Source organism: Mycoplasma yeatsii GM274B (genome assembly GCF_000875755.1).
GTDB classification, from domain to species: Bacteria; Bacillota_I; Bacilli_A; order Mycoplasmatales; family Mycoplasmataceae; genus Mycoplasma; species Mycoplasma yeatsii.
In genome coordinates this window covers 230,687-288,357 of the sequence record NZ_CP007520.1, presented here as the reverse complement: position 1 = coordinate 288,357, position 57,671 = coordinate 230,687, and the positions used below count along the sequence as shown (strand labels likewise).

Annotated in this window: 47 protein-coding genes and 3 rRNA genes (2 of these 50 running past the window's edge); 4 read left to right on the top strand and 46 right to left on the bottom strand. The window is 27.0% G+C overall.

From position 1 onward, the window contains the following. The 4 genes in view from tkt to MYE_RS01175 are tightly spaced (at most 42 nt apart) and all read right to left on the bottom strand, a layout consistent with a single transcriptional unit that may run on beyond the window. On the bottom strand, window positions 1–606 hold the start of the coding sequence (gene tkt / locus MYE_RS01190; RefSeq protein WP_042733199.1) for a transketolase. It extends 1,383 nt beyond the left edge of the window; the window shows 606 of its 1,989 coding nt (coding positions 1–606); it begins with the start codon at window positions 604–606; the stop codon falls past the left edge of the window. Then, window positions 600–851: a DUF896 domain-containing protein gene (locus MYE_RS01185; protein WP_004427708.1), complete on the bottom strand. Its 252-nt coding sequence runs from the start codon at window positions 849–851 to the stop codon at window positions 600–602. Before MYE_RS01185 ends, tkt begins: the two co-directional genes overlap by 7 nt. A 42-nt stretch (window positions 852–893) precedes the next feature. Continuing rightward, the gene (gene yqeH / locus MYE_RS01180) at window positions 894–1,982 is read right to left on the bottom strand and encodes a ribosome biogenesis GTPase YqeH (RefSeq protein ID WP_042733198.1); all 1,089 of its coding nucleotides are present in this window, start codon (window positions 1,980–1,982) and stop codon (window positions 894–896) included. A gap of 15 nt (window positions 1,983–1,997) precedes the next feature. Further along, the gene (locus MYE_RS01175) at window positions 1,998–2,930 is read right to left on the bottom strand and encodes a hypothetical protein (protein ID WP_042733197.1); all 933 of its coding nucleotides are present in this window, start codon (window positions 2,928–2,930) and stop codon (window positions 1,998–2,000) included. Between the two features lie 108 nt (window positions 2,931–3,038). Between MYE_RS01175 and MYE_RS01170 the strand changes: the two genes are divergently transcribed. Beyond that, complete coding sequence (locus MYE_RS01170) at window positions 3,039–3,842, top strand: hypothetical protein (protein WP_042733196.1); 804 nt, start codon at window positions 3,039–3,041, stop codon at window positions 3,840–3,842. Window positions 3,843–3,847: 5 nt separating this feature from the next. Here the strand turns inward: MYE_RS01170 and ruvB are convergent, their stop codons facing one another. The 10 genes from ruvB to MYE_RS01120 all read right to left on the bottom strand — a co-directional run bounded on the left by ruvB (window position 3,848) and on the right by MYE_RS01120 (window position 12,662). Further along, window positions 3,848–4,780, bottom strand: a complete 933-nt coding sequence (gene ruvB, locus MYE_RS01165; protein ID WP_042733195.1) for a Holliday junction branch migration DNA helicase RuvB — start codon at window positions 4,778–4,780, stop codon at window positions 3,848–3,850. Further along, entirely contained in the window at window positions 4,773–5,327 is a 555-nt protein-coding gene (gene ruvA, locus MYE_RS01160; protein WP_042733194.1) for a Holliday junction branch migration protein RuvA, read from the bottom strand. The genes ruvB and ruvA overlap by 8 nt, the downstream gene beginning before the upstream one ends. A gap of 69 nt (window positions 5,328–5,396) precedes the next feature. Further along, on the bottom strand, window positions 5,397–5,561 hold the full coding sequence (gene rpsU / locus MYE_RS01155; protein WP_004427726.1) for a 30S ribosomal protein S21: 165 nt from the start codon (window positions 5,559–5,561) through the stop codon (window positions 5,397–5,399). A 95-nt stretch (window positions 5,562–5,656) separates the two neighbouring features. Next, entirely contained in the window at window positions 5,657–7,318 is a 1,662-nt protein-coding gene (gene argS / locus MYE_RS01150; protein WP_042733193.1) for an arginine--tRNA ligase, read from the bottom strand. Between the two features lie 18 nt (window positions 7,319–7,336). Continuing rightward, window positions 7,337–7,885: a ribosome recycling factor gene (gene frr, locus MYE_RS01145; protein ID WP_004427730.1), complete on the bottom strand. Its 549-nt coding sequence runs from the start codon at window positions 7,883–7,885 to the stop codon at window positions 7,337–7,339. Between the two features lie 11 nt (window positions 7,886–7,896). After that, entirely contained in the window at window positions 7,897–8,610 is a 714-nt protein-coding gene (gene pyrH / locus MYE_RS01140) for a UMP kinase (RefSeq protein WP_042733192.1), read from the bottom strand. 154 nt (window positions 8,611–8,764) lie between these two features. Next, complete coding sequence (locus MYE_RS01135; protein WP_052491391.1) at window positions 8,765–9,349, bottom strand: hypothetical protein; 585 nt, start codon at window positions 9,347–9,349, stop codon at window positions 8,765–8,767. 10 nt (window positions 9,350–9,359) lie between these two features. Beyond that, the gene (gene tsf, locus MYE_RS01130; RefSeq protein ID WP_042733190.1) at window positions 9,360–10,247 is read right to left on the bottom strand and encodes a translation elongation factor Ts; all 888 of its coding nucleotides are present in this window, start codon (window positions 10,245–10,247) and stop codon (window positions 9,360–9,362) included. 26 nt (window positions 10,248–10,273) lie between these two features. Beyond that, the gene (rpsB, locus tag MYE_RS01125) at window positions 10,274–11,086 is read right to left on the bottom strand and encodes a 30S ribosomal protein S2 (protein WP_042733189.1); all 813 of its coding nucleotides are present in this window, start codon (window positions 11,084–11,086) and stop codon (window positions 10,274–10,276) included. A gap of 226 nt (window positions 11,087–11,312) precedes the next feature. After that, window positions 11,313–12,662 carry a M20 family metallopeptidase gene (locus MYE_RS01120; protein WP_042733188.1) on the bottom strand — a complete coding sequence of 450 codons (1,350 nt, stop codon included), beginning with the start codon at window positions 12,660–12,662 and terminating at the stop codon, window positions 11,313–11,315. A 273-nt stretch (window positions 12,663–12,935) separates the two neighbouring features. On the opposite strand from MYE_RS01120, the gene MYE_RS04000 reads away from it, so the two are divergent. Continuing rightward, entirely contained in the window at window positions 12,936–14,075 is a 1,140-nt protein-coding gene (locus MYE_RS04000) for a BspA family leucine-rich repeat surface protein (RefSeq protein WP_052491390.1), read from the top strand. Window positions 14,076–14,208: 133 nt separating this feature from the next. On the opposite strand, the gene MYE_RS04285 is transcribed toward MYE_RS04000, so the two are convergent. Further along, window positions 14,209–15,741: a hypothetical protein gene (locus MYE_RS04285; RefSeq protein ID WP_042733187.1), complete on the bottom strand. Its 1,533-nt coding sequence runs from the start codon at window positions 15,739–15,741 to the stop codon at window positions 14,209–14,211. A 147-nt stretch (window positions 15,742–15,888) separates the two neighbouring features. Between MYE_RS04285 and MYE_RS03995 the strand changes: the two genes are divergently transcribed. After that, window positions 15,889–17,109 carry a BspA family leucine-rich repeat surface protein gene (locus MYE_RS03995; RefSeq protein WP_052491389.1) on the top strand — a complete coding sequence of 407 codons (1,221 nt, stop codon included), beginning with the start codon at window positions 15,889–15,891 and terminating at the stop codon, window positions 17,107–17,109. A 77-nt stretch (window positions 17,110–17,186) separates the two neighbouring features. On the opposite strand, the gene MYE_RS01100 is transcribed toward MYE_RS03995, so the two are convergent. From MYE_RS01100 to rpmG, 28 genes are all read right to left on the bottom strand, one after another. Beyond that, window positions 17,187–17,636, bottom strand: a complete 450-nt coding sequence (locus tag MYE_RS01100) for a cell division protein SepF (protein ID WP_042733186.1) — start codon at window positions 17,634–17,636, stop codon at window positions 17,187–17,189. 10 nt (window positions 17,637–17,646) lie between these two features. Continuing rightward, window positions 17,647–18,771, bottom strand: coding sequence for a cell division protein FtsZ (ftsZ, locus tag MYE_RS01095; RefSeq protein ID WP_004427751.1), 1,125 nt, complete (start codon window positions 18,769–18,771; stop codon window positions 17,647–17,649). Between the two features lie 62 nt (window positions 18,772–18,833). Continuing rightward, a complete protein-coding gene (locus tag MYE_RS01090; protein WP_042733185.1) occupies window positions 18,834–20,090 on the bottom strand; it encodes a hypothetical protein in 1,257 nt (418 codons plus the stop codon). 9 nt (window positions 20,091–20,099) lie between these two features. After that, on the bottom strand, window positions 20,100–21,029 hold the full coding sequence (gene rsmH, locus MYE_RS01085; protein ID WP_042733184.1) for a 16S rRNA (cytosine(1402)-N(4))-methyltransferase RsmH: 930 nt from the start codon (window positions 21,027–21,029) through the stop codon (window positions 20,100–20,102). Between the two features lie 174 nt (window positions 21,030–21,203). Further along, on the bottom strand, window positions 21,204–21,383 hold the full coding sequence (gene rpmF / locus MYE_RS01080; RefSeq protein ID WP_004427809.1) for a 50S ribosomal protein L32: 180 nt from the start codon (window positions 21,381–21,383) through the stop codon (window positions 21,204–21,206). A 17-nt stretch (window positions 21,384–21,400) separates the two neighbouring features. Then, window positions 21,401–21,922, bottom strand: a complete 522-nt coding sequence (locus tag MYE_RS01075; RefSeq protein ID WP_004427811.1) for a YceD family protein — start codon at window positions 21,920–21,922, stop codon at window positions 21,401–21,403. Further along, window positions 21,922–24,312 (bottom strand): phenylalanine--tRNA ligase subunit beta, encoded by a 2,391-nt coding sequence (pheT, locus tag MYE_RS01070; RefSeq protein WP_042733183.1) that lies wholly within the window; start codon window positions 24,310–24,312, stop codon window positions 21,922–21,924. Before pheT ends, MYE_RS01075 begins: the two co-directional genes overlap by 1 nt. A 12-nt stretch (window positions 24,313–24,324) precedes the next feature. Next, window positions 24,325–25,377 carry a phenylalanine--tRNA ligase subunit alpha gene (pheS, locus tag MYE_RS01065; RefSeq protein ID WP_042733182.1) on the bottom strand — a complete coding sequence of 351 codons (1,053 nt, stop codon included), beginning with the start codon at window positions 25,375–25,377 and terminating at the stop codon, window positions 24,325–24,327. A gap of 61 nt (window positions 25,378–25,438) precedes the next feature. Further along, window positions 25,439–26,056, bottom strand: coding sequence for a hypothetical protein (locus MYE_RS01060; protein ID WP_042733616.1), 618 nt, complete (start codon window positions 26,054–26,056; stop codon window positions 25,439–25,441). Between the two features lie 73 nt (window positions 26,057–26,129). Continuing rightward, window positions 26,130–30,653 carry an ABC transporter permease gene (locus tag MYE_RS01055; protein WP_042733181.1) on the bottom strand — a complete coding sequence of 1,508 codons (4,524 nt, stop codon included), beginning with the start codon at window positions 30,651–30,653 and terminating at the stop codon, window positions 26,130–26,132. A 117-nt stretch (window positions 30,654–30,770) separates the two neighbouring features. Beyond that, window positions 30,771–30,879: ribosomal RNA gene (gene rrf / locus MYE_RS01050) — 5S ribosomal RNA — on the bottom strand. A 67-nt stretch (window positions 30,880–30,946) separates the two neighbouring features. After that, window positions 30,947–33,853 (bottom strand): 23S ribosomal RNA (locus tag MYE_RS01045). A gap of 224 nt (window positions 33,854–34,077) precedes the next feature. After that, window positions 34,078–35,601: ribosomal RNA gene (locus tag MYE_RS01040) — 16S ribosomal RNA — on the bottom strand. The 16S, 23S and 5S rRNA genes sit together here, the layout of an rRNA operon. A gap of 299 nt (window positions 35,602–35,900) precedes the next feature. Then, complete coding sequence (locus MYE_RS01035) at window positions 35,901–37,316, bottom strand: NADP-dependent glyceraldehyde-3-phosphate dehydrogenase (RefSeq protein ID WP_042733180.1); 1,416 nt, start codon at window positions 37,314–37,316, stop codon at window positions 35,901–35,903. 103 nt (window positions 37,317–37,419) lie between these two features. Next, complete coding sequence (locus MYE_RS01030; protein ID WP_042733179.1) at window positions 37,420–38,187, bottom strand: TrmH family RNA methyltransferase; 768 nt, start codon at window positions 38,185–38,187, stop codon at window positions 37,420–37,422. 12 nt (window positions 38,188–38,199) lie between these two features. Continuing rightward, entirely contained in the window at window positions 38,200–38,703 is a 504-nt protein-coding gene (locus MYE_RS01025) for a dUTP diphosphatase (RefSeq protein WP_042733178.1), read from the bottom strand. Between the two features lie 10 nt (window positions 38,704–38,713). Next, the gene (locus MYE_RS01020; RefSeq protein WP_052491388.1) at window positions 38,714–39,130 is read right to left on the bottom strand and encodes a hypothetical protein; all 417 of its coding nucleotides are present in this window, start codon (window positions 39,128–39,130) and stop codon (window positions 38,714–38,716) included. A 77-nt stretch (window positions 39,131–39,207) separates the two neighbouring features. After that, window positions 39,208–41,073, bottom strand: a complete 1,866-nt coding sequence (gene infB, locus MYE_RS01015) for a translation initiation factor IF-2 (RefSeq protein WP_004427879.1) — start codon at window positions 41,071–41,073, stop codon at window positions 39,208–39,210. Between the two features lie 24 nt (window positions 41,074–41,097). Further along, window positions 41,098–41,397, bottom strand: coding sequence for a L7Ae/L30e/S12e/Gadd45 family ribosomal protein (locus MYE_RS01010; RefSeq protein WP_004427881.1), 300 nt, complete (start codon window positions 41,395–41,397; stop codon window positions 41,098–41,100). Then, entirely contained in the window at window positions 41,384–41,665 is a 282-nt protein-coding gene (rnpM, locus tag MYE_RS01005; protein ID WP_236681621.1) for an RNase P modulator RnpM, read from the bottom strand. The genes MYE_RS01010 and rnpM overlap by 14 nt, the downstream gene beginning before the upstream one ends. Further along, on the bottom strand, window positions 41,646–43,154 hold the full coding sequence (gene nusA / locus MYE_RS01000) for a transcription termination factor NusA (protein ID WP_042733177.1): 1,509 nt from the start codon (window positions 43,152–43,154) through the stop codon (window positions 41,646–41,648). The genes rnpM and nusA overlap by 20 nt, the downstream gene beginning before the upstream one ends. A gap of 8 nt (window positions 43,155–43,162) precedes the next feature. Continuing rightward, window positions 43,163–43,657 carry a ribosome maturation factor RimP gene (gene rimP / locus MYE_RS00995; RefSeq protein WP_042733176.1) on the bottom strand — a complete coding sequence of 165 codons (495 nt, stop codon included), beginning with the start codon at window positions 43,655–43,657 and terminating at the stop codon, window positions 43,163–43,165. A gap of 136 nt (window positions 43,658–43,793) precedes the next feature. Next, complete coding sequence (locus MYE_RS00990) at window positions 43,794–44,444, bottom strand: NAD(P)H-dependent oxidoreductase (RefSeq protein WP_042733175.1); 651 nt, start codon at window positions 44,442–44,444, stop codon at window positions 43,794–43,796. Window positions 44,445–44,456: 12 nt separating this feature from the next. Further along, window positions 44,457–48,938 (bottom strand): PolC-type DNA polymerase III, encoded by a 4,482-nt coding sequence (locus tag MYE_RS00985; protein WP_042733174.1) that lies wholly within the window; start codon window positions 48,936–48,938, stop codon window positions 44,457–44,459. Window positions 48,939–48,952: 14 nt separating this feature from the next. Continuing rightward, a complete protein-coding gene (locus MYE_RS00980; RefSeq protein WP_042733173.1) occupies window positions 48,953–50,002 on the bottom strand; it encodes a phosphatidate cytidylyltransferase in 1,050 nt (349 codons plus the stop codon). 150 nt (window positions 50,003–50,152) lie between these two features. Next, the gene (locus tag MYE_RS03990) at window positions 50,153–52,735 is read right to left on the bottom strand and encodes a BspA family leucine-rich repeat surface protein (protein WP_052491387.1); all 2,583 of its coding nucleotides are present in this window, start codon (window positions 52,733–52,735) and stop codon (window positions 50,153–50,155) included. A 98-nt stretch (window positions 52,736–52,833) separates the two neighbouring features. Continuing rightward, on the bottom strand, window positions 52,834–53,910 hold the full coding sequence (locus MYE_RS00970) for a M24 family metallopeptidase (protein ID WP_042733172.1): 1,077 nt from the start codon (window positions 53,908–53,910) through the stop codon (window positions 52,834–52,836). Between the two features lie 65 nt (window positions 53,911–53,975). Continuing rightward, a complete protein-coding gene (rpmG, locus tag MYE_RS00965; RefSeq protein WP_004427899.1) occupies window positions 53,976–54,119 on the bottom strand; it encodes a 50S ribosomal protein L33 in 144 nt (47 codons plus the stop codon). Between the two features lie 184 nt (window positions 54,120–54,303). On the opposite strand from rpmG, the gene MYE_RS00960 reads away from it, so the two are divergent. After that, window positions 54,304–55,287 carry a lipoprotein gene (locus MYE_RS00960; protein WP_052491386.1) on the top strand — a complete coding sequence of 328 codons (984 nt, stop codon included), beginning with the start codon at window positions 54,304–54,306 and terminating at the stop codon, window positions 55,285–55,287. Between the two features lie 430 nt (window positions 55,288–55,717). Here the strand turns inward: MYE_RS00960 and MYE_RS00955 are convergent, their stop codons facing one another. The 3 genes in view from MYE_RS00955 to MYE_RS00945 are tightly spaced (at most 8 nt apart) and all read right to left on the bottom strand, a layout consistent with a single transcriptional unit that may run on beyond the window. After that, the gene (locus tag MYE_RS00955; RefSeq protein ID WP_042733171.1) at window positions 55,718–56,332 is read right to left on the bottom strand and encodes a hypothetical protein; all 615 of its coding nucleotides are present in this window, start codon (window positions 56,330–56,332) and stop codon (window positions 55,718–55,720) included. Window position 56,333: 1 nt separating this feature from the next. Then, complete coding sequence (locus MYE_RS00950) at window positions 56,334–57,194, bottom strand: bifunctional 5,10-methylenetetrahydrofolate dehydrogenase/5,10-methenyltetrahydrofolate cyclohydrolase (RefSeq protein WP_042733170.1); 861 nt, start codon at window positions 57,192–57,194, stop codon at window positions 56,334–56,336. A gap of 8 nt (window positions 57,195–57,202) precedes the next feature. Continuing rightward, window positions 57,203–57,671 carry the 3' portion of a TrkH family potassium uptake protein gene (locus MYE_RS00945; RefSeq protein WP_042733169.1) on the bottom strand. Its footprint extends 1,142 nt past the window's final position, so the window shows 469 of its 1,611 coding nt (coding positions 1,143–1,611); its start codon lies off the right edge, out of view; it ends in the stop codon at window positions 57,203–57,205.

Below are 57,671 nucleotides of genomic sequence, written 5' to 3'. Positions count from 1 at the left end.
CATATCTTCAGTATTAACTTCTTCAACTGATGAATCTAATTGAATATCGTTTGAGTCATGAATTAAAATGATTTTATTTAATTTGTTTTTACCTGCTAATGAAATTGTTTCATATGAAACACCTTCTTGTAAATCTCCATCACCACATAAAATATAAGTGTAATGATTAATTAAATCATAATTTGGTTTGTTGTAAACTGAAGCTAGGTGTGATTCAGCAAGCCCCATACCTATACCCATACTCATACCTTGTCCTAATGGTCCAGTAGTAACTTCAACTCCGCTTGTTAAAGTTGATTCGGGGTGACCTGGAGTTTTACTTTCTCATTGTCTGAATTGTTTTAAATCTTCAATTGATAAATCATATCCTGATAAATGTAAAGCAGAATATAATAAACCACTACCATGACCAGCAGATAAAATGAATCTATCTCTATTAAATCATTTTGGATTTTTTGGGTTAAAGTTCATAATTTTGTTGAATAAAACATAAACAATACCAGCAGCACCTAAAACAATTCCTGGGTGTCCAGATTTTGCTTTATTAATCGCTTGAACTCCAAGCATACGTAAAGCATTTAAATTATCATTACCTTTATTTATCATTTTTTTGCCTCTCTTAATTTTTTAATTTTTTCAGAAGTTATATCATTGTTATTTTCGTCAACAACTTTAATATTAGATAACTGTTGTTTAAAATTTTGTCTAAATAATTCTAAATATCTTTGTTTTAGTAATTCACGAGTTTGAGATTCTTGTTCAGTTAAGCTACGTTCTTTTTTAATTTTTGCTAATTTATTTATCTCATCAACAACTTGTTGCATTGTTCATTGACTAATATCTTTTGACATATTTTCTTCCTTTACCTATATTATTTTATACTAAATAAGCACTTATATTAATGGTTTTCTTAAAGTCACTAAAGTAGATTTTTCATCTCCTGGAATGTTTATTGTAATAGACATTGCTTGTTTTACAACAAAGTTAATTCACCCTAATCCAGAAATAGAAATATCAAATTCTTTATTAATATCATTTTTTGTAAAATCAAATTTATAAGAATAAACTTTTTGACTTGAAATATAAGGAGTAAGTGTTTTTCTATTTTTATTTCAATATCTTTCTACATTATTTGAACTTGTTCTGTGAAGGTTAATGTTTTTATTAACATAAATATGAAAATCAGTTTTTGATTCTGATTGATAATCAAATCAAGCTACACCTGCAAAAAATATTGAATTATTAGTATTTAATCTATATGTAAATTGTTTTAATTCTTTTTTAAAATAACAGTATTTTCAAAATCTTTTATTCATTAAATGAGCAATACTGTTTTTTCTGCTTACTCCAGCACTATCATAAATAACAGTGTTCTGATCTAGTTTAATAGAAATAAAATCTAAAGTTGTATTGAAATAATTTGAAACAACAATACTTGGAACTAAATTATTCATTTCTAACATTTTATTAATTAAACTAGATTTTCCAACATTACTTGCACCAATAAAATATTGTTTGTATTGATTATTGTTTTTAACTTCATCAAATAAGACTTGACTTAAATTCATTGTTTTTGCTGATACTAATAAAATATCAAGATCACTTAAACTTGAATCTTTAAATAGATCTGAAATGTAATTTTTAATTTTTGATAATTTAACAGATTTTGGTAATAGATCTATTTTATTTACAACTAATTTAACTTTATGATCTTTGATAATTTCTTCTATATTTTTAATTCTAGAACCTTCAATATCAAATACATCTAATACATAATAAAAAATTAAATCTTTTTCAGTTTCAACTAAGTTTTTAATTTTTTCAATAAACTGATCTGAATCAATTTCATTTGAAACTAATTCATTATAATTTTTAATCTTAAAACATCTTAAACAATAAGCGTGTTCAGTATTTTGTACATAACCAATTTTAGTTTTATTTTCTTGTTGTAAACTACTTCCACAACCTAAACATTTCTTCATAACATCACCTTTCTATTAATTGTTTTCCATTTCTTTTTTAATGTATTTATTTTTACTATCACTAAATTTAGAAAAAGCATATAAGAAATCTATCATGTATAAAATTTTTAAAACATCATTAAAACAATGAGTCTTAGCTAAACTAACTTTTCTAGTGTAATTTTTAAAATCCTCAACATCGATATCTTTTAAACTAAACAATTTCAATGCATTACAACATAAATCATAAATATCATCTTCATCATTTAAACCTTTGTCAGTAAATATTTGTTTTGTGTAATCAAAAAACTTTCTTAAACTAGGTAATTGAATAGTGTCATTTCCAATTAATCCTTTATTTAAGTTTTTAGGATTATAAAATTGATTATTGTTTTGATCGCTGTTTGAAAAAGATAATTTTTGTAACACTCTATATATATCAAAAGAATTAACTGTATATTGTTTTGTTTGATCATCTAAAATAAATAAATCAGATTTTTTATTTTTTAAAATAGCTTTATTTTGATTAATTCATAATTCAATAATCTTTTTATCATTAGCGCTTCCAGCAAAAATAATTGTTCTAATTTTTTTATTAATACACATATTTAAAAAGCTATTTTTTAATGAATTATATTGTTTTGTGAAATTATAATTTGGATCATTATGTTTTCTTTTAATTGTTAAAGATTTTATAGCTTTTCTGTTTACTCTATAATAAATTTCATTCATGTTTTTAGCGAATGAATACTGTAAAATATAGACCAAATCTTTTTGTTGTTCATCATATAAAGATGGACTTATATTGTCAATATTGTGTGATCTATTGAAAAATTCAGTATCAACAATAATTGCTGGTCATTTAATTTTTTTTAGTTCATTTAACACTTCTTTTTTGTTAATGTAAAAATATTGAAAATCATTTATAAAATATTTATCTTTGTTTGAAGTTATACTATTAAAATTCATGCTCTATCATCTTTTCTATAAATAATGATATCAAAACATTATTGTTTGTTGAATATATACAATTTAATATAATATAATGGTAATAGAAATTTAAAAGCGAGATATTATATGAAAGAGTTAAAAAAATTCAAAGATTTAATTTTTTATAGTTTTAAACAAAATTTGCTAGATTCAGTTAAAAAAGAACTATCTTCATTAAACATTGAAGATTCAACTCAAGTAATAGGTTTACCAAATGAAAATGAAGCTGATATGCAACACTTTTTACAAATGTTACCAACTCAAACTAATATAAATGAAACTACAAATTTAATAACTAGCCAAATTGATGAATGTAACGATTTTGAAGATTTAAGATTATATTTTAATAAACGTATTAATGATATTAATAAGTTAAATTCACCTGATAATTTTGCTCAATTTTTAACTAATATTAGTAAAGAAGGATCAAATTTAATTATAAATATTCAATTATCTAATGTTTTTAATACTTATTTACCACTACTTTCACAATGCGAAGATATTTTAAATAAAATAGGAGAAGACGAACTTTTAAAAGATGTTTCATATGAAGATGTTTATTATTTATTAAATTCAATTTTAGAAAAATCCTTAGAAGAATTAACTTCTCAAGTATATGACAACAACAGTTTAGATGAAACATTCAATTCTTATTGTGAGTTATTAAAAAATACAAAAAGTTGAGATGAAAAACTAGAAATAGCTTCAAAATTTAGCAATCATTTATCAAAAGAACAAATTGAATCTTTACAATCAATAAATCAAATTCCATCACCTGATGAAAGTTTTATCAAAAATATTGTAAAAATAGAAATAATAGTTAAAAAGATAAAATATTTAGTAAGTCTTTCAAGTAAAATATGTAATAAACTATCTGAAAATATAAAGTAAAATGTCTATCAACATTTTACTTTTTTTATATATTCAGTTCCTTTTAATGTAATTTCTCTTCCTTTAAAAGTTCTTATGATTAAATTTTGTCTTATTAGAAATGGTTCTATATTGTTTGAAATAATAACTGGAGTTGTGTTTAAAATATGAGCGATATTTTCTAATCCCATTCTCTTATTTTTAGATATCATTTCTAAATACTTAATTTCAGTTGAAGTTAGTCCAAGTTTAAAAACACCTAGTTTTTTAAAAACAGATTCAATGTATTTAATATCAACTTGTTTAGGATTTTCAACAACTATATGATCATAAATTCTTTTAATTAAATTAATTGCTATTCTTGGTGTTTGTCTACAATAACTAGAAATATATAAATAAGTTTCTTTATCTAATTTTAAGTTTAATTTATTACAATATAGTTCAACAATTTTACTCATATCATCAATACTATATTCACTAAGTGTAAAATTAATTGAAAATCTGTTTAATAAAGGTATTGGAATTTTATTAATCTCAGTAGTTGCTGAAATTAGTGTAAATTTAGGTAAATCGATGTTTACAACTTTAGAGTTGTAATCTTTTCCTATAATAATATTTAATTTATTTTCTTCTAAAACTGGATAAATAATTTCTAACACTTCTTTATTTACAGCATGTATTTCATCAATAAAAACAATTTCTTTTTCTTTAATACTTGTAAGTACTGAAATTATGTCACTGCTTTTTTGTAAATTAGGTCCATTTAATATTCTAATGTTAGTTTTCAATTGCTTAGATAATAAATAAGCTAGACTAGTTTTTCCATAACCACTAGGTCCATATAAAAATATATGATCAACAACTTTATTTTGTTTTTTAGCTGATTTTAAAAATACTTTTAAATTATCAATTATATGATTTTGACCAATATATTCATCTCAAGTTTCAGGTCTAAACAAGGTTTATCTCCAATAAAACATATTTAGTTAATTGGTCAATAGTTAATTTATCATCAGCATTAATAATAACTTTATAAATATCTTTGGTTTTATAACCTAATTTTTCTAAACTAATTAGAACTTGTTGTTTTTTATCGCTTAATTGATTATTAAATAACGATTTTTGCATACCATTAATAATTAGTTTTGCAGTGTAATTTCCTATACCTTTAATTTTTAAAATTTTATCAGTATTACCTGTTTTAAAAATATCAATTAATTCTTCATAACTATATGAATCTAAAATTTTTAAAACTGTTTTTTGACCTATGGTATTTATGTTTATTAGTATTTCAAAAAGGTTTCTGTTTTCTACATTTAAAAATCCAAAAGATTTTAATTCATTTTCAATTCAAACACTTGATATATAAAGTTTTATTTCTGTATTTTCTTTTATATCTTTAATATCATTTTTAGAATAAAAGAATTTATAACAAATATTGTTTAACAATAAGTATATATAATCTTGATCTATTTTAATTAATTTTGCTACTATGTACTCTTTCATATTATCACCTATTAATGTATTAGCAAAAAAATAAAAAAAGAGCCCAATTAGGCTCAAATTAATCTATCACTATTTGAATTTACGGTTTTGTTTTTGTTTGTAAATTCTTTTTTCTTTTTTACTTAAGTGATATTCACGTTTTCTAGCTTCTGCTTTGTTAGAAGAAGCAACTTTTTGGAAGCGTTTTAAAGCTTTTTCAATTGTTTCTCCATCGTGCACGATAACACTTGCCATTAACTTTTCAACTCCAATTCAATACAATTTCTATTGTATAATATTTTGTAATAAAAATAAAGTGTTTGATAGATATTTTTTCATAAGTTTAATTATTACATTTTTTTAGGAGCTTCGATTCCGATAATATCGAATAAGTTTTCTAAAACTTGTAATGTTGCTTTTACTAAGTTCAATCTTGCTTTTGTTAATTCAATATTTGATTCATCAATTATTTTTACATCTGAATAATATGAGTGGAATTGTTTAGCAATTGATTGAATATAATCACAAATTTGGTGAGGTGCAGTATTTTTACATGCCATTTTAATAACTTCTTTAAAGTTATCTAAAGTTAGTAATAATTCAATTTCTTTATCATTAGTTAATAAATTTGTTGATTCAAATTTGATATCAATGTTTTTTTCTTCAGCTTGATTTAATACTGAATTACATCTTGCAGTTGCATATTTAGCATAATAAACTGGGTTTGATGCATTTTTTTGTTGAATTAAATCTAGATCTAAATCCATATGAGAACTTGATGATTTAGAAGCTAACATATATCTTAATGCATCTTTTCCAACCATTTCTTGAAGATCTGCTAATCAAACAGCAGTACCTTTTCTCTTACTCATTTTGTATTCTTGACCATCTTTAATTAAACGAACCATTTGAACCATTTCAATATCTAAAATATTTGGATCGTATCCTAATAATGCTAATCCAGCACGCATACGTGGAATGTAACCGTGGTGATCTCCACCTCAAACGTTAACTAATTTATTAGCATTTGTTCTTTGAATTCTTAAGTTATGAGTTGTTAGATCTGGAGTGATGTAAGTATAAGTTCCATCTGATTTAACAATAGGACGATCTTTATCATCTCCAAAATCAGTAGTTTTTAATCAAATAGCTCCATCTTTTTTATAACTAGCATTTTTTTGTTCGTATAATTCTAGAACTTTTTCAATTTGATGAGTATCATAAACTTCTTGTTCACTTGAATAGTGTTCAATAACTACTCCAAAATCTTTTAATTGTTGTTTAATTACATCCATAAAGTAAGCAACAGATTTTTTTCTAAATAGTTCATGAACTTCTTCATCTAAAATGTGAGTATCTGAGAATTTAAGATCTTTAAATTTGTCACCGTATTCTTTAATCAATTCTTTTGCTAAATCATCATACATATCTCCAGCATAAGAATTTTCAGGTTTTTTAGCTTCAATTCCTAAAGCTCATAAATAGTGAACAAAAACAGTAACAGCTAAAATGTTAATTTGATTTCCAGCATCGTTAATGTAGTATTCAGTTTGAACAGTATTTCCTGCTTTTTTTCAAATATTTACTAACACTGAACCAATAACAGCGTTTCTTGCGTGACCAATGTGTAAGAATCCAGTTGGGTTTGCTGAAACATACTCAATATTAAAAATATAATCTTGTTTTTCTAATTGACCATAATCTTTTTTTGCTGTTAAGATGTTGTTAATAACTGTTGAAAGTAATTCAGGTTTAATTAGAACGTTTATAAATCCAGGTCCTGCAATTTCAATGCTTTTGTATTTATTAGTTTTTTCTAATTCTTGTTTAAATATATTAGCTAATTCTACAGGTTTTTTACCAACTTGTTTTGATCCAACTAATGCAATAGTAGTTGCTAATAATCCTGCTACTCCATTTTTATTGATTTCAACAATTGGTTCTTTATCTATTTTTAGTTCATCACAAATATTTTTTAAATCTTGTTTGAACATTTCAATAATTGTTGTCATAGGTTTTCCCCTTTTTAATTACATTGTCATTAATTCTTTTTCTTTAATTTTTGTTAATTCGTCTAGTTCTTTTACTGATTTATCAGTTAAGTTTTGAATTTGTTTTTCTACGTCTGAAATCATATCTTTTGATAATCCTTCAGTTTTATTAGTTTCAGAAATAGCATCACGTCTGATGTTTCTAATTCTAACTTTGTAACCTTCTAATTCTTTTTGAACTTTTTTAACTAAATCTTTACGAACATCTTCAGTTAATGGTGCGATTGGAATTCTAATTAATTCAGCATCACTAATTGGGTTTAATCCTAAATCAGCTTTATGAATTGCTCCAACAGCTTCTTGAATAATATTTCTATCATATGGTTTTACTACTATTAAGTTTGCTTCTGGAGTTGTAATTTGAGAAATTTGGTTTAATGGCATTAATGATCCATAGTAGTTAATCATAACTTTATCTAAAATAGCTCCACTAGCTTTACCAGTTCTTACTTGTTTTAAATGTTGTTTGTACGCTTCAATTGTACTTTTCATTTCTTCTTGTGCATTTTCTAAAATTAGTTCTATCATATACTTGTTTCCTATTCTATAATTGTTGATTCTAATTTATTTTGTAATACTTTGACAATGTTATTTTCTCCTGCCATGTCAAATACTTCTATTTTTAATTTAGCGTCTTTTGCTAAAGTTGCTGCAGTTAAATCCATTACCCTTAATTGTTTAACTACAAGTTCTTCGTGTGTTATTTTATCTATGAATTTAGCATCATCATTCGTTCTAGGATCTTTATCATAAAGACCTTTAACACCATTCTTAGCCATCAAAATAGCATCAGCTCCGATTTCATATGCTCTAATTGTTGCATTAGTATCAGTTGTAAAATAAGCATATCCTGTTCCACCTACAAAAATAGCAATGTAACCTTCACTCATTTTTATTCTTGCTTTTTTAAAGTTGTAATCATCAGTTACAGTTTTGATTGGTAATGATGAATAGATGTTTACTTTGTCATATCCTAATGATCTAATAGTGCTTTCTAAAGCAATTCCGTTCATCACAGTAGCCATCATTCCCATATAATCAGCATTCATTTGAGGCATACCAATATCTTGACCAAGTTTACCTCTTCAAATATTTCCTCCACCAACAACAATAGCTAGTTTTAAACCATTTCTTGCTAATTCAACTATTTGACTACAAATATTTTCTAAGCATTTTTTATCATAAACTTCACTGTCACCTTTTAAAGCCTCACCACTTAATTTTAAAAGGACAGTTTCATATTTATATTTCATTTTTCACCTCAAAATAATTAAAAATCATTCTTATTCTAATTATATAAAAAATCCTATCTTTAATTCTACATAAAAAGGATATCTTTTTTTAATGATTGAATTAAGTTTTATAAAAAAATAGCAACTTAAAGTTGCTATTTTCTAATTATTTTAATTAATTTTTTCCTGTTAATTTTTCAAAGTATTTGTTTGCATCATCATTTATGATTTCTACGTTCATTTTACTTGCATTATCAATGATTAACTTTTTAAAACTACAATTTGAAATATATCTAATTCTTTTATAAGTTCTAGAAACTTTGTAATTGATATATAAATTAGCGTTTGATGGATCGATAATGATTTTAGCAATGTTTTTGTATTCGATCTTTTCACCTAGATATAAAATAGAGTCTTCTGTTAATTTGATTGCAATGTTGTGAACAAATATAAATAATATTGCAATTCCAATTAGTGATAACAAGAATGAAATAACATTTGTAGCTATTAGATACTTGTAAGTTTTTCTGATTGAACTAATATCAGATGTTTGATATATAACTGTACCTGTTAAAGCAAATATAAAGCTTAAACCTATAATTGAAAATATAATTATAAGAAAAGATTTTCTTACTTTGCTTGCGACTGATTTTTGTTTTAAAAAATTATAAAGATAATAAGTAATAATTCCAGATATAACCAAACTAAAACAAATTAAGAATATAGAAATAACTGATAAGTATTTTTCGCTGTCAAACATAATTTTTCTCCTAGCTTAATTGAGCTGCAACTTCATCAGCAAAGTTAACAACAACTTTTTCGATTCCTTCTCCAACTTCGTATCTAACCATTTCAACTAATTCAGTTTTGTTTTTTGATAAGAAATCTCCAACTTTAAAGCTTTCATCAACAACGAATGCTTGGTCTAATAAACTAACTTCAGCTAAACGTTTTGATAATTTTCCGTTTAAAATGTTTTGTAAAACATTTTCTGGTTTACCAGCTAATTTAGGATCTTCTTTAGATTGTTCTTTAATAATGTGGAATTCTGCTTCTTTGAATTCAGCTGGAATTTGAGCCATGTTAATGTATTTTGGAGCCATAGCTGCTACGTGCATTGCAACGTTGTAAGCATCAGCTTGTTCAATGTTTCCGTTAAATACTAATAATGTAGAAACACGTTTGTTTGCGTGGTTGTAAATAGCAATTTTGTTTGAACCTTTTTCGATTAATGAAAATCTTCTTAAAACAATTTTTTCACCAATTGTTGCAGTTGCTGCTACTAAGTTTTGTTCAATAGTTTGTCCATCTTTCATAACAACCGCTAATCCTTCTTCAAGTGTTTTAGCATTTGAACATAATAAAGCTTCAGCAATTTCATCAACTAATGTTGTGAATTTTTCGTTTTTAGCAACAAAATCAGTTTCTGAGTTAATTTCTAAAATAACTGCTTTGTTTTCGTTTTCTTTTGCAAATACAACACCTTCAGCAGCAACACGATCAGTTTTTTTAGCTGCTTTAGCTAATCCGTTTTCTCTTAATCAAACAATAGCATCATCAACAACACCATTTGTAGCTTCTAAAGCTTTTTTACAATCCATCATCCCTGCTTGAGTGATTTCACGTAATTCTTTAATTAATTTTGCATCTACTGCCATGTTTTTTCTCCTTTATGTTTATTTAATTATTTTGCTTCTTTTTCAGTTGAAACTTCTTCAACTTTAGCTTCAACATTAGCTTCAGATTTTACTTGTCTTTCAGCTCTTGGTTCTCTTTTTGGAGCAACAGTTTTTAATACTGAAGGAGTCATTTTGATTTGTGCTCCTTCTGCGTAAGCTTCAACTAAAGTATTAACGATAATGTTTACTGATTCTTGTAAATCATCGTTTCCTGGAATTGCGATTGTTACCATATCTGGATCTGCGTTTGTGTCACAAATTGCGATAACTGGAATGTTTAATTTTCTAGCTTCGTGAACTGCGATTTCATCACCTTTTGGATCAACAACAACTAATGCAGCTGGTAATTTGTGCATTTGTTTAATTCCACCTAATGCTTTTTCTAATTTAGCTTTTTCTTTTAAGATTTTAATTTGTTCTTTTTTTGGTCTTAAAGCTAAACGTCCTTTTTTCTCTTCTTCTTCGATTTCTCATAAAGCTTTAATTCTGATTAAGATAGTTTTTAAGTTAGTTAAAGTTCCACCTAATCATCTGTTGTTAATGTAGAAGTTTCCACTTCTTAAAGCAGCTTCTTTAACTGCGTTTTTACCTGAACGTTTTGTTCCAACAAATAAAACTTTTTGTTGTTTTGAACCTAAGTTTTCTAATAATTTTTGAGCAACTGCTAATTGACTTACAGTTTTTTCTAAATCAATGATGTGGTTTTTGTTTTTTACTCCGTAAATGAATGGAGCCATTTTAGGGTTTCATCTTTTAGTTTGGTGACCATATTGAACACCAGCTGCAGATAATTCTTCTCTTGTAATTTCTTTTGCCATGTTTTTGTACCTTTCTTTAAATATTTGTTAGTTCTTCAAAATAATTCGAACATTTCCCACTCTTTTTATTAAATTTGAGCACTAGGTAAATGAATCCTTATTTTTGTATTGATTAATTTTAAAAAAATATATCAACATATTTAATTCTACCATTTTTTTATAGTTTTAAGAATTTAAATTTTAAATAGTCTTTTAAATATAAAAAAGAACCTTGCGGTTCTTGTTATTATTCAGTTAATAATACAATTGCTTTTGTATAAATTTCTAGCATTTTTTTCAGATCTTCAATTCACACATATTCATTGTATGCGTGCATTGTTGATTCTTCAATATCAAATTCAGCTCCAAAAGCTACAACGTTTGGCATTGATTTAGCATAAGTTCCACCACCAATAGCTAATGGTTTAGATTCTAAATCACCAGTAACTTCTTGATACACTTTCATTATTTTTTTAATTAGATCTGATTCTTTTGGAACATAAACACTATCTTCGATTGCTACAACTTCAGTTGAGATATTTAAGTTTTCTAAATAATCAGTTAATGTTGGTATAAAGATTTGTTTTGGTTCTGTAAACACTGGAACTCTAAAGTTAAAACTTGCTGTTGAAGTCCCGCTTTTAATATTTATTATTCCTAAATTTTGAGTTAATGATCCAGTTTCATCAGTAATATCACCAAACACATTTGATAAACTAAAGTCTAAATGAACATCTTTTGCTAAAAAATCAGTTATAGGGTGATGAACATCATTTTCATACATCGCTTTTGCTAGTCAAGTTGCAGCATTAACTCCAACTCATGGCATACTACCATGTCCTGCTTTTCCTTGAACTGTTAATTTTTTCTTAACTATTGAGTTAGATATTTCATTTTCAGTTAATCATTGTGAAATTTCTTCTATTTTAGGACCTTTATAAGTAACAGTGTCACAAATTATGTTAAATGCTGATCCACCTTTGATTTCAATATCAGTTTTTGTTTTTGTTTTGATATTTAAATCTACAATTCATTTTTCAGCATAAACTACAGGAAACTCTCCATCAGGAACATAACCAGCATCTCCAACACCATGATCAGCAATATAAGCACGGATTGAATCTCATGTTGTTTCTTCAGTAAGACCGAAAATCATTCTTATTTTGTATTTATCAGATTTAAATCCTTGATCTTTTAAATATTTCAACGCATATAAGTTCATCATAGTAGGTCCTTTATCATCAAATGAACCTCTACCAATTAATTTTCCATCTTCTTCAATTGGTTCAAACGGATTTGTAACTCATTGATCAATATTTCCAGGTGGCACAACATCTAAGTGACATAAAATAACAAAAGTTTTTTCACCATCACCATAATCTAAAAATCCATATCTGTTTTGAGGATCTTTAAAAGTTTTAAAACCTAATTTATTAGCTAAATCAATGGTATATTCTAAAACTTCTTTTGTTGCTTTACCATATGGAGCGTTTTCTTCAGGTTCTGTTAAAAAAGAAGGTATTGAGATAAGTTTTTTAGTTTCTTGTAAAGCTTCTGGAAAATAATTATTTATTAAATCTTTTTCATCAATTTTCATATGCTTTCTCCTTTTTATATCTCTATATAATTTTTATATCATTTTAACAACTATAATGGAAATTATACTTAAAGATTAGTTTTCGAATTTAACTAAACTAATATTAGTATAACAAGTTAAAGAATCGTGGTCTAGAAAATATATTTTAAAAGTTTTACAATAATTTTACCTAAAAAGACGGGAGAGATTATAAATGCAAAAAGATATAAATAAAAATTTAGAAGAGAAAAAGGCAGAAAAAAATGAGTATTACTTGCTTTATTACTACTTTTATTGGGTGGGGGTGCTGCTGGTACAACTATAGCTGTTGTTAACAAAAATAAAGAACAAAACCAAAACCAAAAAGAAGAACAAGAAGAAAAAGTAGATCACATTCAAGTTGCTAAATCAATTTGAGATGAGAAATTTTTAAACCAATTAATAGGACCAATCTATCATAAAAACTTAATCAAACAACTAAATAAAGAGTTAAAACAACATAATATAAACGAAGTTACACTTGTTGATTCAAATTTATCTGATGAAGTTTTAGATGGAAAAACTAGTGTTAAAGTATTTCAAAATAACAATGAAATTGAACTTTTATTTGGAGAGTTTCTTCCAGATGAAAAAGATCCAACTCTTAATGAAGAGCAAACAATTTGTACTGATATGGGGTGAAGGATTGGGAAACTAAGTGGAAAAGAGTTTATGATAGTACCTCAAATTATGCCACCAAGCGTAAAAGAAGTGCCTAATAAATTGCCGTGATTTATTAATTCTTTAGTAAAAACATTTATAGAAAATGAAAACGTTACAATTAAAGGAATAGAAGATTGAGATACATCAAATATTCAAAATATGTTCGATATTTTTCAAAATGCTAAAAAGTTTAACCAAAACATCGAACATTGAGATACATCTAGTGCAAGAATTATCGAAGCTGTATTTAAAGGTGCAGAAGAATTTGATCAACCGTTAAATAATTGAGATGTCTCAAATGTAATAAATTTTAATGGTATTTTTTGGGGGGCTAAAAAATTTAATCAAGATCTAGATAAATGAGATACTTCATCAGCAATACAAATAATAGCTACTTTTAAAGATGCCGAAAATTTTAATGGAAATATTACAACATGAAGTTTAAAAAATACAGTTGTGATTCAAAGTTTGTTTGAAGGTGCTAAAAAATTTAATCAAGATATTTCAACAAAAGAAATAACAAAACCAGATGGCTCTACTTACAAAGCTTGAGATACTTCAAATGTTGAGGTAATGGTTTGAACCTTTAAAAACGCAAAAGGGTTTAATCAAGATATTTCAAATTGAAATGTTGAAAAAGTTCTTAGAAATCAGGGTGTTTTAGATTTCTCAAAAGATAGTGGATTATCAGAAGAAAATTTACCTATAGGGTTTAGAAAACCTAAACAATAAAATCATAATAAATCAAGAACTATGAAACACAGTTAAAAAACATTAAAATAAATAATACGTGGGTTTTTAAACAAAATGAACCTTTAAATTTTTAAGTTATAATAATCTTATCAAAGGAAATTAGAAAATAAAACTAATCCAATAAGCCTAATTTTTCTTTGAGTTCGAATGATATGCGATAACATTCATTCTTAACACCTGAGACAAGTCCTGATAGTTCGTCAACTACTTCATTAGGCAATCCACTCGGGTGTTTTTTAATTGTGTTAAGAGTTTTATCTAATAGCATATGAATTCATCTTGTCTTATTTATTGTCCCTAGGGTTTTTAAGTCATGTTTTCTTTCTTCATCTAATTGTTTTCTTTTTGCTATATCAACCATTCCTCATTCATGAGATCCTTTTTCTAATATTTCAGCTTTAAAACGCATAGTTTCTGTTCTAAAGTATAGATTCTCATCTGCACCTATAACAAATTCAATACTTTCATTTTTCTTGAAATTATATCTCTTCCCATTTTCATCAATTGCAGCATAATAATTTTTTTGATATTCCACCACTCCATTCATAATTTTTCTCTTAATAGGTATGTCAAAGAAAGCTTCAACTGCCTCATTTTCTAGTTTTCTAAAAACGCTTTCTTTTTCACGTATTTTACATATGCTGTTTAGATATTCGATTAACTCATCTTTTATCGCGTTAGCTTCTTCAATTGTTTTTATATTCTTTTGTTTGAAATAAAAAGGAACGTTCTTTTGCACTGTATCTCATTTTCTTTCTATGTGTGGCTTTGCATTAGCGTTTGATGAAGAAACGACTTCTATACCCCTTTTTTCAAGCTCTATACGCGTTCTAGCGTTGTTTATTTCATCTTTTTTAAAGTTAGCCCTATTATCAGTGATTATTCTCATAGGATAGCCGTATTTTTGAAAAACATTTTCAAATATTCTTTGATATGAGTTTAGAGATTCTTCTTGGCTTTCGAAATACATATCTAACACTCTATTTGTTCCTACATCTACAACAGCAACACATGTTGCAATTGTATCGTTTTGAAAGTAGTAGTGAGTACACCCATCGACTTCTAAAACTTGTCCGAATTTGTAGTTATTAGCTGTTGCTAATCTATGTTTTTCTACAACTTTTGGAGTGTAAAAAACCAGCTCTTTGCTGTACTTAATAATTTTGTTTGCTTCGTTTTGTTTTCTTATCTTTTTAACTTCTTTTCTTGTTGTTCTTTTGCAGTATGCACTAGCAAAACCTTGTTTTATTAATTTTTTATCTAAATTTGAATATGAAATCTCATAACCAAATTTTTCTTTTAAACAACTGTGATAATTTTTCAACGTCAAAAATGAACAACTACCATTATTGTTCTCTCCTCCTGTTATTTTCATTTCACTTTGATAAATTTCACCTAAGTTGTATATTGTTTCATCATTATATTTTTGTGCATTCTTGTTATTTACATTCTTATGAGAAAGGACTATCTCCTTTCCATTATTTATAAAATCAAGATATTCTATCTTATATCTTTTTATAGTAGAAACAGATTTATTAAATTGCTTTGCTATTGATAAATATGATCTTTTAGGATCTTTTGCAAAGATATCTAATATACGTTTTTTAATTTGTGCATATGACTTATTGTCTAAAATAGTAAACATTCTAACCTCCTTTACCAATTATATGTTTTGGATCCAAAACATATAATTGGTAAGGTATCATTTTGTTTAATATTCCAGGCAGTTAAAAAACATTAAAATAAATAATAAGATATGTTTAAAAAAAATAAAACAAGTTAGGAGAATACAATGAAAAAATTTATAATACCGTTCAAAAATAAATTGTTAATAGCTTCTGGTTCACTGATTTTATTAGGGGGAGGGACAGCAGGAACAACTGTAGCTGTTGTCAACAAAATATCTAAAGACAAACAAGAAGAAATGTTTAATTCAATTTGAAAAGAAAATTTTTCAAATAAGCTAATAGACAAAATATATCACAAAAATCTAATTAATCAGTTGAACAAAGAACTAAAACAACATAAATTAAGCACAGTTTCATTAGTTGATTCAAGTTTATTAGATACAACTTTAGAAGGAAAAACTAATATTAAAGTACTACGAAATAACAAAGAAGTTGAACTTGAATTAGGAACTTTTCTTTCAAATAATAAGAGTGCAGAATTTATTGAAGATCAAACAATATGTACTGATATAGGATGACAAGTAGGAAATATCAATAACGTTTTAAATAACACTAAAGAATTTCTAATAGCACCTAATGTAATGCCAAAAACAGTTAGAAAAGTTCCTAAGAAGTTACCATGATTTATTAACGCTTTATTTACAACTTTCAAAGATAATGAAAATGAAAAAATCGAAGGTATTCAAAATTGAGATACTTCAAATATTGTTAATATGTTTTATGTTTTTCAAGATGCTAAGAAATTTAATCAAAATATAAATCATTGAAATACATCAAATTCAATGATTCTTCAAGGTGTGTTTTGAAATGCTGAATCTTTCAATCAACCTTTAAACGATTGAGATGTTTCAAAAGTAATAAACTTAAATTTACTTTTTTCAGGTGCTAAAAGGTTTAATCAACACTTAGATAAATGAGATACTTCAAATGCTATACAAATGATATCAACATTCAAAAATACCGAAGATTTTAATGGAAATATTACAACATGAAATTTAGACAAGGCTGAAGTTATTCAAGACATGTTTAATGGTGCAAAATCATTTAATCAAGATATTTCAACAAGAGAATTAACAAGACCTGATGGTTCTAAGTATAAAGCATGAGACACTTCAAATATAAGTTCAATGATTGGTGTTTTTGAAAATGCAAGTTCATTTGAACATGATATATCTAACTGAAATGTTAATAAAGTTAACGAGTCTTACAAAGTAACACGCGATGAACGAGGTAATATAACTAGTAGTACACCAACTTTTAGTAGATTTGGAGACGGAAGCAAATTAACTCCAGAAAAAATGCCTAAATTTATAGAGCCTAAATAATAAAACTAGTAGAAAACAAGATGTATATGCATCTTGTTTTTTCTTTAAAATACAAAATAAAAAGCGTTTCTAGAACGCTAATTTTTAATTGTAAATTTATAAATCATTTCGTGTAATCTAGTGTATTCACCATTTTTAACATACAATACACCAGCTATGAAATTTTTAAACCGTTTTTTGTCTTCTAAATCAAGTTTTTTTAAATCTACAAACACAACTTTTTCTTTTAATAATCTATCTGTTATTTTTTGCACTTCAGAAAAACTACTAGGAGCAATTACATTAGTTTTTGCTGATATTTTTTGAAAAGAAGTTAAATTAGAATCTACTTCATTAATAGATTTGGCTTTGTTGTCATGATTATCGTTTTCATGGTTTTGATTAGAATCAAAAACTGTAAATTTTAGTTGTTGATTTTCGTTTGAATTACTATCTGATTCATAGAAATTTTGATCAAATGATGAAGTTGGAAATTCAATGTTTGTAGTCACTTCTACTTTATGATTTTTCTTTTTTTTAAATCACATATTACTCTCCTTATTTTAAGAATGTTGGAAAATCATCTTCATCATCAATTGTTGCAAATGTAGTGCTTTGATCTTCTAAAATTTCTTCATATTCTTTTTCTTCATTTTTATCCATAATAGATTCAATGTTTGTTGATCTGTAGTATTCACTTGCTGGTTTTTTAACAAATTCTTGTTGTTGGTTAGCTGAGTTAAATCCTGTAGCAATAACTGTAACAATGATTTCATCATTTTCAGTTAATTCATCATTAATTGCCATACCAAAAATAATGTTTAAATCTTTGTTGTTAGTTGCTTGAGTAATTACATCAACTGCATCATAAGCATCATTTAAACTAACTGTGCTTCCACCAGTAATATTAACAATAATATCTTGAGCACCTGAAATTGAAGCTTCTAATAATGAAGAAGACATTGCTTTTTTAGCAGCCTCAGTTGCTTTTTCTTTTCCTGAAGCAATACCGATTCCAAATAATGCATCTCCTTTTTTAGCCATAACATTTTTAATGTCTGCAAAATCTAAGTTAATAATTGCTGGAACTGCAATTAAATCAGTAATTGTTTGAACACCTTGTTTTAAAATTGCGTCAGTTTCTTTGAATGAATCTTGAATTGGAATTCCTCCAATGTATTCTAATAATTTATTGTTAGAAATTACAATCATTGAATCAACATGTTTTTTTAATTCTTGAAGTCCACTTGTTGCATTATTCATACGGTGTTTTCCTTCAAATAAGAACGGTTTTGTTACAACCGCAATAACTAATGAACCTAGTTCTTGAGCGATTCTAGCAATAACAGGAGCAGCACCAGTACCTGTTCCTCCACCCATTCCTGCAGCAACAAAAATAAGATCAGCACCTTTTAATGCTTCTTTAATTTCTTCTTCAGTTTCTAAAGCAGCAGCTTTTCCAATTTCCGGATTTCCTCCTGCTCCTAAACCTTTAGTTGTTTGTTCTCCTAAAATAATTTTGTTTGGAACTGGAGATGATTGTAAAACTTGTGCATCTGTGTTTGCAACAAAGAATTCAACACCTTGAACGTTTTCGTTATACATTCTATTTATGGCGTTGTTTCCTCCTCCACCTACTCCAATAACTTTAATTTTTGCAACTTGATTAAATCTATTTTCCATTTTAAAAACCTTCCTTTTCTTATAGACACAAAAACCATTATCTTTATTTTATTTTATTAAATTTAATTGCTCTTGTTTTTATTTTCAAAATATTTATCAACTATTGTAGTTGTTTGTAAGCTTGTTTCGTCTTCATTTAGGTATAATTCATCAGCATTATTAGCAATATTTCTATTTGCAAACGTTGCTAGACCTATTAATGAACAAGAATCTCCACCCATAATAAAATCACCTATTCAGTTCTGACCACAAATATAATCTCTATTTGTTAGACACACTAAACTTTTAACTCCAGGGATATTTGAAATTGATCCAAAGTTGTAAATATCATATTCTTCTGAAGTTGAATCTATTATAGAATCTTTTATTTCTTGATACATTTCTATAATTTTATCATTTACTATTTCTTTTAATTTATCAGCTGTAACAATATCTAAACTTTTTGTTTTTTTATTTCATCTGCTAAACACTTTAATATCTTTTAAATTATCAGAACCAAAATCAATATTATTAAAAACATATTTAGAAGCTAAATTTAAATCAATATCCATAAATTGACTAACTTCATATAATATTTTTTCTACACCAAATGGCATTCTAACAATTTTACTTAAAATGTTATGTCTAAATAAACCTATTTCAATTTCGTTGTATCTTCAATCAACAATGATTTTAAACGGATTTTTCTTATCTGATACCATTTCATGTAAAGCAAAGATTTTAGGTTTTGCTCATAAAACTTTCTTACCAATTTTAGTAAGAGTTTTTTCATGTGATTCATACAATGTTTTATCAATTGTAATAATTGAAGAAACTATTGTTACATCTTTTCCATTCATATTTATGTTATCTAATTGGTTAAGATCAACTTTTTGATTATCAACAAATAACTCATATATTTTATTATCTAAAATTTTAATATTTTGAGAAATTTTATTTGGATCATGTAACTTAGCTGATTTTTTCATAATTAAGTTTAATGAAACTGAGTTTTTTAACTTTGAAGTGTCTTGTTGAGTTAAATCACAATGTATATTTTTTCTAATAATTGAAATATTATTAGGTAAAACTAATCCAACATCTCTTAGTTTTAAATTTTTAAATTTTAGTTCAATTGTGTTAAAGTTTTGTTCTAAAAATTTACTTACAATATTTGATTCTTTAACAACTCCTTGACTAGTTAAAATTTCAGATCCATCACCATAATAAGTATTTTCATAAACAACAACAACTTGATTTTTATAAAATCTAATTACTTCAAATTTGATTGAATGATGACGTATTTCAACAATAGGAAATAAACTAGTTTCTCTGTTCATACTAACCTCTTATTTTTTTTCAATTACTCAAAGTTTAGCACTATGACTTCTTTTGTTATTTTCTAATTCTTCATTTGTTGGTTTAATAGGTTTTTTAACAATCAATCTATAATTTGAATCTGATTCAACATGAATAGGTAGACTAGATAGAATTTGTTCTTGTTTATAATTTGTAACACTATTAAATGAATTTTTAACTATTTTTTCTTCTAATGAATGAAAAGTAATCACACATATTCTTGCTTTTTTATTTAATAATTCTAATGCTTGAGTGATTGATTCTTGTAAAGCATTTAGCTCGTTATTTACATAAATTCTTAATGCTTGAAATGTTTTTTTAGCAGGGTGTTTTTGTTGTTTTAACACTTTTTGAGGTAGTGCTTTTTTAATAACTTCAACTAATTGTAAAGTCGAATTTATAGGTCTAGAGTTAATGATTTGTTTTGCTATTTTTCTAGAGTTTAACTCATCACCATATCTAAATAAAATATCAGCAATTTGAGTTTCAGAATAAGTGTTTACAATCTCAGCAGCTGTTAATTTATTATTTGCTCGATCCATTCTCATATCTAATGGTCCATCAAATCTGTAACTAAATCCACGCTCAGCTATATCAAATTGAGGTGAAGAAACTCCTAAATCATACAATATGCCATCAACACCAAAAACATTATTTAAAGCTAATTGCATAGAAATATTACTAAAATTAGATTCGATAATTTTAAAATTAGAACTAATTTGTTTTAATTTATCTCCACTTTTTTCAATTGCTTGTTTGTCTTGATCAAAACAATATAACATTCCTTTATCTGAAAGTTTTTTTAATATTTCACTAGAATGTCCAGCTCTTCCTAAAGTACAATCTACATAAATACCATCAGGTTTAATGTTTAAATATTCTATACTTTCTTTTAATAAAACCGGTATATGTTCTTGCATTAGAAATTGCCTCCTAAATTTGCTAGTTATATTTATTCTTAATTTTTATTATACCTAATAACTAGATCTATTATTTATTAATTAAATAAGAGCTTTTTTATAATATTAATATATCACTTAAAAATATAGTTTAAAAGATAAAAAAAGAGATCTAATGATCTCTTAATGTTTTTATTAAGCTGAAACAACTTTAACTTCTTTTTGTTTGTAGAATCCACATTCTCTACATACACGGTGAGGTTTTATCATAGCCCCACAGTTAGTACATGACACGATAGCTGAAGCAACTAAAGCTAGATGACTTCTTCTTTTGTTTTTTGCAGATTTACTTGTCTTTCTAAATGGTACTGCCATGTTATTACACCCCCTTATTAATTATTGTTTTGTTTATCTTTAATAAATTCGTCAAGCTTTTCTCATCTTGGATCAACTTTATTTTGATTTTCAGTTTCGAAATTCTCTTCACTTAATAAAGTTCATCCAAAACCGTCCTTGTTAATTATATCATTAGTTAATGATAAATTGAAAGGTAAATTTATATTTATTTGTTCAATAATGTAATCAAACAAGTCAAATTCATTTTTTAAAATAATATTATTAGTTGAATCAATATCTTTATCGAAACTATATTCATCATCTCAATCAATATAATCACTATATTTAATTTCTTTTCCAGTTCTTGCATCAATTGCAGTTAGAGTGTAGTTAATAACTCCAGTTGCTCTAACAGTTTGAATAGATTCAATATAATCTAGATCAATATCAAAGTTAACATAATCAATAGATTTAACTAATGAATTAGTACAAACTACATCAGTTAAATTATCTAAATCACCTTTTAATTCTTGGTGTTTGTTTTTAGATAATTGTTGTTTTGTAAAACTTAATTTCATTATCTTATTGTTATATTTAAATTGTTTAAATTATTAATAATAACTTGAGATTGATCGTTGATTTCTTGTTCTGTTAATTGATGATCTAAACTGTTAAAAGTAATTTGTATAGTTAAAGATTTTTTATTTGATTGTTCTAATTTTTCATCAATATATTGATCGATAACTTCAACATTAGTAATGTAATTTGCACCATCTAATATTTTTTTAATCACATCACTATATTTAATATCATTATTTAATTCGATTGAAAAATCACGTTTTGAACTTTGGAATTTTGATAATTCTTTAATTTGAATTTGTTTATTTGATACTTGATTTAATTTATCTAAGTTAATTTCAACAACAATTGTTTTATCAATTTTTTTACTTTTTTCTCAACCTGGGTTTAGTCTATAAATAAATCCTAGTAATTGATCATCATATTTAATAGTTGCATTAATAAATGGATGAATTTCATCTATAACATCGTTATTAACTTGATAATCTAATTTATTTAAATCTAAATTATAAAGTTTAAAAATTGCTCCTAAAATAGATTTGTTGTAGTAAAAATCAGCATTAATTTGATTATCTGATAAATTATCTTGATAAATATTTGAAGTTGTTAAAAAGACTAAATTTCTTTGTTTAAAATTATTAAATGCATAAATATCAGCTATTTCAAATAGTTTTAATTGTTTATTATTATTTACTGAATTATAAATAGCTACATCAATTAGTGATTTACTTAAATTAGTTCTGTAAGTGTCACGTAATTTTGATAAAGGTTTTTCTAAAGTTATTAAATCTTTAATATCAAATAAGTTTCAGTGACTTGTTGAATCAAAGTTTTCTAATGAATAAGTTTTAGTATTGTTAAATCCTAATCCAATTAAATAATTAATTAATTTATTTTCTAATTTTAAATCAATATTTTTAGCTTTTTGTATAGTTTTAAAATTAATTGGTTGTTCAACGATATTATCATATCCATATAATCTAGCAATTTCTTCACAAATATCATTAACTGAATAAATATCAACTCTATTAACATCAATATCAAAAGTTAAATTATCATCTTCAACTATAACATTAAAATCTAAAGTTCTAAATAGTGATTTAATTTTTTCAACAGTTAAATTTACTCCTAATAGATCATTGATTTTTTGTAATTTAACATTAAATCTAGTATTGTTTGCAAATGTTTTTTTAACTTCAACAACTTGAGTTGCTTTTTGTATTAAATTGTATTTTTCTAATTCATTTGCAAAAGTTAAATTAGCTAATTCAAATAAGTTAGGATTGATTGGTTTTATATATCTTTGTAGCGCAATTGTTGAAGTGTTTAATATTTTTTGTTGATTTCTCATAGTAACAGTATCGATATTTAACATTAAAACAATGATATTTTTAGTGTTATTATCAACCCTAAATTTCTCTTCAACTTCTAAACCTATAATATTAACTAATTCATTTTTTACAGTTAATGCTAAAACTTTACTATTATCTTCTCTGGTGATTTCTTTTAATTCTAAATTGTTATTTTTTAATAATTTATCTTTATCAATAACAATTAAAGCTTGAGCAGTTTGAATAGCTGTTTTTAAAGCTAAATTTTCTATAATTGAATCACTAGTTTTAGTGTTATTTAATTTTAATCAAATATCATCTTTTGAATTTAGTTTAACTAAATCATTTAATTGATATTCAGAAAAGGCTATAGTTTTAACTAAGTCTTTAATATCTTCATTAACTTTAATTGTTAATTTTGAATCATTTTTTACAAAGTTATTAAAGTTATTATTTAAATTATTAATTTCTAAATTAAAGTAGTTAGCTATTTCTTTTAATAATTGAAAACTAGCTAAACAATCACTTCTATTTAAAGTTAAATCAACTTCTCATATGTAATCATCTAAATTAATAAGTTGTTTTGCTGATTGAGTTGATCTAGAATTTAAATCAATATTATCTAAATTAATGTTGTAAATATTTTTAGACTCAAATTCAGTTAAAGAACTAGTAGGAATTCCAATTTCATTTAAAGCACAAACCATACCTTGAGAAAGATTTCCTCTTATTTCTCTTTCAGTTAAAGTTAATCCATTGCTAATAGTTGATCCAACTGGAGCAACAATAACGTATTGATCTTTATCAATATTTTCAGCACCACAGATGATATCTAATGTTTTATTTTTGTTGATTTTAATTTTGTTGCTTTTTAAATGTGTGTCTGGAACTTTAACTGATTCTTCAACATATCCTACTAATAACTCAGAATTTAGATTATTAAAATCTGTAGTTTGTTCAACTTCAAATCCTAGAGAGTTAAGAGCAACACTAATTTGATCATTTGAAATATCATTTAAATTTAAAAATTGTTCTAATCATTTTCTTGTAATAATCACTTTATGTTCCTCCTATTCTGAATAAAATAAAAATTGATCTAAGAATTTAACGTTGTTTTCATAAAAATCACGAATATTTGAAATACCGAATTTTAACATACAAATTCTTTCAATACCTATTCCAAAAGCTAATCCTGTTGTAGTTGTAGGATCTAATCCATTTAATTGCATAACTTGTTGGTTAATCATTCCAGCACCTAAAATTTCAATTCATCCAGAATATTTACAAATACCACAACCTGTTGATTTACATTTAAAACAACTTATATCAACTTCAACACTTGGTTCGGTGAAAGGGAAATAGCTAGGACGCATTCTAATTGTTACTGATTTATCAAACAATCTTTGACACATATATTTTAAAATTCATTTTAAGTTAGCAAAACTAATTTTTTCTCCAACCATAAACCCATCGATTTGCATAAATTGGTGAGAATGAGTTGCATCATCATCATCACGTCTATAAACATTACCATAACTAATAATTGCTAAGTTTTTATCATCAGTTTTACTTTCTGCAAGTTTAGATAACATTCTAGAAGTCATGTTTGTACAATGAGTTCTTAACACAGTGCTTTGATTTAAATAGAAAGTATCTTGCATATCTCTTGCTGGATGACCTAAAGGCAAGTTTAATAATTGAAAGTTGTAAAAGTCTTCTTCAATTTCAGTACCACTAACCATTTCATAACCAATTTCAGTAAAAATATCACTAATTTCTTCAATAACTATATTTAATGGGTGTTTTGTACCGAATTTAAAATTATTAGAATTTAAACTTACATCTATTTTTTCTTTTTCTAATTGTTCTAATAAAGCTACTTTTTTAAGTTTTTCAGATTTTGTTTCTATTTTAGAAATGATTTCAGTTCTAATTTCGTTTGCTAGTTTTCCTATTTCTTGTTTTTCTTCTTTGCTTATATCTTTAATTGATTTTAAAATTGAATTTAAAGGTGAGTTTTTACCTAAAAATTCTTTTTTTACATCTTCAATTGATTTTAGATCATTAGCTTGTTCTATTTTTAAATTAAAATTATTTAAAATTTCTTGAGTTTGTTTTAACACACAATCACACACTTTCTACATAAAGACAATTAGTAATATTTTACTATTTTTTTACTGTTTTTTATATTGTTTTAAGTTCATTTTTAATTCTAATTAATGAGTTTTGTTTTTCTTCTAAATCAACTACATAAGCATCAATTAAAAGTTTAAAAGTATAATCATTTTTTAATTTTTTACTAATAGATTTTAAAATATTAAATAAGTTTTTTTGAAATGAAAGCTCAAGTTTTAAAAATTGATAATCATACATATAATCATGATTATATTGTTTGTTGAATTCGATTCAATTTTCTTTTAATGCATCACAAAATATTCATTTAATTAAGCTTTCATTTATAAATTCTTTTAAAGTTGAATAACAATTTAATAAAAATTTATTATACTGAATTTGGCAAAACTGAACATCTTGAGTTTCAGATAAATAAGTTTGACATGCAGTATTAGTTTTATTAAATAATTCTCTTAATTGATCAATTTTATTTTCAATACTTTCAATCATTAGAAATGAAAATTTTAATTTACTACTAGATTGTAAATAAGTTATAAAATTAGGTTTTGAAACTATGTTTGGATAAGGTTCAAAACTTCAATTGATAGATATGTTGTTATATTTAGTTTTGATATTTTTACTAATAAATTTATTACAAAATTCATTTGAAATTTTATTGTAATCTATCATATTAACTCCTTTGTGTTTATAGTTATATTTTAAATTAAAATTAACAAAAAAATATGTCATTAATGACATACTTTTATTCAGCTTGTGTAGCTTGAGTTAGTGGAGTTTTTTTAACTTGTTGGTTTGAGAAGAATCAACCAATAAATAGAATAAATGCAATAATAAAGAATGTTATAAATAAATATTGAACTTCAAATGGTAAGAAAATATAAATATGTCATTTATAACTTACATAGTATAAGAATGATAATCAAATAGCGTTTGATAATGAATAAGCTAGAATAAATGAAATAATTGCACCTATTACATAACTTCCCATAACAATTCAGTTAACTTCAAAATCTTTATATCCAATTGCCCTTAGTACTAGTATTGTTTTTTTAGATTCTCCTACAACTATATTCATAATTACTACTAAAATAATTACTAATAAGAAAGTAGTTAACACAATAAATATAGCCATAATTCGATACATAATTTTTAATACTTTTTCAATACCTTGTTTTCCTAAATTGTATGAAAGTAATTTAGAATTTAATCTTGAGTTTTTACCTGGTGTTGGGTTTGAGGTATTATAAACATCAATTTGAGTATCAACATTTCTATAAAAACTAATAAAGTCATTAAATTCATCAAACATTGAACTAAATAGTGATAAAAATACTGGTGTTTTATCTTTAATATCTAATGAGATATTTCTTTCTTTATATTTAAATGAGTTGAATGAATCTTCAATATTTTGTAAGTCAAATTCTCCATCTAATAATTTGTGTGTTGATCATAAAGTTGTAAAGTGTTTTGGAGTATCACTTTTTTTGTCGTATAAAGTATTTTCAAACATTTTTGAAGCAAACACTTTGTAATCTAAAACAAGATCAGGAACTTTTGAAAGTGATAAAGTAATTGATTTATTAATACCTACAATATTTAAAACAAATTTTCTAGCAATAGAAGTTTTAGTTTCTAGTTTTATCTTGCTATCAATACCATAACCATTAGATTTAGCATAATAATAAGGCACTATTGTGTTAAACATTGGTAATTTTTCACCTGTCTGAGGATCGATATATTCTAAATTCTGATCTGAAACTTCTTTAAATTGTTCATCAGTTATCCCTTCAAAATTTAAGAATTTTCTAATATCAGCAAATCTTTTATTATTCATTTCAAATAAATTCAATCTTAATAATCCAGAATCTTCAACAAATTTAGCTAATACAGATGACGCTAATAAATCCGTATTTTTATCATACAATAATTGGTTAAATGTTAACACAGGGTTGTTTGAGTAATTTTCTTTAAGTTTATCAAGAATTAAAGACATAAACATTACGTTTTGACTAGCATTTGATAAGTTATTTGATCCAATTAATGAGTTAACTGAAATAGGAAGAAGTCCTGGTTGTTGTTTAACTATTTCTTGTATTTCTTTTACTAGTGGGTTTGATCCAATAGTTCAGTATTTTTGATCATCAGGATCAAATTGTTTCAGTAATTCATCTTTTTCATTAACTTCATCTCAGTATTTTTGAATATTTTTTTCCTTATCAGGAGTATTTTTATCTATTTTGTAATTGTAAAACACTTTAAACAATGCATAAGTTTGAGCTAATTTATAAGAAAATGTTTTTGAGATAGAAGATAAGAATAAACTATTATGTTTTTCGTCTTGAATAGATTCTAATCCAACAAAAGTTTTAGACATATTTTCTAAATTAGGTTCATCAAAATTAAAGAATATGTCTTTATCATTTTCAAAATCTGTTAATTTTTCATCAATATTTCCATCCGCTTCTATAAGCCTTACTAGTGATTTTCATTTTTCATTTTTATTAAATAAATTAAAAGTTGAAAGCACATTTAAGAAATATTTTTTATTTTTTAAAACAGGTTCATTATCTTTTTCAGGATTTGATTTTTTTTCGTTATTTTGTAAAAATGGAGATAAACGTTTTTGAGCATATTCTAATGGAAGTAATATGGGTAATTTATCTTTTTCTTCGCTCTTATAAGTATTATTTAATAATCTAAATAATAACTCAACTCTATATCTTGAATCAGATTGGTCTGTTTGTTCTTTTAATCATTGATTAACTGTTTTTTTATCTAAGTCATGATATTTTAATTGCTCTCGGTTATCAGAATTATTTTTTGAAAAATCATATTTACCATCTTTTGAAGTTATATCAATATCTCTATTGTTTTTTCATGTTCATCTATGATCGACACTTGATTTTATTTCCGCTAAACCTTGATTAATTAATTGAGTTAAAATAGTTTGAGCTCCAAACAATAATGAATATGATAATGATGCAAACACAAATAAACATTGAACTATTGCAAATTTACCTGCTGAAGTTTTAATAAATGATAATCTCATTCTATAGTTAAAACCAATATTTCTTTTAGATAACATATCACTGAATCAACCACTTTTAATTTTTCTTTTAATTCTTTTAGCGTTGTTCATCAATGATAAAACCGGTTCTCTTATATATAAAATAGTTAATGCATAAGATAAGAATAAAAATAGTAGTGGAATTAATGCAAATAAATTAATAAATAATGTTGGTGAAAGATAAACTTTACTAAAAACAAACGTTACTGAACTTACGAAGTTTGAAGCTAGACGAAGTTGAATAGGAATTGATAGTAAATATCCTAAAAAGATTCCTAAAAATATTGTTATTCAAGTTTTTAAAGCAAATATTCATGAAAGTTCTATAACTTTATATCCAAATGATTTGAATATTCCTAACTGTCTTCTAGTTTCATTCATTTCTTTTCTTAAAGCAAAGTTAATGAATATAAAAGCAAGAATTAGAACAGTTACTCCTAAAACCATATAAATAATAACTTGAACTCTAATTGAGTTAATATCTTTTGCAACTCTTGAAAAAGTTCATTCAACATAAGGTGAAAAAGATTTATCAAAAAATGTTGTTTTTATTTCTTCGTTTGAATTTCTTTTAAAAATAATTTCTTTAAAACATTCTTCAGCAGTTAATGATTTATTGTTATTTAAATTTTTAATTTTAAATAAAACTTCATAAGATGAGTCTTTTTCTGTTGAAAAGTTTCATCTAGATTCTCTCATCTGATTAATAAAATTATCGTTTGCATATCCGGTTACAAATGTTGGTTTTTCTTGGAAAAAGTCAAAAGCTGTATTCTTAGATGAAATATCATCAAAAGTTGAACCTATACCAACAACCTTAGCATCTACTGATGATAAATAAAATGCATCTTTTTTATTAATTAATTGTAAGAATAGGTCAGCTTTATTTGAAGATGGGATTGAAAAAGTACTATTTAAATTTATGTTATTAGCTTTTGCAAAAGCTGAAGAAATAACTATTTCAGGAATAGTGGTTTTACTATAATCTATGTCTTGGTTTCATTTTTCAGCAAATCTTGAACCACCGTAATTTTTCTCATCTAATTGAACTTGGTTAAAATATTTATTACTATTATTATTTTTAAATTGTTCGATATCAGATGTTAATTGTAATGTTTTCATTGGTAATAATTGACCAACTTGTTGTTCATTTAAAGTAAAGCTTTTAGTGGTTTGAACCGAATATTTATCAGAATGGTTACTAATTATTTTATTAATTAAATAAATTCTATCGTCATGATCGTTTACAGATAAAATTTTGTTTTCATATTTTTCAGAAAACATATCAAAAGTTGGTAAATATACTTCTTTTTTCTTTTCATTAATATCTTTTGATATTTCACTAAATTTTTCTTGAATATATGAGAATAATTGACTTATTCTTCTCTCATTTATTAATTTTCTAATTTCAAGAATGTCATTTTTTATCTGATTTTTATCAATTGATTTTATACCATTTATAAGAAATAAGTCATCGATTTTTGAATAAGATCTATAAGCTTCAGAAACAAGAAAGTTAAGATCTTTGTTTTCTGGTTTAAAAGAATTTAAGTCTAAAGTTTCTGGTATTTTAAGTTTATTATTTTCATCAAATTTTATATCTAATTTATTAAAAACATTATTTTTAACAAAATTTCTAAGTAATCTTTTTGAAATTTCATTTACTACATTTTTAAGATTAAAATTAGTTCTTTCATCAGCATTTTCTATAAAAGCTGTACTTTTCAATAAAGCACCACTTCTATATTTTTGTAAATCACTGTTAATTAGATCGCTTATATAGTTTGCAATAATTATGTCTTTTTCTGAATTTAAATTTAAAATATATCTATTATCTTTTCTTTCGGGTAAATCATTTTTGAAATTTTGCTCTATTTCACTGTTGATAGCTTCTATATAACGATCTGAAAGAACATTTTTAATTTCATCATCTCTATCTTCATCTTTTAATTCTTCATTTAAATAAAAGTAATTGTAAGTAAACTCAGGACTATAAGTCATGTTTTCACTTCTAATTAATGAATTATATGAAATATTAGTTTTTGATAATTTGTTTATTCTTGAATTTAATTGTAATGGTGTTGATAACATTCCTAAAATTACAGTTGACAACATTATAATAAAAAACAAAATACCAAAAGTAGTTACGAAGTTTTTTTGAAAGAAAGTTTTTAAATAACTTTTTATTATATTTTTCATATTTAAAAACACCTTCTTTCATATCCTTACTAATTATAATTTATCACAACTATTTTAAAGATTATTATATTTTATTTTTTTATAAATAACAAAAAAAGAACCCGAAGGTTCTAATTAAACTGGCAGCTCGCTATCTTCTCGCTAACGCAATATTTTCACCGTAATAGAGCTTAACTTCTGTGTTCGGCATGGTAACAGGTGTGACCTCTATGCTATAACCACCAGATTAGTTTTTTGGATTGTTCTTTGAAAACTGAATACTAGCTTGAAATGTATTGTTATAAATTGCATTTTCTAAAAATTCACTCGATCTATTAGTAATGGTTAGCTTAACGCCTCACAGCGCTTACACATCCATCCTATCAACCATGTGGTCTACATGGGATCTTACATCTTACGAATGGGAAAATTCATCTTAAAGGGGGCTTCTCGCTTAGATGCCTTCAGCGATTATCCTGTCCGCACATAGCTACCCTGCTATGCCACTGGCGTGACAACAGGAGCACCAGGGGTGCGTCCATTCCGGTCCTCTCGTACTAGGAACAGCTCTCTTCAATTTTCCTACGCCCACAACAGATAGGGACCAAACTGTCTCACGACGTTCTGAACCCAGCTCGCGTACCGCTTTAATGGGCGAACAGCCCAACCCTTGGAACCGACTACAGCTCCAGGATGCGATGAGCCGACATCGAGGTGCCAAACCTCCCCGTCGATGTGAACTCTTGGGGGAGATAAGCCTGTTATCCCCGGGGTAACTTTTATCCGTTGAGCGACGGCCCTTCCACTCGGGACCGCCGGATCACTAAGTCCTACTTTCGTATCTGTTCGACTTGTAAGTCTCGCAGTTAAGCATCCTTCTACCTTTGCGCTCTATGTATGATTTCCAACCATACTGAGGATACCTTTGAGCGCCTCCGTTACTTTTTGGGAGGCGACCGCCCCAGTCAAACTACCCACCAGACACTGTCCTTAACCCGGATAACGGGTCGAAGTTAGAAATCCAATGTAACGAGGGTGGTATTCCAAGGTTGACTCCACCAGTACTGGCGTCCTGGTCTCATAGTCTCCCACCTATCCTCTACACGTTACACCAAATTTCAATATCAAGTTATAGTAAAGCTCCACGGGGTCTTTCCGTCTAGTTGCGGGTAACCGGCATCTTCACCGGTACTAAAATTTCACCGAGTCTGCAGCCGAGACAGCGAAGGGATCATTACACCTTTCGTGCGGGTCAGAATTTACCTGACAAGGAATTTCGCTACCTTAGGACCGTTATAGTTACGGCCGCCGTTCACCGGGGCTTCAATTCAAAGCTTCGCTTGCGCTGACTTCTCCTCTTAACCTTCCGGCACTGGGCAGGTGTCACCCCCTATACATCGTCTTGCGACTTAGCAGAGAGCTGTGTTTTTGTTAAACAGTTGCCCCTCCCTCTTCACTGCGGCTCATCAAAGATGAGCACTCCTTCTTCCGAAGTTACGGAGTTATTTTGCAGAGTTCCTTAGCTACAGTTATCTCGCTTGCCTTAGGATTTTCTCCTTGACCACGTGTGTTCGTTCTAGGTACAGGCAGTTAATTATTAAGTTAGAAGCTTTTCTTGGAAGCGTGGAGTCATATACTTCGTTACTAGGCGAACCGTTCACTCCCCATCACACTTCAACGTTAATACAACACGGATTTGCCAATGTTGCCGTCTTTGTGCTTAGCCCGGGACAACCAACGCCCGGGATATACTATCCTTCTCCGTCACTCCATCACTAATTAACTGGTACAGGAATATCAACCTGTTGTCCATCGACTACGCCTGTCGGCCTCGCCTTAGGTCCTGACTAACCCTGGGTGGACGAACCTTGCCCAGGAAACCTTGGTCAAACGGCATGGAAGATTCTCACTTCCAAACGTTACTCATGCCGGCATAATCACTTCCAAGCGCTCCACCAGTCCTTACGGTCTGACTTCATCGCCCTTGGAACGCTCCCCTACCACTGTACTTGCGTACAATCCGTAGCTTCGGTGGTAAACTTAAGCCCCGGTACATTTTCGGCGCAGAATCACTCGACTAGTGAGCTGTTACGCACTCTTTAAATGATGGCTGCTTCTAAGCCAACATCCTAGCTGTCTGTGCAGTTCCACATCCTTACACACTTAGTTTACACTTAGGGACCTTAGCTGACGATCTGGGCTGTTTCCCTCACGAGCATGGACCTTATCACCCATGTTCTGACTGCTATGCACAAGTTATGGCATTCGGAGTTTAATTCTAATCAGTACCGCTAGGTGCAGCCATCATAGATTCAGTGCTCTACCTCCACAACAATTCACATAACGCTATCCTTAAAGATATATCGGGGAGAACTAGCTATCTCCGGGTTCGATTGGAATTTCACCGCTAGCCACAAGTCATCCAAAGTCTTTTCAACGAATACTGGTTCGGTCCTCCATTAGGTTTTACCCTAACTTCAACCTGCTCATGGCTAGATCACCCGGTTTCGTGTCTACTACTGCATACTAAACGCCCTATTAAGGCTCGCTTTCACTACGGCTCCATCTATATCGACTTAACCTCGCATGCAATAGTAACTCGCCGGCTCTTTCTACAAAAAGCACGATATCACCCATTAACGGGCTCTATCTTCTTGTAAGCATATGGTTTCAGGATCTCTTTCACTCCCCTCTCGGGGTGCTTTTCACCTTTCCCTCACGGTACTGGTTCACTATCGGTAAAATGGTAGTATTTAGGCTTACCAAGTGGTCTTGGCAGATTCCGACAAAATTTCACGTGTTTCGCCGTACTCAGGATACTTTCTCGAGGTCATTGCATTTCGTATACGGGGGTATCACCCTCTATGCCGCTACTTCCCAATAGCTTCTACTATACAATAACTTTGTAACTCTAACAAAAGTCCTACAACCCCGCCCCGTAGAGCGGTTTGGCCTGTTCCGCGTTCGCTCGCCACTACTAACAGAATCATTATTATTTTCTTTTCCTCTAGGTACTAAGATGTTTCAGTTCCCTAGGTTCCCTTCTTATAAGCTATGTATTCACTTATAGATAACATGAGATAAATCATGTTAGGTTTCCCCATTCGGACATTCCGGGATCGCAGCTTACTTCCAGCTCCCCCAGACTTTTCGCAGGTAATCACGTCCTTCTTCGGCTCCATTTTCCAAGGCATTCACCATATGCCCTTACTATTTTTTTAGAAAATCTTTCTAGCAATTTGTAACTCAATTAATTTTAGTTAATTGTTTTGATGTCATTACGAATAATTTCGTAATAATTATCTAATTATATGTTGTTATAATCAGAAAATTGCATTTCATCTAATATTCAGTTTTCAAAGAACAATCATTTTCAGAGATTTATACAATCCCTGAAAACTAAATAGAACTAAAATAGTCAATAATAAATGTTTTATCTCCATAGAAAGGAGGTGATCCATCCGCACGTTCCCGTACGGATACCTTGTTACGACTTCACCCCAATCGCCAGTCCTACCTTGGGAGGCGCTCTCCTTGCGGTTAAGCTACCCACTTCTGGTATTACCAACTCTCGTGGTGTGACGGGCGGTGTGTACAAGACCCGAGAACGTATTCACCGCGACATAGCTGATTCGCGATTACTAGTGATTCCGGCTTCATGAAGTCGAGTTGCAGACTTCAATCCGAACTGAGACTGGCTTTTTGAGATTAGCTCCCCCTCGCGAGATTGCGACTCTTTGTACCAGCCATTGTAGCACGTGTGTAGCCCAGGACATAAGGGGCATGATGATTTGACGTCATCCCCACCTTCCTCTAGCTTACACTAGCAGTCTCGTTAGAGTCCTCAACTAAATGTTAGTAACTAACGACAAGGGTTGCGTTCGTTGCGGGACTTAACCCAACACCTCACGGCACGAACTGACGACAACCATGCACCACCTGTCTCAATGTTAACCTCCACTATATCTCTATAGCTTTGCACTGGATGTCAAGCCCTGGTAAGGTTCTTCGTGTTGCTTCGAATTAAACCACATGCTCCACCACTTGTGCGGGTCCCCGTCAATTCCTTTGAGTTTCACTCTTGCGAGCATACTACTCAGGCGGAGTACTTAATGCGTTAGCTGCGGCGCTGAGATAATCCCAACACCTAGTACTCATCGTTTACGGCGTGGACTACTAGGGTATCTAATCCTATTTGCTCCCCACGCTTTCGTGCCTCAGCGTCAATAACAAGCCAGTAAGCCGCTTTCGCCACAGGTGTTCTTCCATATATCTACGCATTTCACCGCTACACATGGAATTCCGCTTACCTCTCTTGCATTCTAGTAATGCAGTTTTCAAGGCGAACCGGAGTTGAGCTCCGGGCTTTAACCTCAAACTTGCAAAACCGCCTACGCACCCTATACGCCCAATAAATCCGGATAACGCTTGCCACCTATGTATTACCGCGGCTGCTGGCACATAGTTAGCCGTGGCTTTCTGGTAAGGTACCGTCAATATAGAGGCATTTCCTACTCTATTTTTTCTTCCCTTACAACAGAGCTTTACAACCCGAAGGCCGTCATCACTCACGCGGCATTGCTTCATCAGACTTTCGTCCATTGTGAAAAATTCCCTACTGCTGCCTCCCGTAGGAGTCTGGGCCGTATCTCAGTCCCAATGTGGCCGATCAACCTCTCAGTTCGGCTACGTATCATCGCCTAGGTGAGCCATTACCTCACCTACTAGCTAATACGCCGCATCCCCATCTCATAGTGAACCAAACGGTCCTTTCAATCTTTTCTCATGCGATAATAAGATTCACATGCGGTATTATCTTTCGTTTCCAAAAGTTATCCCCCGCTATGAGGTAGGTTAGATACGTGTTACTCACCCGTTCGCCACTGGGGTGCAAGCACCCCCGTTCGACTTGCATGTATTAGGCATGCCGCCAGCGTTTATCCTGAGCCAGGATCAAACTCTCATTTTAAAATTGTTTTATAAATTAAGTTAGATTCTGACTATTTTATTATTGTTTTAATATAAGTATTTTGTATTACTCAAATTCATCTTTTTGACAAGATTTGTACAATAATTTGTTCTATTTAGTTTTCAAAGATCGTATCGTTTTTTTCTTTATCTCTTAACGACAAAAATAAGTATATCTTTATTATTTTATTAATACAAGTGTTTTTTTAAAAAAATTTAAAATTTTTAAAATTATAAAAAAATAAGTCTTCTGAGCATTTCAGAAAGACTTAAATAATATATTAAATTAGACTAAAAATACTAATTATTTATAACAATACCTTTATATCTTGTTGAGAATAGTAATGTATCAATTATACCTTGAACTCCAAATCCTGAATCTTTAACTCCTAAGAAAGGAAATACATCCGGACCACGTTGAGATTTACCATTAATATTTACAGTACCAACTTCAAGTTTATTAGCTATTTTTAAAGCTTTATCTAAGTTACTTGAGTAAATACTTGCTTGTAATCCGAAATTAGAGTCATTTGCAACTTTAATCATTTCATCAATTGAATTAATTCTAATAATAGGTAGAATTGGACCAAATGGTTCTTCTCATGCTAATTTCATATCAGTTGTTACATGATCAACAAGTGTAGGATAGATTAAATTATTTTCTCTTTTATCACCTGTAATAATTTTTGCACCTTTATTTTTAGCATCATTAATTAAATCTCAAACAAAATCAGCAGACTTATTATCTATTAAACAAGTAATATCAACATTATCTTTAGGTAAACCTACAGTTAATTTTTCAATCTTAGGTTTTAAAATATCAATTAATTTATCAGCAATTTCATCTGTTGTGATAACTCTTTTAATTGCTGTACATCTTTGACCAGAATAACTAAATGCTCCTGAAACTATTTCTTTTGCATATTTTTCTAGATCGTGATCATCTAAAACAATAGCCGGATCTTTTCCACCTAGTTCTAAAACAACATCTTTTGTTGAACTAATTTCAAGTAATCTTTTTCCTACTTCAACACTTCCTGTAAATGAAATAAAATCAGCTAGTTTATTTGTAATTATTTCATCGCCAATATCACGACCGCGTCCTGTAACAACGTTAAAGATTCCTTTAGGTAGATTTGCTTTATATGCTAGTTCACCTAATTTAGCTCCAATTAAACTTCCTTGAGTAGCTGGTTTAAAAACTAAAGTGTTTCCTGTAACTAACGCTGGAATGATTTTTGCTAATGATAAATTGATTGGATAGTTAAAAGGACTAATTGCTACTCCAACTCCTTTTGCAACTCTCATAAATGTACCAATTTTATTTTTAGCACCATATTTAGCACCATCAATAATTAAAGTTTTTAATTGTTTTACTTCTATAAAAGTTTGATCAATATATTCAACACTTCTAATTACTTCAGTTAAACATTCTTTATATGGTTTAGCAATTTCACTCATAATGATTTGAGCTAATTCTTCTTTGTTTTCATCAATTAAATCTTTTCATTTATTTAGAATTTCAATTCTTTTATCTAAATCAGTTTCTTCTCATTGTTTTTGAGCTTGTTTAGCACTTTGAAAAGCATTATCTATATCTTGTTTTGATAAACTAGGAACAGTTCCTGCAATAGAATTATCAACAGGGTTAATAATTTCTAATTCTTTATTATTTTCAAACAATTCACCATTAATAAGTGATTTAAATTTATACATAAGTTTGCCTCCTTATCTCTTATATAAAATTATATAAAAAGTTTTGCATTATATTTCTATATCTATTTAATTAAATAAAAAAAATCAACTCTAATGAGTTGAATTATTTAGCATTATTAATTTCATACATAATAATTGAACCAGCAACAGCAGCATTTAAGCTATCTACATCTTCTTGCATTTCAATTTTAACATTAACATCAATTAAGTTTAAAAGTTCAGGACTTATTCCTTTAGCTTCATTTCCAATAATTAATGCATATTTATCATCTGAATCAAATTTGATTTTTTGTAACGGTTTTGCGTTATGATGAAGTGATGTTCCAACTATAATGTAATTATTTTCATGTAATATGTTAATAACTTTAATTAAGTATTCATTAAATAAATTTACTTTAAATAAGTTACCTTGAGTTGAACGCAACACTTTTTGATTATAAAATCCTGCACTATTTGGTGAAGCTATAATAGTTTTAAAATTAAAGCTTGCTGCACTTCTAATTAATGTTCCTAAATTACCTGGATCTTGAACGTGATCTAATAATAAAATATCATTTTCTAAATCAATTATTGGATTTTCATCCATACTACATACTGCAAAAACTTCTTGACTTGTTGTTGTGTCACTAAGTTTTTTAGCTACATTTGATGATATTTCAATTACTTCAGTAATATTAGGTATTTCATCTTTTAAAACATTTAATGCTTTTTCTGTTGCTAGTAAAGTTTTGATAATCTTATGATTATAAGCTTCTAAAACCATATGAAAACCTTCAACTATAAATAGTTTTTTACTATTACGGTGTTTAGTGTCTTTAAGTTTTAAAATATCTTTAATTTTTGGATTTGTTGTAGAAGTTATTTTTTCCATAAAGTTTACCTTTTAATAATTATTATCTTGTCTTTTGAAATTAATTTCATTTTTAATATTATAAGCATCAATTATTTTTTTTTGACTGTAATTTTTAACAGAGCAAATATTTAAAAATGAATTTAATAAATCAGCATATGTTGTATGATTTTTATTATTTATAAAATTAGCTAATTTATTAACTATATTAAAATAAGCATCTATATTGTTTTTAAACATTAAATTTTGATATTCAAATTTATTAAAATCATAATTCATTTGATTTCCGATACTTATTAAAAAGTGAGTACAATCAATATATTCATCTAATTGAACTGATAATTCTGCTTCTTTTTTGTTTGATCAGTATTTAAATACTCTTTCTTCATTAGCATATTCACCTAATTCAACTAGAAAAGCAATAATTTTTTTATTCAATATTTCATCATCAACAATAAATTGTTTTTTGTTTGAAATATATGAATCTAATTTAGTTTGTTTTTCACTTAATCATAATAATGTTTTATTATCTAACATTTTTCTCCTTTTAATTGTTATCGTCGCGTTCAGCTACTAACATCAATACTCCAGCAATAATACCTAAAAGTAATCCAAACATAATTGATAGAATACTCATAACTATTCTATATTTATATGTTTTTTCTTTTAATGATTTTATACTTAGTATCGCAAGAATTATATATGGTATAAATGCAATAGATAAAAATGAAAAAGTAAGTATGGTTGATACTTTATATGATGTGATAAGCGGATCCAAATTAGGTGTTGCTGCAACAGTTATTATAGTAGGTATTGTAATAAGAACGTAAATAAAAGCACCTAATGACCCAAAACAACCTAAAATTAAAGTAAGAATTGCTCCTGCTTTATAAAGATCTGATATTTTTTTTGGTTTTTTAATTTGTTCGTTCATTGTTTGATCATTTATAATTTGTTCGTTCATAAGTTATAACCTTTCTTTTTAAAAAGCACATCTAATAATATTTTACTTAATAAAACGCGTCTTTAATGTAATATTAACTATTTAATTTGTTCTAATTTATAAGTTTCAAAGACATCTCCTTCTTTGATGTCATTAAAGTTTTTGATGGTTAATCCACCTTCAAATCCTTGTTTTACTTCTTTAGTGTCTTCCTTTGCATGTTTTAATGAGTTAATTTCACCATCATAAACAACAACACCATTTCTTAAAACACGAATTTTTGCATTTCTTGGAATAACTCCATCAGTTACATAAAATCCACCAATAGTTCCAATTGCTGAGTGTTTAAATAATGCTCTTACTTCAGCTTGACCTAAAACTACTTCTTTAAATTCTGGATCTAATATACCTTTAGCAGCATCTTCAAGCTCTTCAATTAATTTATAAATAATATTATGTAATCTAATTTCAATTCCATCTTCTTCAGCTTTTTTTCTAACTGTAGCATCTGGTCTTACATTAAATCCATAAACGATTGTTAATCCATCTTTAATAGTTGTAGCTAAACTAATATCTGATAATGATATAGCACCAACTGAAGCTCTAACAATATTTATTTTTACTCCATCAATACTAATTTTTGATAATGAACCTTTTAATGCTTCTACACTTCCTTGAGTATCAGCTTTTACAATTAAGTTAATTGCTTTTAAATCACCATCATCGATATGTTTTTTAATAGCTTCTAGTCCAAAATTTTGTCTTGATTGTCTTTCTGCGTTTTGTTGTTTTGCAAAATATGCTTCAGCAATTTCACGAGCCATTTTTTCATCTTGTAAAACAATAAATTTATCTCCAGCTTTTGGAACTTGGTTAAGTCCATAAAGTACAACTGGTTTTGAAGGTTCAGCTCTTAATACTTTGTGTTTATATTCATCTTCAATACGTTTTATTGCTCCGAATGTAGCTCCAGCAACAACCATGTCTCTCATTTCTAATGTTCCTTGTTGAACTAGAACTGAAGCAACAGGACCTTTTGCTTTGTCTAAGTGAGCTTCTAAAACAACTCCAGAAGCAAATTTGTTTGGGTTAGCTTTTAATCCTTGTAACTCAGCAATTAAAAGGATAGTTTCTTCTAATTTATCTAAATTGATCTTTTGTTTTGCTGAACCTTCAATAAATGGAATATCTCCACCAAATTCTTCAGCAACTAAACCATAATTCATTAATTCAATTTTAACTCTATTTGGATCTGCACCTGGCTTATCAATTTTATTTACAAAAACTACAATAGGAACATTTGCTAACTTAGCGTGATCGATAGCTTCTTCAGTTTGAGGCATAACTCCATCATCAGCAGCAACGATTAAAACTACAATATCGGTTGCATTAGCTCCACGACTTCTCATTTCAGTAAATGCTTCGTGTCCTGGAGTATCAATGAATGTAATTTTTTTACCATTTTTAACAGTGATTTGATAAGCACCGATTGCTTGAGTAATTCCTCCCGCTTCAGTATCAACAACATTTGAATTCTTAATTGAATCTAATAATGTTGTTTTACCATGATCAACGTGTCCCATAATAGTAACGATTGGAGCTCTTTCTTTTAGATCTTCAGGTTTATCTTCAACTTCTAATAAAGTTTCTAAAATATTTTCTTTAGTAACTGAAGCTTCTTTTTTGAAATCAAAACCAAATTCTAAACTTAGTTCTCCCATTTGTTCTTCTGTTAACATTGCATTTTGATTTAATAAAATACCTTGATTGAAAAAGTGTTTTAAAATATCAGAAACTGATTTGTTAATTTGACTAGCATAATCAGCTACAGTTAATGGTTCAGTAAAAACAAATACTCCGTCGATTAACCCAGTGCTTACCTCTTCTTTTAATTGTCTTTTAATATTTTTAGTATGTTTTTGTGCTTCTTGTTTTTTAATATTCTTATTTTCTTTTTTTGCCATATAAACACATCCTTTCTTGTGAAGTTATAGTGTAGATTTTATTAATTTGATAAAGTTAGGATCTTTTAATCCAACAGCAACTACCATAGGTTTACCACATGCTTTTGATAATTCTTCTTTTGTTATCAAATCAGAAATATATTCAATATTTCTAGAATTACATTTATCTATAAATTTCTTTTTTTGACTTAATCCCATATCTGAAGAAATAATTACAAGTTCAATTTTATTTTCTTTTATTTGATCTAATAATTTAGATCCAGTTGTTAAATTTCTTGATGAATAAGCCATTCCAATTGCATTTAATAATTTATTTTTTTGCATTTATGTATTCTTCTAATTGATCATAAATAACAGGATCAACTTTGATTCTTAAACTTTTAGAAAGTAAATTTTTTTTCTTTGCAACTTCAACATGACTTAGATCAGATTTAATATAAACACCTCTACCATTAGCTTTTTGAGTTGGATCAATAAATACTTCATTTTGTTTATTTTTAACCACTCTAATTAAATCTTTTTTTGGTAGCATCTCAGATGTTACAATTTCTTTTCTTAAACTTTGATGAGAACTATTCATAGTATTTGTCATAATCTTCTATTGTATCATCTTCATCATCGATATCTTCATCATCATATTCATTTAAAGCTTCATTAAATGCTTCTAAATTAGCATTGATTTCATCGATATCTGGTTCTTGATCGAAAATTGAATCTTGTTTTTCTTCAACTTCTTCAACTTCTTGACTAACTGATTCAGAAACTGAAATTGATTGTTCAACATTAATATCATCATTAATAATTTCAGCTTGGATTTCTTCTTCAGCTAATTCTTTTGTAACTTCAGCTTGGAAAGCTTGTAAAGCTTCTAAATCAATAAAGTCTTCTTTATGATTTTGTTTTTTAGAAATATTATTTGATTTTTGATTACTAATTTTGTTGTTTTGAACTTGTCTTGAAACATTTCTTTCTGTTGAGAAAATATTGTTTTCAACTTCTTCTTTAGTAATGTTTCCATTTCATAAAATATCAATATTATCGTTTAAAGCATTTGATAAAGAATAAATATTAACTTTAGTTTTAACTAAATTAGCAATTAATTTAGCAGCTATCCCTTGTTTTCCAATAGCTAGTGAAAGTTGTTGGTTAGGAACAACTATATCATATTCACCATCTACATTATTTACAGATATTACTTTTACTGGTGACATTGCATTTATAATAAATGTTTTCATGTCTTCATCTCATTTAACAACATCTATTTTTTCACCTTTTAACTCATCACTTACTTTATTAATTCTTGATCCACCAACTCCAACAATTGATCCAATTGGTTCAATGTTTTCATTTGTTGAGATAACTGCGACTTTAGCACGTTTTCCAGGTTCACGACTAACAGCTTTGATTTCAATTATTCCCATTCTAACTTCAGGAACTTCTCTTTCAAGTAATTTAGCTAAAAAGTTAGGACTAGTTCTTGAAACAATTAATTGAGATAAACGACTTTCTTTTTCTACTGTTTCAATGTAAACATCAATAATTTGATCAATTTCAAAAGTTTCATTATTAATTGATTTATTTTTTCATAAATAAGAAGTAGTTCCTTCAATATCTAAAACATAACTTCCTTCTTTATTCATACCTGTAACTTTTGCTTGAACAATTTCACCTTCCAAGCTGATGAATTTTTCATAGATTTTTTCTCTTTCAGCACCACGAATTTTTTGTTGGAAAATTTGACGAACTTGGTTAACTATCATTCTTGAAAATTCTTCATTAAATTCAATAGGTTTTAAAATAACATCACCAATTTTAACATCAGGATTTTTAACTAAAGCTTCTTCTAGTGAAACTTCTAATCAATCATCATCAACTTCTTCAACAACTGTTAATTCTTGATTCATACTGATTTTTCCAGTTGTTTGATCAAAATCTACTCTAACAACAGCATCTGTATCAAAGAATTTTTCATAAGCTTTTTGTAATCCTTCTTTAATACCTGAAATGATAACATCTCTATCTATGTTTTTTTCTTGTTCTATTAATTTTATTGCTTGTAATAATTCATTTCCACTTAACATAATTTCTCCTAAAATTTGATTGCGTATCTTACAAATTTAATATCTTCTCATGATAATTCAATTTTCTTTTTTTGACCTTTTACAAAGAATTCAAATCCAAATTTATTTGAATCTGAATCATATTTAACTAAATGTCCTGAAAATTCTAAAACATTTTTTTGTTGAGAATTTAATTGAACAAATAGATATTCATTTATTGCTTTTTCTAGTTCTTGACAAGTTCTGATTTCTTTTTCAATTCCAGCACTAGCAACTTCTAATAAATAAGGTTCATCAATTTCATTTAATTGATCTAAAGCATCAGAAACTACTTCATTAGCTTTAACTATAGTATCAAAATCTAAACCTTTATTAGCTTTTGAAATATCTTGTACTAGAATTTGTAAAACATCACCATCAAATTCACGATGATTGTTTATTTGATAAACTTCTAAATTTAATTTCTCTAATTCTTTATTTACAATTTCTTGAATTTTTGATTTTACAACACTAAATTTTTTCATAGTTCTCCTATAGGTCAATAATAAAACAAAGCAAGGTATTAGACACCTTGCTTACGCTATATATTTATTCTAATACAATATTAATTGTATAGTTTTTTTATGATTTTTCAATAAAAATTAATCTGTAGTCTGGAATTTACTTAACAAATGTAACGAATTCTTTTTCATCAATTCTTATTTTTGCTTTAGGAATAATATTAGGATTAACATAACCTAAAACCATCGCTAAAACCACTTGTTCATCACTAGTTAAGTAATTATTTTCAATTAGAATTTCATTTAACTGATTAGCATTAAATCCACCCATAATACATGAATCAATATTTAAACTAGCAGCAGCAACTGTAGCAACTCCACTTGCAATATGAGCAGTTGTTTTACTTCAATTATCTAATTCATTATATTTTGCTAACATAGTTGTTGAATTAACAACGTTGTTTCTAAATTTTTGAGCAATTTCTTCTTGTTCTTTTGTAAAAATTGAACTTATAGTTTTATCAATAGTGTGATTTAAAATTTTATTAGATTTATCTGAGACAAATAAAATACATTTATCAGCATTAATAAAGTTTTTTTGATTATAAAACAATGGAATTAATTGTGATTTTAATTCTGATTCTGAATCAATAACTAATAATCTTAAATTCATTAAATTAAAAGCACTTGGTGTCATTCTTGTTGCTGTTAATATATCTTGTAAATCTTTATCAGATATTTTTTTAGTAGTATCAAAATCTCTGGCACTTTTTCTATTTAACATTAAATCTTTTACATTTATATTTGACATAATTCCACTCCTTTAAAATTCAAATGCTAATTGTTCATCGCTTGCTAATGAATTTAGTATACCAAGTTTTTCAAATAATTTAATTTGTGTTTGAGTAACTTGTGTTCTATTTTTTAAATCATTAACACTAGTTATTTTTCTATCATTTCTAGCACTAATTATAGACATTGCCACAGCTTCACCTAATGAATCAATTATGTTAAATGGTGGTATTAAAACTTTTGAACCATCATCTAAAGTATCAACAATAAATCTTGTAGCTTGAGATTTTTCAAAATTAATATTAGTAAATTTAATTTTTCTTGCAAACATTTCTAATAATATTTCATTAACTATGTAAAGATCTTCATCTTTTTTAGATACTTTTTCACCATTTTTTAATCTTTGTTCATGTTGTTTTACTTTTGCAAAAACAGCATCATATCCACCTAGTGTAGTTTCAATATCAAAAGCATCAGCACGCGTTGATAAGAATGTTGCATAATATTCAGCTGGATAATAAATTTTATATCAAGCGATTCTATAAGCCATTAAAACATAAGCAGTAGCATGAGCTTTAGGGAACATATATTTAATTTTTAAACATGATTCTATATATCAGTCTGGCACGTTGTGTTTTTTCATAACATCAACTCATTCTTTTTTTAATCCTTTACCTTTTCTAACTGATTCCATAATCACAAAAGCTAATGAATTATCTAATCCCATACTTAATAAATAAACCATGATGTCATCCCTACACCCAATAACTGTTGAAATGTTAGCTTTACCATCTCTAATTAAATCTCTTGCATTTCCTAATCAAACATCAGTACCGTGACTTAATCCTGAAATTTGAACTAAATCAGCAAATGTTTTAGGTTTTGTTTCTCTTAACATACCTCTAACAAATCCTGTTCCAAATTCTGGAATTCCAATAGCGCCTGTAATTTCACCATTTATTTTATCTGAAGTAATTTCTAATTCATCTAGTCCTGAAAATAATGAATAAACTCTTTTATCATCAGTTGGAACAGTAATCGGATCAACACCAGTTAAATCACGTAACATTCTTAAAGCAGTTGGATCAACGTGTCCTAAAATATCCATTTTTAATAAGTTATCGTGAATAGAGTGGAAATCAAAGTGAGTTGTTTTTCAACTTGATCTAGTATCATCAGCTGGATAGTTTACAGGAGTGAAATCTTCGATCTCAAATTCATTAGGTAAAATTATAATTCCACCAGGGTGTTGACCTGTTGTTCTTTTAACTCCTTCAGCTAATTTAGCTAAACGATTAATTTCAACTTTTCTTGGTTGTTCTTGATTTTGTTTTGTTTCTTCATAAAATGCTTTAACATAACCAAACGCAGTTTTTTCAGCAACTGTTGATATTGTTCCGGCTCTAAAAACATTATCTTCACCAAACATTTTTTTAGTAAAATTGTGAGCTGTTGGTTGATATTCTCCTGAAAAGTTTAAATCAATATCTGGAACTTTATCTCCATCAAAACCTAAGAAAGTTTCAAAAGGAATATCGTGTCCATCACCAATTAATTTTTGATTACATTGTGGACAATTTTTTTCGGGTAAATCATAACCACATTTGTATTGAGGATCAGTATCAAAATCTGAATATTTACAATTAGTACATCTATAATGAGCCTTTAAAGGATTTACTTCAGTAATTTTAGAAGTAGTTGCTACAAATGAAGAACCAACTGAACCACGTGAACCTACTAAATATCCATCTTCTAATGATTGTTTAACTAATAAATGAGAAATTCAATAAACAATTGCAAATCCATGTTTAATAATTGAGTTTAGTTCTTTTTCTAATCTTTTTTCAACTATTTCAGGTAGATTATCTCCATACATTTCTCTTGCTGTTTCATAACATTTATTTTTTAATTTTTCATCAACATTATCAATTTTTGGAGTGAATAATCCATCTTTAACTGGAGCAATATTTGCTTCAACCATATCAGCTATTTTATTAGTGTTTTCAACTACTATTTGATAAACAAATTCATCATCATTTAATCACTTAAACTCATCCAACATTTCTTTTGTAGTTCTTATATGTTGATCTGGAAAATCTTTAACTCTATTTTTTGAATCAAATAATGGATGACGTGTTCCACCTAAACCTTTGGAACTAATATAAACTTCTCTAATTTGTTTTAATTCAGGTTCGGTATAATGAGCATCACTTGTTGCAACAATAATTTTATTTTCTTGTTTTGCAAACTTAATAATTGTTTTAATAATATGTTTTAATTGGTCTAAATCTAATGAATCATCTTGTAATAGATTTTTATAAACACTAATAGGTTGAATTTCTATATAATCATAAAACTTAATAGCATTATGTAACTCATCAAAAGTATTAGTTCTAGCTAGTTCGAAAATTTCACCATTAACACAACCGCTACCAATTAATAAATTATTATTTTTTCTAAATTCTTCTAGATCCTTTTTAATAACTTTAGGTGAAGAGAAGAATGTTTTAGTATGTGATTTTGAAACTAATTTATAGATCTCTTTTAAACCTTTTTGATTTTTAGCTAGAATGTTTAAATGATAACCTGATCTACCGTGATAGTTTTTATTTAAACTTAATTGTTGTGGATGAATTTTATTTCAATCAGTATCAGTATTAATGTTGTGAGTTTTTCTAACTTCAATAATTAATCTGTCATAAACATCAGCTAAAACATCAGCATCATAATCAGCACGGTGAGCAACATCAGCATCATAATCAATACCAAGTTTTTTAGCTATTGTTCCTAATCTGTGATTTTTTAATTCAGCAAACACTACTCTTGAAATTGTAAGTGTATCAATAACTGTATTTGTTAATTTGTCATACCCTAATTTAATTGCACAATTTGATAAAAAGTTAAAGTCGAAATTAGCATTGTGAGCAACTAAAATTCCATCTTTAATAATTTCATAAATCTGAGAAAATGCTTCTTTAATTGAAGGTTTATTTTCTAACATCTCATCAGTAATTCTAGTTAGTTCTTTTGTAAATTGTTTTAATGGTTTTTCAGGTTTAATTAGAATATCACTTCTTTTTCTTTCTCCAGTTTTTAAATCATAAATAACTGCACCAAACTCAATAATCTCATCCATTTCAGGACTTAATCCTGTAGTTTCTAAATCGAAAAACACCATTTTACTACTTTTTAGATCCTGATCTTTAGCGTTTTTAACATATCATAATTTATCAGTATCAACTACTTGAGCTTCTAATCCATAAATTGCTTTTAATTGATTGTCTTTATCTCTAGATTTATTAATAGATTTTATTTCACTATAAATATCAGGATAAGCTTGAACGTTAATGTGATCAGTAAAAGCTATTGCATTTCAATTTCATTTATTAACTAATTTAAGATATTCTTTTGCATAACTAACCCCATCCATTGTACTCATTTTTGTATGAGTGTGTAATTCAACACGTCTAACAGGTTCATCATCAATTCTAGAATTATTTTCTTTTTCAATTTTTATGAAATTATCTATATAAAAAACTTGTTCTTGATCATATTCTGAATAACTTGTTTTTCCACGTAATGCAACTCAATCAGATACATTAATTTTTGCTTCTTTTAATTCTTTTACATTTTCTTGTAATAGTTCTTCTTCAGTTAGATCATCAAATTCACAGGCTTGTTCACTTTTTGAAAAATAAACACATCTAATTGATGATTTGTTATCTGTTATATCAATATAAAAAATCTTTCTTCCAGTTTTTGAAACTTTAAATTCTTTATTCATAACCATTCCATGAATAATGATATTTTGAGCATTTGGCTCTAAATCTAATAACGAATCATAACTAGGTTTATCAAAACTTTGTTTATATTTGTAATTTGAATTGTAAGATGTTTTTTTTACAATAGAAGTTTTAGATGAAGTTTTGTTTATTTTTTGTGTTTGATCAACTTCTTGATTTTTTATTTTTTCTAGTTCTTGTAAAGCTTGTTCTTCTAAAATATCTAATGAAATTTCTTTTACTTTGATTTCAAAATCAATATCTTTAATACCAAATTGATGCAGTTTAGAAACACAATATTTTAATTCAGGATAAATAAAAGATTTACTTTCATTAGAAGTGGTTGTAAATGTCATTAAATTGTTAGTTTGATCATAATCAAAATTCTTAGTATCAATCATAGATCAATAACTAAGATTTCCTGATTCAGCTTTATAGTTTTTAATAAATTCTAAATAATCAATTAATATTTGTTTATTTAAAGACTCTTTATTAACAACATCAATTATTAATTTGATATTAAACATATCATTGTGTTTAAATTTATTTTCTATTTTTTGTAGTAATTGAACTGGTAAAAATTCTTCTATTTGAATATGAAAATAAGCTTTTGTTTTTTTTGTTGATAATCTAATAGGTTCTACTAATTTTGAGTTATTAAAATACGATAATTCAGATTCTGAAAAATCGATATTTAAAACATCAAAAACTTTTTTGATTTTTTTATCCATACAAAAACTCCATTCTAAAGTTGATTAGCAAATAGACCAATAAAAATTATGAAAAACATTACACAAAACACAAAATAAAATGAATCTAATCTATCAAGTATTCCACCATGTCCTGGAATTAAATTTGAAAAATCTTTAATATTAATACTTCTTTTAATTCAACTAAATAATAGATCACCTAATTGACATAAAATAGAAACTGCCATAGTTATAAAAACATAAGACACAACAACTCAAGATCTTGAAATATTTAACACTTTAAAAAATCCATAAAACGGTGCATATTGTTGAGTTGAACTAACAAAATATAAAGTTAAAATTATTGCTAAATTAACTAAAACTGAACAAACAAATCCAGCAATAGCTCCTTCTCAACTTTTTTTAGGACTAATAGTTGGTGCTAATTTGTGTTTTCCAAATTTAACTCCAAAAAGATAAGCAAAAGTATCAGTTAAAATAATTGTTAATCAAATTCAAATAATACTTGAAAAACCATAAAGTAAATAACTTGAATCTCTATTTTTTGAAAAAATATAAAAACCTAACATATTAAAAGTTTTTAAAGCAAACACCATAATAAAACTTATTAATAATATTTTTGATATTTCTGATTTATTTTTACTAAAACTATTTTTTAATAAAATTCAAACTAAACTAATATAAGAAATTAAAATTACAAAAGGTATTATATTTCAATAATTAACACTTGAAATGAAATTAAAAATATAAGTATGTTTATCTTTATCAGTAAAAGGTAATCATAACAATAAAACTGTAAAAAGTTGAATAAATAATTTTTCTTTAGAAAATTTTATTTCAAAAGATGATAATAACTCATTTGTTGAAAAAAACAGAATAACACTACTAATTAATAATGAAATTACATTTAATGCTATTAAACTATTTTCTGATCATTTATTTATAAAACCAATATTATATAAACTTGGAAATATTAAATAAATTATTAAAGCTATAACTAAAAATACAGATGAAATCACTCTCATTTGAAAATTAGTTCTAATTGATTTTTGTTTTATTTGTTGTTCTTTAGAAATTTTATTCATATTATTTTCTCTCTTCTAACTAACTTTTATTTTAACATTTTTTAATACCTTTTATTTTTTAACTTTTTTTATTGTATTAGTTTAGTCTTATTAAATAAAATATAAAGAATATAGAAAAAATAGAGTTATAGACTCTATTTTTAATAATTATTAATTTAACAATTTTCTAATTACTTCAGGAAGTTTATCTCCTCTAAATTGAGCGTGTGTGTTAAAGTTGAAAAATAGGCATTTTTCTCGGCTAATTATCTTTACTACGTTTCAATTAGAAATATCTTGATTAAAAGAAGTTGCTCCAAAAAACATATAACTCATATCAGTTACATTTGAAGTGTTGAAGTTTAGAGGTTGGTTGAATGATCTGGCTTCTTGGAACATAGTTCTCATATTAGTTACTTTAGAAGTATCGAATTTATTTCCTAAAGGTTGGTTGAAATTATGAGCTTTATTAAACATATAACTCATATCAGTTACATTTGAAGTATCGAATTTATCTCCAAGATGTTGGTTGAATGATCTGGCTTCTTGGAACATAGAATTCATACGAGTTACTTTTGAAGTATCAAATTTATCTCCAAGAGATTGGTTGAATGATCGAGCATGATTAAACATAAAACTCATATCAGTTACATTTGAAGTATCGAATTTATCTCCAAGATGTTGGTTGAAATTATGAGCTTTATTAAACATTCAACTCATATCTGTTACTTTTGAAGTGTCGAATTTATCTCCTAATGTCTGATTGAATGATCGAGCTTGTTGGAACATACAACTCATATCTGTTACTTTTGAAGTATCAAATTTATCTCCAAGAGGTTGGTTGAAATTATGAGCTTTATTAAACATTCAACTCATATCTGTTACTTTTGAAGTGTCGAATTTATCTCCTAATGTCTGATTGAATGATCGAGCTTGTTGGAACATACAACTCATATCTGTTACTTTTGAAGTATCAAATTTATCTCCAAGAGGTTGGTTGAAATTATGAGCATTATTAAACATAAAACTCATATCAGTTACATTTGAAGTATCTCAATTTTCCAATCCTGAAATTGTCGTGTTATTATTACCACTAAATGCACTACGCAAACTAGTTATAAATGTGGGTAAATTTGGTGGTATTTTATTAACTGAAGAGTGAGCTTTTTCAATTTGTCATTTACCGCTTTTATTTTTAAAGAATCCAATTCTTGTTAGTCGATGGTTATTTGATGAATAAATAGCTTTTAGACCAAACTCAACTTTAATTGTTCCAATAAATTTTTTATTTTCTTTTCCTGTGATTGTTGCAGTGTTTTCTCTGATTTCTATATTAAGATCATTTAAGCTTAAGTTTGATTTATTTAGTTTATTTAATGCATCTAAGACAGAACTTTGATCATCTTTATCTAACACACCTAGATATGTAGAAGTGATTGGAAATAATCTTAAATTCACATTAATTGTTCCTTGATATTTGTCATTCCCAACGACTCTAATTGTTGCAACGTTATCACTTACAGAAACAGTTAATTGTTCACGAGTAATTTTGTGTGAATTCAATATATCAGAGTTTAATTCTACAAACCTATTTAAAACAGTTTCTTGATCATTACTGTTAAGATTATTTATTTCCTTTACAATATTTCCGATTTTATTGAAATCGTCCTTAATTGAAAAAGTAATTACAATTTGTCCTTTAAATTTAGGATTATTATCTTTAACTTTAACAGTTAATGAAGTATTTTGTATATCTCCAACAAGTTCAAAATCTTGAGTAGTTAATCCTTGTAATTTTTCGCGGTTATTTGAAATAAATGAGTCAATAATTACATTTTTCTCTACCGAATCAAATACTCCAGCATTACTATTTAATTCTAAATTTGAAATGTCAGTTTTAAATTCTAGATTAACTTGAATTTCTCCTTGATAGTTTTTATTACCAGTAAGAATAATTTTTGCAGTATTACCACTTACTTCAACTTTTAATTGTTCCTTGGTAATTTTTGTGTTTTCTTGATTGAATAAATTTCTATTTAATTCTAAGAATCTATTTAAAATAGTGTCGTTACTGTTATTTTCTAATCGATCTACGGTTGTTATTACTTGATCTAATGACGAAAATGGAGATTGATATTTAAATTCAACTTCTCCAGTATAATGAGTAGAATCAGATTTTGCTTTAACTACAATAGTTCGTGATTGTTGATTAATATTAATATCAAAATCTTTATTAAATTTTTCAAAGTTAAAATTTTGATCAAACTTATTATTTTGTAAAATATTTCTTCTAATTATTTCATCAATAATATTTTGTTCATTAACAACGATAAAAAGCCCAAGATCTTTATCCTCGTTTTTTACAAGAAAAGCGATATCTGGTTTATAGAATTTCAATTCCACTTCTCCTTTAACATCATCAGAATTGTTAGCAATGACTGTTGCACTAGCGGAATTTTTATTAAATACCATTGTTACATGTTCTGGTTTGATATCTATATTTGATTTTTTAGGAATTAAAATCTTGTTTATATGTTTTAGTATTTCTTCTTTATTTTCAATATATAAAATATCTAAGAAACGTTCTTTTTCAGATATATCTTTATTTAGATCTATAAAATCTTTATTCTGTTCTTTTTTACTATGCAATAAACCTACAGTTACTCCGGTTATTGAGCCAAAAACAACTAATAATCCAGCAATAACTAATAGGATTTTGCTTTTACTTTTCTTTTTAGATTCTATGCATTTCATAACATTTCAATTTTACTTTTTTTTTTTTTTTTACAAGCAAGAGGGAATTTTTAACTTTTCTATTCAAAATTAAAAAATGGTCTTATGACCATTTAAAATTATTTATCTAATTTTATTAATGTTCTTGGTGAACTAGTTAACATTTCACAACCATCTTTTGTTACTAAAACATCATCTTCAATTCTAACTCCACCTAAACCTGGAATATAAATTCCTGGTTCAACAGTAATTGTCATATTTTCTTGTAAGATTACTTGTCCAGTTGATCCTACTCCTGGTTCTTCGTGAATTTCAACACCAATTCCATGACCTAGTCCGTGATCAAAATATTTACCATATCCTTTAGAATCGATAAATTGATGAACTTGACGGTGAATATCACCTGCGTTTACTCCAGCTTTAACTAAACTAATTCCTAATGATTGAGCTTCATAAACAATGTCATAAATTTCAGCTAATTTACTATCAATTTCTCCAATAGCTATAGTTCTTGTTTGATCTGAACAATATCCATTATAAAAACAACCCATATCAATAGTAATTAATTCATTGTTTTGAATAACTTTATCACTTGGAACGGCATGAGGTTTACTTCCATTAACTCCAGAAGCAATAATTGTGTCAAAACTTATTTTATCAGCACCAAACTCTAAGAATTTATCATCAACAAATCTTTGTAATTGTTTTTCAGTCATTCCTGGTTTTACATAATCTAAAATTGCTTGAAATACTTGATCAGTAATATCACAAGCTTTTTTAATATTATCTATTTCTCAACTATCTTTGATCATTCTCATTTTTGAACAATCAACAGGAACTAATTCTACATCATTAAAGAATTTATCTCTAAATAATTCATATTGTTTGTAAAAAATTCAATCTGCTTCAAATGCTAATTTTTTAACATTATTATCTTTTAATATTTTATTTAAATCATCTTTTAAGTTACTTGAAAAATGATAAAGTTCTACATCTTTATTAATTATTTCGCTTTCTCTTGCAGCTGTTATATATCTACCATCTAAAAATAAGTGTGATGATTTTTTAGTAATTAATAAATATCCTAGTGATGACTGGAATCTAGAAAATCAATATCTATTTTCTGGTGAATATAATAAAATTGCATCAGCATCATTTTTATTTAATAAATCTATAATAATTTCGTGTTTATTCATAGCTTATTCTCCTATCATTTAACAATAATTATATATTTATAATTTAAAAAAATAGTCATAAAAGACTATTTTTTTTGTTTATGAAGTTCGTGTTTATTACAATTTGCACAGTATTTAGCTACTTCGATTTTTGGTTTTTTCTTATCGTTTTTACCAATGTAGTTTTCATTTTTGCAAACTGTACAGCGTAAAATATACTTTTCGCGCATTACTATATCCACCTTTCATAAATAAAAAATATCAAGCTATTTTTAAAGTACATTTAATATAATAACATTTTAAAAATAACTTTCAAGATTTTATATTAAATTAACAAATACTATTGTATAAAAATAGTTTTATTTTATTTATTATATAGTAAAATAAATAATGTTATAAAAGAGAGGTATGTAAATGAAAAAAATACTTTCACTATTATCTACTGTTTCAATTATTGCTACATCAGCTAGCTTAGTTGTTAGTTGTGGAGCTGCTACAAAAGAATTTAATCAATTTAATAAATATGTAGAAGAATCAAAAAATAAAACTTTAATTGTTTATTTAGGGGCTAAAAATAATAACTCATCACTTTCTTTTGAAGATGGATTACAAGAAGTTACAGATTCAAATAGTTTTTCAGAAGCAATAAGTAAAATAAATAATGGTTCTGGTCAATCTACAAATAAATTTATAAGTGCATTTCATAATAACTTAAAATGAAATGTTACAAGTGGAAATGACGGGAACCCAACTGACAATTTATATAAAGTTGATGTAAAAAAAGAAAAATCTAAAGATAAAGATAATAAAGAAACTAAAGAATATTGAGTAACAACTACAAGAATTGGTGATAATACTTCAAAGCTTTTCCAAGACATGAATGATGAAGTTAAATTTGAAAGTATTATTTATGATAAAATTCAAAACCAATGAAATGGTGGAGTTAGAAAAAAAATACTAGATGATTATTTAATACCAAATCTAGCTAAACAAATTTATGGTATTAAAGGAATTAATAATAAAAATAAAGAACAAGTAACTAATACTGTTTCATCACTATCATCAAGCGTTCAAAATTTAGAAGGACCATTATTTATTGTTTTAAGAGATGGAATGTTTTATGGAATGATTAGCGGTTTTGAAGTGTTTACAAATAGAGAAGAAAAAGATAAATCTAAATGTATAGATTCAAATACCAATTTAGAAGAAGCAAAGAAATTAAGAAAAGATGTATTCAACACTAAATTTATCGATTCTTTAAAAAAATCAATATTAAATTACAATATTTTAAATATTTATAATAATGAAAAAGATAATTCTGAGCTAATTAAAAAGACTATTTTTGTTCCAGAATGAAAACATTCTGATATTGGAAGAAATGATGAAAATAAAAAATAATTAATGAATCTTAAAGGATTCATTTTTTTCTACGTTTCCCGCTTTAAGCATAAAATAACAGTTTAAACTTATAAACCAAAATTTATAAGCCAACTGTTATTTTTTTACATTTTAATAAATTAAGTGTTACTTAAAAATAAGAAATAACAAGAAAATACTTCCATTAATATCTATAAAACATAGTGAACACCGCCACCCCTTTTTGAGAAAACTTTTTGCTTGGTTTTTTAATAGTGTTAATTTTATTTTTACAATTCATATAACACGAGAGATAAAACAATTTTATTAATAGTAAATAGATGTATTAAAATATGAATCTAAAATTTTAACATCCAACTAAACAATTATTGTTCGAGTAAACAAATTTTTCAAAACTAATAAATTTAAATAAAAAAGCGATCTTAGTCGCTTTTTTTACACTTATTAAATACTAATCTTTTTCTTTTAATCTATTTTCTGCTTTTTCTTTAACTTTGTTATAAAGTTCTTCAAATTCAGGATCTTTTTTAAAGATTGCAGTCAATTTATCTTCTGATATTTCTTGGTTTTTAACTAATTTGTATGTTTTTTCAACTTGTTTTAATTTTTCGATTTTTTTAGCTTCATTAATTTCATCAACTTGATCATCAACTATTTCTTGTTCTACAACTTGTTTATTTTTAGTAAATAACATATAAATAGCTCCAACCATACACACAACTGACATAAATGAAAGTATTATTATAGTTACTTTTAAAAATCCAGTTTGATAATAAGAACTAATAACTGATAATACTAAAATAACTAAACAAATTAAAAATATATAATTTCCTAAAACAAATAAACTTATTCCTGCTGCTAAATTTAAATGAATATTAGTTGTGTTTTCAACCAATGATCCAACAACCATTCCAATTATTCCAAAAATAAACATCAAGCTAGATAAAAGCATACTTACACCTGCTGATATTTGAATAATAAGATTGCTTATTTTAAAATTTTGATCGTATTGATTGTTTTGATCATTTTTAAATAATGCTTTGATTTTTTCTATTTTTTCTTTCATATTATTTTTCTTCTCCTTCATGTCTTTTATATAACTTTAATGTATTTTCTAAAAGTGTTACAACTGTCATTGGGCCAACCCCTCCAGGAACTGGAGTTATATAACTTGTTAAGTCTTTTACATTTTCAAAATCAACATCACCAACTAATTTGTTAGTAGCTGTATCTCTTATAATACCCACATCAACAACAACTGCATTCTGTTTTATCATTTCTTTTTTAATAATAAATTTTTGTCCAGTTGCTGAAATTACGATATCTGAATTTTTAGTATATTTTGTAATATCAACAGTATTTTTATTACACATAGTAACTGTAGCACCCATATTAGATAACATAATAGCTAAAGGTTTTCCTACGATATTTGAAGTTCCTACCATTGTAATATCTTTTGATTTTATTTCTATATCATAAGCTTTTAATAAATTGATTACACCAAGTGGAGTACATGGATAGATTGTGTCATAATTTTGTAGCATTTTACCTTGATTCATATAATGAAAACCATCAACATCTTTACTTACATCAATTGCTTGAAGATAGCTTTCTTCATCAAATCAATCAGGTAGTGGTAATTGTAATAAAACACCATCAACAGTTGGATCATTATTTAGTTTATCAATAATTTTATATAACTCTTGTTTAGAAATATTAGCATCTAATTTTAAAGTTTCAGAATCAATTCCAACTAGTCTACAAGCTCTAGTTTTATGAGAAACATAAACTTTTGATGATTCATCATCTCCAACTAAAATAACTACTAATTTAGGTACTCTTTTATTATTAATAATTAGTTTATTAATTTCTTCTTTTAATACTTCTCTTCTTTGTTCTGCAACTTTCTTACCATCTAAAATGATCATAAAAACACCTATCCTATAGTTACATCTTCATCTAAAAATTTCAATGCTTTTTGTCTTGCTGGTTTTAAAAATACTAATAAAGTATTAGATACTCCTAATTGTCCTATAAACATTACTAAAATTATTAATATCTTAGTAGTTGCACCTAATTTGTACATATCATGATGAGTTAAAGGACTTAATCCAACCGTACCAAAAGCACTACATATTAATAATAAAATTTCACTAATTGTACCTTTATCATTTGTACCTAAAAATACTTTATTAGAATCTATATAAATTGTAAATACCGAAATGAAAATTAAGAACGTAGAAATGAAAAATGTTGCATGACTTCTTCTAACTGTTGCTTCTGGAATTGTCTTTTTAAACGCACTAGTATAATTTCTATTTTTAATAATTGATAAAGTTGATAATAAAAGAATTGCAAAAGTTGTTGTTCTGATTCCTCCTGCAGTTGAACTTGGAGCTGATCCA